This is a genomic window from Paenirhodobacter sp. CAU 1674, assembly GCF_029222945.1.
Lineage (GTDB): Bacteria > Pseudomonadota > Alphaproteobacteria > Rhodobacterales > Rhodobacteraceae > Rhodobacter.
Genome location: NZ_JARHUH010000004.1, coordinates 53,025 through 109,552, shown reverse-complemented (window position 1 = coordinate 109,552; position 56,528 = coordinate 53,025). Strand labels below are relative to the sequence as shown.

Sequence of the window (56,528 nt, the reverse complement as noted above, 5' to 3'; positions counted from 1 at the left end):
GGCCGTCCGCGTCCGGCGACCCGATCCCAGCTGATCTTTGGTGTGGCATAAAACCCGGTCGACGACAGCGAGATCCGTGCCATATAGGCCGCATTCACAACTGCGGCAAAGGGCCATTGCGACCCACCTGCGCGCACCATTCCATCCGAAAAATCAATCTCTTGCGGGGCGTATCCTTCGCGCGTGGCGATGAAATCGGCCAGCCTTGCACGCAGCGTGTCGCAGGCGGCCTTCACCGCCATGCCGTTCAGATCCGCCCCCGACGACGCCGCCGTGGCCGAGGTGTTGGGCACCTTGGCCGTGTCGGTCGCGGTGATCCGCACGGCATCCGGCGCGATGCCAAAGACCCGGGCGGCCACCTGACAGACCTTGCGATGCAGGCCTTGCCCCATCTCGGTGCCGCCGTGGTTCAGCTGCACGGTGCCATCGGGATACAGATGCACCAAGGCGCCCGCCTGGTTCAGATGGGTCAGCGTGAATGAGATGCCAAACTTCACCGGGCTTAGCGCGATGCCCCGCTTCAATGTTCGATTATTGCTGTTCCAAGTGGTAATCTCGGCCTTGCGTACGTCAAAATCGCTGGATTTCTGCAAGGCCGGAACGAGGTCATTGAGGATGCAATCCTCCACGTCCTGGCCGTAATGCGTGGCTTGCACCGGGGCCGCGCCGGGGGGCGCGTAGAAGTTTTTCTGCCGCAAGGCCTCGGGCGCGCAGCCGATCTGGTGCGCCAGATGATCCAGCGCACGTTCGATCCCGAAAACGCCCTGCGGCCCGCCAAAGCCGCGATAGGCCGTGTTGCTTTGCGTGTTGGTGCGCAGACGGTGGCTTTCGACCCGCAGCGCGGGGATGAAATAGGCGTTGTCGGCATGCAGCATCGCGCGGTCGCAGACCGGCAGGCTCAGGTCCATCGACCAGCCGCAGCGCGCAAGCTGCACGAAATCGGCGCCCAGAATACGGCCTTCGGCATCCGCGCCGATCCGGTAATGGATGCGGAAATCGTGGCGCTTGCCGGTGATGACCATGTCGTCGTCGCGGTCGTAGCGCATCTTGCAGGGCCGCCCCGTGGCCATGGCCGCGACGGCGCAGGCGATGGCCAGATGGTTGCCCTGGCTTTCCTTGCCGCCGAACCCGCCGCCCATCCGCCGGATCTCGACGCGCACATCGTGCAGACCCAGATGCAGCGCCTCGGCGACCTTGTGCTGGATCTCGCTGGGGTGTTGGGTCGAGGCGTGAATCACCACGCCCTCGTCGCCGGGCAGGGCCAGCGCCGCCTGACCTTCCAGATAGAAATGTTCCTGCCCGCCCATTTCGAGCGTGCCTTCGACCAGATGCGCAGCACTTTCGAGTGCGCTGGCAACATCGCCGCGCGCCCAGATCACCGGCCCGTCCTCGAACCGGCTGTTGGCGGCAAGGGCCTGATCCAGCGTCAGAATTGCGGGTTTCGGGGCGTAAGAGATGCCCCCCTTGCGCGCGGCGACCCGCGCTGCGCGGTGGCTGGTCGCGACCACCAGAAAGATCGGCTGGCCGATGTAATGCACCGTGCCCTCGGCCAGAACCGGCTCGGGCCAGTTCGGATTGGGCGAGGCGTCGTTATGGCCCGGCAGGTCGGTGGCCGTCAGCACCGCGACCACGCCAGGTGCGGCACGCACGGCGTCCAGATCGCAGGCGGTGATGTCGGCATGCGCCTCGGTCGACAGTCCGAAGGCCAGGTGCAGCGTGCCTGCGGGCGTGGGAATGTCGTCCAGATAGCGCGCGCGGCCAGTCACATGCAGCGCGGCGGAATCGTGGGGCAGCGGCTGGCCGGTGCTCATGGCGCCACCTCCAGCACCGAGATGGCTTCGCCCGACGCCTCGCGCAGGTAGCGCAGCGCCATGTTTTGCGCCGCCTCCAGCCGATAGGCGGCCGAGGCGCGCATGTCGCTGAGCGGGGTGAAATCCTGCGCCAATGCGGGCAGGGCCGCGGTGAATGTGGCTTCGCTGAAGGGGCGGCCGATCAGCGCCGCCTCGAAAGCGGCTGCACGTTTCGGGGTGCCGGCCATGCCACCGAATGCCACACGCGCAGATTCAATTTTCGAACCATTCCGGGTGATGTTGAAGCATCCGCAGACCGCAGAAATATCCTGATCGAACCTTTTCGACAGTTTGTAGCACGCCAGATCCGGGGCGGATTTGGGCAGCCAGACCGCTTCGACGAATTCGCCGGGGGCGCGATCCTGTTTGCCGTAAGTGAGGAAGAAATCCTCGATCTGGATCTCGCGCCGTGCATCCCCCCGGCGCAGGATCAGCCGGGCCCCCATCGCAATCAGCGCGGGCGGGGTGTCGCCGATGGGCGACCCGTTCGCGATGTTCCCCCCGATCGTGGCGGCCTGCCGCACCTGTTCCGAGGCGAAGCGGCGCAGCAGATCGGCGAAGGCGGGATGCGGCTGCGCCATGGCCGCGCGCAGGGCCGCGATGGTGACGCCCGCGCCGATGCGAAACCCGTCTTCCGTTTCGGAAACATAGGACAAGTCCTTGCAATGGCTCAGAAAGGCCACTTGGGTCAGGGTGCGCAGCTGTTTCGTGACCCACAGCCCGACATCGGTGCCGCCCGCAATCAGCGTGGCCTCGGGATGGGCCAGATACCACTGGGCCAGATCGTCGGCGCTACCGGGCAGGTAGGCGGGGGCTGTCTGCCCCCGCACCCCCGAGGATATTTCCGCCAGCGAGAAGGTGCGATCGGTTTGCATCCAGTCGGGCACGGGGGCGGTTTCGGCCGCCTCGGCTGCGCGGATGATCGGGGCATAGCCGGTGCAGCGGCACAGGTTTCCTGCCAGCAGATCGTCATGGTCGCGCCGCCCGTTCAGATGCGCCGTCGCCATCGAGACGACGAAGCCGGGGGTGCAAAATCCGCACTGGCTGCCGTGATGGTCGATCATCGCCTGCTGCACCGGATGCAAGGTGCCGTCGGGGGCGGCGATCCCCTCGACCGTGCGCAGCGCCTTGCCCGCGATTTGCGGCAGCATCAGGATGCAGGCGTTGACCGCACGGCTGCCCTGCGCGTCGCTCAGCATCACGGTGCAGGCACCGCAATCGCCTTCGTTGCACCCTTCCTTTGTGCCGCGCAGGCCTTCGGCGCGCAGCCAGTCCAGCACGCTCTGCGTCGGGTCGGTGACCGACACATTCCGGGTTTCTCCGTTGAGAAGAAACGAGATTTTCATGCGTTTATCCGCCGCGGTACCGATGGCATACCTCGTCGCCCGATGCGGCGTAGAGCGGGAGGCCTTTGGCCCAGCAAAGCCGAAGGACGGCGGCTTGGCAAGGGTTTCGGAACGCGCGCGCGCGCCCGGGTTTTGACCGGATGCTTAAATTTCGGGCGCGGCAGATCGGCGTTTCGACCCTTTCGCGCGCCTGCCCGCGCCCTTATCGTGGCGCCATGACCAGCCCCCGATTCATTCACCTGCGCGTGCACACCGAATATTCGCTTCTGGAAGGCGCCGTGCCGCTGAAGAAGCTGATCAAGATGTGCGACGCGGCCAATATGCCCGCCGTGGCGGTGACCGACACCAACGCGATGTTTTGCGCGCTGGAATTTTCGGTGCTGGCGCAGGGCGCGGGGCTGCAGCCGATCGTGGGGTGTCAGGTCTCGGTCGCCTACGACCCCGCCGCGCCGGGCGAAAAGCCGCGGATGCCTGCGCCCGTCGTGCTGCTGGCGCAGAGCGAGGCGGGTTATGAGAACCTGATGAAGCTCAGCTCGTGCCTTTATGTCGACAAGGGCGGGCAGTTGCCGCAGGTGACGGTCGAGGAGCTGGAGGCGCATTCGGCGGGGCTGATCTGCCTGACCGGCGGGGCGGATGGCCCGGTCGGGCGGCTGGTGCAGGCCGGGCAGGCGGGACGCGCGCGGCTGCTGCTGGAGCGGTTGGCGGCGATCTACCCGGATCGGCTTTATGTGGAACTGCAGCGCCATCCGGGCGAGGGCGGCCAGTTGACCGAGCCGGAGCGGCAGACCGAACGTCCGTTTCTGGAAATGGCCTATGACATGGGCCTGCCGATTGTCGCGACCAATGACGTCTACTTTCCAAAAGCCGACATGTACGAGGCACATGACGCGCTGATCTGCATTGCCGAGGGTGCCTATGTTGACCAGATCGAACCTCGGCGCCGGTTGACGCCGCAGCATTATTTCAAATCCGAAGCCGAGATGGCCGCGTTGTTCGCCGACCTGCCCGAGGCTTTGGAAAATACCGTCGAGATCGCGAAGCGTTGCGCATTTGCCGCCTATAAACGCAAGCCGATCCTGCCGAAATTTGCCGATGACGAGGTCGAGGAACTGCGCCGTCAGGCTTGGGAGGGTCTGGCCGCGCGGTTGGCGGTGATCCCGCATGCCGCCCCGGTCGCGGAATACGAGGAACGGCTGCGCTTCGAGCTGGACATCATCGAGCAGATGGGTTTCCCCGGCTACTTCCTGATCGTGGCCGACTTCATCAAATGGTCCAAGGACAACGACATCCCGGTCGGGCCGGGCCGGGGTTCGGGGGCGGGCAGTCTGGTGGCCTATGCGCTGACCATCACTGACCTTGACCCCCTGCGCTACAGCCTTCTGTTCGAACGGTTCCTGAACCCCGAACGGGTGTCGATGCCGGACTTCGACATCGACTTCTGCATGGACCGGCGCGAGGAAACGATCCGCTACGTTCAGGGCAAATATGGCCGCGACAAGGTGGGGCAGATCATCACCTTCGGCGCGCTGCTGTCGAAGGCCGCCGTGCGCGACGTGGGCCGTGTGCTGCAGATGTCCTATGGGCAGGTCGATCGGCTGTCCAAGATGATCCCGGTCGAAGGGGTCAAGCCGGTCAGCATCGAGAAGGCGCTGGCCGACGAGCCGCGCCTGCGCGAGGCGGCCAAGGCCGAAGAGGTGGTCGAACGGCTGCTGAACTACGCCCAGCAGGTCGAGGGGCTGCTGCGCAACGCCTCGACCCACGCGGCGGGGGTGGTGATCGGCGACCGGCCGCTGGATGCGCTGGTCCCGCTGTATCAGGACCCGCGCTCGGACATGCCCGCGACGCAGTTCAACATGAAATGGGTCGAGCAGGCCGGTCTGGTCAAATTTGACTTTTTGGGACTTAAAACCCTGACCGTCATCCAGAATGCGGTCAATCTGATACAGAAATCGAACCGTCCGCTACATGTCGATGCGCAGGGCAATCAGTTGTATCAGCCCGCCGAAGGGGCGGAAAACCAGATCAACCTGATCCCGATCGACGACGCCAAGACCTATGAGTTGTACGCTGCGGCCAAGACGGTTGCGGTGTTCCAGGTGGAATCCACGGGCATGATGGACGCGCTGCGGCGGATGAAACCGACCTGCATCGAGGATATCGTGGCACTGGTCGCGCTGTATCGTCCGGGTCCGATGGAAAACATCCCGACCTATTGCGAGGTCAAGCACGGGCTGCGGCCGCTGGAAAGCCTGCATCCGACCATCGACCCGATCCTCAAGGAAACCCAGGGTATCATCGTCTATCAGGAACAGGTGATGCAGATCGCCCAGGTGATGGGCGGCTACAGCCTGGGCGGCGCCGACCTGCTGCGCCGCGCGATGGGTAAAAAGATCGCCGAGGAAATGGCCAAGGAGCGGCCGAAATTTCTGGAAGGCGCCAAGGCCACGCATGGCATCGACGCCAAGAAGGCGGGCGAAGTCTTTGACCTGCTTGAGAAATTCGCAAACTACGGTTTCAACAAATCGCACGCCGCCGCCTATGCGATCGTCAGCTATCAGACCGCCTGGCTAAAGGCCAACCACCCCGTCGAATTCATGGCGGGGGTGATGAACTGCGATATTCACCTGACCGACAAGCTCTCGATCTACATGACCGAGGTGCGCCGGGGGCTGGGGATCACGGTTGTGCCGCCCTGCGTGAACCGCTCGCTCGCGACCTTCGATGTGGTCGATCAGCAACTGGTCTATGCCCTGGGCGCGCTGAAAAACGTGGGCGTCGAGGCGATGAAACTGATCGTCGAGGCGCGCAAGACCGACGACGGCAGCGAACGCCCGTTCCGCGATCTGGTCGATTTCGCGCGGCGCTGCGATCTGAAACGGATCGGCAAACGCCCGCTGGAGATGCTGGCCCGCGCCGGGGCGTTCGACCAGTTGGACCCGAACCGCAAGCGGGTGTTCGAAAGCCTCGATCAACTGGCCGCCTGGTCGGCGGCGGTAGCCGAGGCGAAATCGTCGGCGCAGGTGTCGCTCTTTGGCGATGCGGGCGACGATCTGCCGCCGCCGCGGCTGGCCGATACCGACGACTGGCTGCCGGCCGAGCGTCTGGCCGAGGAGCACAAGGCGATCGGCTTCTACCTGTCGGGGCACCCGCTGGACGATTACGTCCCCGCGCTGCGCCGCAAGAACGTGATGACCCTGGCCGAGATCACCGAGAAAGGACAGGGCGGCCCCTTCATCGGCAAGATCGCGGGCACCGTCGCGGCGCGGTCCGAACGCAAATCGGCCAAGGGCAACCGCTTCGCCTTTGTCTCGCTGTCGGATTCGACCGGGCCCTACGAGGTCACGGTGTTTTCCGACACGCTCGAAGCCTGTCGGCAATATCTGGAACCGGGGCAGGCGGTGGTGCTGACCGTCAAGGTCGATGTCGAGGGCGAAACGGTCAAGATGCTGGCCCAGTCTGCGCAACCGATCGACACGGTCACGGCGGATGCGGGCGGCGCGGGGCTGATGATCCATGTCGAGACACCCGATGCCATCGCCTCCATCGCGGGCCTTTTGGAACGCGTCCTGGCCGAGGGCAAGGTGCGTGCGCGGGGGCCTGTTTCCTTTACGGTCTTCGATCCCGATCGCGGCTATCGCTATCAGATCGCGGCAGGGCGCGACTTTCCGGTCAATCCGCAGGTGAAGGGCGCGATCCGGTCCTTGCGTGGTGTGGCGCTGGTCGAAGAGATCTGAGCGATGAGGGGGCTCTAGCCCCCGCTGCGTGCCGCAGCCCCCCGGGATATTTAGACCAGAAAGAACAACATCCCTGTCCTTTCTTTCTGGCTCAAAGATCCCGGGGGTGAATTGGCCGCAGGCCAAGAGGGGGCAGCGCCCCCTCAGCGCGTCATGCGATTGGCAAATCCGCGCGCCACCGCGACCGCCAGAACGATACGCAACGCGTGATGGGCCGTGACGTAGACGATGCTCATCTGCAGCGACAGCGCGATCAGCGCCATTTCCGTCAGGCCGCCCGGGGCGAAGGCCAGAAACACCGCCGCCGGGGGTTCATGCACGAAATCGGCCAAGGCAAAGGCGCAGGCGGCGGCAAAGGTGATGGTCAGGGTGGTCGACAGCGCCGCAAGCCGCAGCGCCAGCCAGAACCGCCCGAGCGCCATGCCCGCGAACCGCACCCCCAGCGAGGTGCCGATCACCAGTTGTGTCATGTCGACCAGAAAGCGCGGCGGGCTGCCCTGGGCCAGCCCCGCCAGATGCACCGCCCCCGATAGCAGGATCGGCCCGGTGACCATCCCCGCAGGCAGCCGCAGCCGCCATCCGATCAGCGCGCCCAGAACGCCCGCGCCGATCAGCCAGGGCCAGTCGGCGGCCTGCATCGCGCTGCGTGTCAGCGTGGCGCCCCCGGCCGAGCCCACGGCATGGCCGGTCATCACCGTGAAGAACACCGGCACCGCGATGATCGTCACGATCAGCCGCAGGAATTGCAGCATGGTCAGCATTGCGACATCGGCGCCCCGCTCCTCGCCCATCTGCACGGTCTCGATCAGCCCGCCCGGCGCCGTGCCGAAGAACGCGGTGACCGGGTCGAGCCGCCCGGTCTTGCGCACGGCGCTGAAGCTCAGCAGATGCGCGGCGGGGATGAACAGCGCCAGCGCCAGAAGCGAGGGCCACCATTGCGCGGCTTCCTCGACGATGGCGGGGGTGAAGGTGGCGCCGATCGACACGCCGATGATCGGGATGAAGGCCATGCGGATCTGCATCGGAAACTGCACCGGGTGGCCCATCGGTCGCCCCCCCGCCAGGGCAACCCCGGCCACCGCCAGCAACGGCCCCAGCAGCATCGGCAGCGGCAGATGCAGGGCACGTCCAAGCAGCCCGCCGCCCAGGCCAAGCGCCAGCGTCAGCCCCAGCGTGGGGAAATGAAGACTGTCAGGAATGAAACGCATGATTTGCTGTTCGGGTTCGGCTGCGACACCCTGTCACCCTTGGCCCGCAGGGGCAAGGGGAGCGGTGCGCAGATACTCGGCCCGCCACGCCAGCCGCAGGATCAGCGCCCCCACCAGGGCCAGGGCAAATTCGGCCAGCCGCAGCAGTGTCAGAAACTGCAGCGCCGGAGGGGCCACGCCGCCTGCCTGCTGGCGCAATGTCGTCACCAGATGAACGTCTATCGCGGTCGTGAACACCAGCGCCGCCAAGAGCGCGAAACTCGATCCGATCAGCAGCCGCACCTGCCAGTTGGGCGCGCCCGACCCCAGCCAAAGCAACAGTGGGGCGCAGAAAAACAACTGGCCCGGGGCGACCTGCAGCCCCTGCCACAGCCGCAGGCGCAAGATTGCGGCAGGCAGATCTCCAGCCCCGGGCCAGAACAGGATTGTCAGAAAGAACCCGGTCTGCAGCGTGACGAACAGCGCAGCCAGAACCCAGAGCGTGCGGCGCATCACCAATGCGGCGGTTTCTGATCGGCCAGCGGGATTTGCCCGCCCGCCTCATATTCGCGCTCGGCCTCGCGTTCGAGCAACAGCCCCAGACGCCGCTCCAGCCGGGTGATTTCGCGCGCTTGCCGCGCCACGATCTCGGACAGGTCCTCGACGGTCTTGGTCAGATAGGCGATCTGTTCTTCGGATTTTTCCAGTCGATCCTGCATTCCGGCCCCCTCAGCCTTGGCTTGCCGTGCGGCACCCCTTCCGCTACACCCTCGCGCGAGACACGTTCAGGTGCAAGCCGGAGTAGACCATGGCCAAGGATAAAGCCCCCCGCCGCCCGCGCGCCGAAGCCCCCAAGGGGTTTCGCGATTACTTCGGCGCCGAGGTGACCGAGCGCAACGCGATGCTGGCGACGATCGCTGATGTCTACCGGGCGCATGGCTTCGATCCGCTGGAAACCAGTGCGGTGGAAACGGTCGAGGCGTTGGGCAAGTTCCTGCCCGACGTGGACCGCCCGAACGAGGGCGTTTTCGCCTGGCAGGACGAGGGCGGCGACTGGCTGGCGCTGCGCTATGACATGACGGCGCCGCTGGCGCGGGTGGCGGCGCAATTCCGCAACGATCTGCCCGCGCCTTACCGGCGCTATACGATGGGGCCCGTGTGGCGCAACGAAAAGCCGGGGCCGGGGCGGTTTCGGCAGTTCTATCAATGCGATGCCGATACCGTGGGCGCGCCTTCGGTGGCGGCGGATGCGGAAATCTGCGGCATGCTGGCCGATACGCTGGAAGCCGTGGGCATTCCGCGCGGCGATTACATCGTGCGGGTCAACAACCGCAAGGTGCTGAACGGCGTGATGGAAGTCGCGGGTGTTCTGGACCCGTCGGACCCCACAAAATTCGAGGCCGAGCGGGGCACCGTGCTGCGCGCCATCGACAAGTTCGACAAGTTCGGCGAGCCGGGCGTGCGTGCGCTGATGGGGGCGGGCCGGATGGACGAGTCGGGCGATTTCACCAAGGGCGCGGGTCTGACCGACGCACAGGCCGATGTGGTGATGGGCTTCATGTTCGCCAAGCGCGACACCGGCGCCGAAACCGTCGCGCGGCTGCGCGAGTTGGTGGCGGGCTCGGCATTGGGGCAGGAAGGCGTCGACGAACTGGAGCTGATCGCGAAACTGCTGGACGGGCAGGGCTATGGCCCGGATCGCATCGTCATCGACCCCTCGGTCGTGCGCGGCCTTGGCTATTACACCGGCCCGGTGTTCGAGGCGGAACTGACCTTCGAAATCCTCGATGAAAAGGGCCGCAAGCGCAGCTTCGGCTCGGTCGCGGGCGGCGGGCGCTATGACGATCTGGTCAAGCGCTTCACTGGCCAGACGGTGCCTGCGACGGGCGTGTCGATCGGGGTTGACCGGCTGCTGGCGGCGCTGCGCGCCAAGGGTCGGATCGGTGGAACCGCGCAGGGCCCGGTGGTGGTGACGGTGATGGACCGCGACCGGATGGGCGATTATCTGGCGATGGCGGCCACGCTGCGCCGGGCAGGGGTGCGCGCCGAGGTCTATCTGGGCAATCCCAAGAACTTCGGCAACCAGCTGAAATATGCCGACAAGCGCGAAAGCCCGGTGGCCGTGATCCAGGGCACCGACGAGGCACAGCGCGGCGTTGTGCAAATCAAGGATCTGGTTCTGGGCGCACAGATCGCAGCCGAGGCAACTGTTGAAGAATGGAAATCCCAACCGGCGCAATTCGAGGTGCGCTTGGATGAAATGGTTGAAAAAGTGAAACAGATCCTTGCACGGAACGAGGCCCGCTGATGGCTGGCAAGGCGCAGGCCCGCGGTGTAGGCGCGCGGATTCTGGCGGCGTTCCAAGCCGCGGGTGCGGTCGAGATCGCGCCCGACATCCTGCAACCGGCCGAGGCGCTGCTGGACCTTTACGGTGAAGATATCCGCGCGCGTGCCTATGTCACCGCCGATCCGATCCGCGGCGAGTTGATGCTGCGCCCCGATTTCACCGTGCCCGTCGTGCAGGAGCATATGGCCAACGGGGCCGAACCCGCGCGCTACTGTTATCTGGGCGAGGTGTTCCGCAAGCAGGATCATCGCGGCGCCGCGCGTGTCGCCGAATATATGCAGGCGGGCTACGAGGTCTTCGACCGGGTCGATCCCGAGGCTGCCGATGCCGAAGTGTTCGCGCTGATCCATGCCGCGCTGCAGGGGCTGGGGCTGACCGCAACGATCGGCGATATCGGTATCCTGCAGGCTGCGGTGGCGGGGCTCGATACGATCCCGGCGCGCAAGGTGGCGCTGATGCGGCACATCTGGCGCCCGCAACGGTTCCACAAGCTGCTGGAACGCTACGCGGGCATGGTGCCGGTGCCCGAAAGCCGCCGCGCGCTGCTGGAGGGCGTGCGCGCCGACGCGCCCTGGATCGGCCTGCGCGACCCGGCCGAGATGGAGGCGCGGATCGCCCGGTTGCGTCTGGATGCGGCGGCAGCGGCGATCCCGGCGGCGGATGTCGCGCGTCTGGACGCGCTGTTCGCCCTGCGTTGCGCCGCGCCCGAGGCCCCGGCGGCCCTGCGCGCGCTGGATCTGCCCGCGCTCGACCCGGCCGTGGCGCGGCTGGAACGGCGGCTGGCCGCACTGGACGCGCGCGGAATCGACCTGACCACCTTGCGCTTTGATGCGAGCCATGGGCGCAGCACGATGGAATATTACGACGGGTTCGTCTTTGCCTTCACCGCCGCAGATCCGGCCCTGCCGCCGGTGGCCTCGGGCGGGCGCTATGATGCGCTGACCCGGGTGCTGGGCGGTGGGCGCGAAATTCCGGCGGTGGGCGGCGTGATCCGGCCCGGGCTGCTGGCCGATCTGGAGGGCGCGCAATGAGCATCAAACTCGGGGTGCCGTCCAAGGGCCGGCTGATGGAACAGACCTTCGAGTGGTTCGCCGCGCGCGGCGTGGGGCTGCGCCGCACCGGATCGGATCGCGAATATGCGGGCGCCGTCGAAGGCGCGGCCGGGGTCGAACTGGTGCTGCTGTCGGCGGGCGAAATCCCGCGCGAACTGGCGGCAGGGCGCATCCATCTGGGGGTCACCGGATCGGATCTGGTGCGCGACAAGCTGGCCGACTGGTCGACCCAGGTGGCCGAACTGGCGCTGATGGGGTTTGGCCACGCCGATCTGATCATCGCGGTGCCCGCTTGCTGGTCCGATGTCGATACGCTGGAAGATCTGGATGCGGCGGCCCATGCCTTCCGCGCGGCGCATGGTCACCGGTTGCGGATCGCCACGAAATATCACCGGCTGGTGCGCGAATTCCTGACCCGCGAAGGTGTGGCCGATTATCAGCTGGTCGACAGCCAGGGCGCGACCGAGGGCACGGTGAAGAACCTGACTGCCGAGGCGATCGCCGACATCACCTCGAGTGGCGAGACGCTGCGCGCCAACCACCTGAAAATCCTGTCGGACGGGCTGATCCATCAGTCGCAGGCGACGCTGTTTGCCGCCCGCCATGCCGACTGGGCCGACGAGCGTGCCACCTTCGAGGCCTTTGCGCGGCAGTTGGGCGTTTCCGCGGATTTCTGAGGCCGGGGGTCAGCCCCCGGACCCCCGAGGTACTTCGGGCAAGATGACAAGGCCATTTCTTCTTGGCGCAAATACTCCGGGGGACGGCGAAGCCGGGGGGCAGCGCCCCCTGCGCGCTCAATATCCGCGGGTGCGGTCTACCAGATGCATCAACGGTTCGCCCGCCTGATCGCGGCGGATGTTTTCCGCGATCACCCGTGCGGCCGATGCGGGCCGGGTTTCGGCGGCGATATGCGGGGTGACGGTAACACGCGGATGGGCCCAATAGGGGTGATCGGCGGGCAGGGGCTCGATCCGGAACACATCGAGCGTGGCCTGCCCGACCTGCCCGCTGTCGAGCGCGGCCAGCAGCGCGTCATCGTCGATCAGCGTGCCGCGCCCGGGGTTCAGGATCGTGGCGCCCCGCGGCAGCAGCGCCAGCGTTTCGGCGTTCAGAAGATTGGTCGTTTCGGGGGTGTTGGGCAGGATCGTGACCAGGATTTCGGCCTGTTTCAGTGCGCGGCGCAGCCCGTCGGGCCCGCTTTCGCAGTGGATGCCGGGCAGGGATTTCGGGGTCCGGCTCCATCCCGTGACCTGAAATCCGAGCCCGGCCAGGGTCGTGGCACAGGCCGCGCCAAGTGCGCCAAGCCCCAGCACCGTCACCCCACGCTCGCGTGCCAGCGGCGGGGCGGTCTGGTCCCAGATCCGGTCGGGGTTCACGATATGGCGGTCCATCGCCAGATGGGCGCGCAGCACATGGCCGGTGACCCATTCGATCATGCCGCGCTCCAGCCCGTCATCGACCATCCGGCACAGCGGCTGGCTCAGCGTCGGGTTGCCGACCACGCGCTCGACCCCGGCCCAGAGGCTGAGCACGGCCCGGGCGTGGGTGAAGGGGGTGAAATCCTGCACCGGGCCGGTGGGGGCGTAGACGATGTAATCGACGGCATTGGGGGCCACTTCGTCGGGCAGCACCAGACGCGCGGGCAACCCGGCCTCGGCCAGGGCGGTGGTCAGGGCGGGCTGATAGGCGGGCCACATCTTGGGCGCGCCGGCATAGAGGATCGTCAGCATCTGTTACCTCGGGCGGTGGATATGAGCGCTTTGCACCAGCCCGAAGGCGGCCAGCAGGATCATCATCGCCGTGCCGCCGTAAGATACAAGCGGCAATGGCACGCCCACCACGGGCATCAGCCCCATCACCATCGCCATGTTGATCGCGAAGAAGAAGAAGAATGTCCCCGCGACCCCCAGTGTCAGCAGGCTCGAGAAACGGTCCTTGTTGCTAAGCGCGCTTTGCACCGAGACAGCGATGATCCCCGCATAGATCATCAGCAGGGAAAACGCGCCGACGAAGCCGAATTCCTCGGCCAGGGTGGTGAAGATGAAGTCGGTGTGCTTTTCGGGCAGGAAGTTCAGCCGGCTTTGCGTGCCCTGCATGAAGCCGCGCCCCGACCAGCCGCCCGACCCCAGTGCGATTTGCGCCTGGGTGATGTTGTAGCCCGCGCCCAGCGGGTCGGCGCCCGGATCGAGGAAGGTGTCGATCCGCGCATATTGGTAGTCATGCAGCAATTGCCAGTCGGTGCCGCGGCTTTCCAGCACGCCGAAGACCAGCGCCACCACCAGCGCGATCACCGTGCCGAAATACCAAAGGCTGACGCCCGCGGCGAACATCACCAGCCCGCCGCCCAGCACCAGCATCACCGCGGTGCCGAGGTCCGGCTGCGTCAGCACCAGAAAGGTCGGCAGCAGGATGATCGCCACCGGGATCAGCACCCAGAGCGGGCGCGAGACCTTGCTGATATCGAGCCAGTCGTAATAGGCGGCCAGAAACATCACCAGCGCGACCTTCATCAGCTCTGACGGCTGCACCCGGATCGGGCCCAGTTCCAGCCAGCGTTGCGCGCCCATGCCGATCGCGCCGAACAGATCCACCGCGACCAGCAGCAAGAGCGCGAAGATATAGGCCAGCGCCGAGACGTTGCGCCAGAACCAGATCGGGGTGAAGCCGACCGCCAGCATGGCGATCATGCCTGCGCCGAAGCGTTTCATCTGCGGCTCGGACCAGGTTTCCAGGTTTCCGCCCGCGACGGAATAGAGCATCAGGAACCCCGCGCAGGCCACTGCCGTCAGCAGCACGATCAGCGGCCAGTTCAGATACAGCACCTTGCGCAGGCCGGTCGGAACGGTCTTGAGGTTGCTTTCCAGATAACTCATGCGTCCCCCTCAGGCCCGGCTTTGGGCGGTGCCGACGGTGGCGGGATCGACCAGATCCATCTCTTCCTGCCGGGTGCGGATCGTGCCGCGCTGGTTTTCGGGATAGGCCGAAAGCGGCGGTAGCCCGTCGGCCAGTGCAAACAGCAGGATGTCGCGTGCGATCGGCGCTGCCGCGGCCGAGCCACCGCCGCCGTGTTCCACGATCAGGCTGATCGCATAGCGCGGGTTGTCATAGGGCGCATAGGCCACGAACAGCGCGTGGTCGCGTTGTTCCCAGGGCACGTCCTTGTTGTTCACCACCGCCGAGCGCACCTGCGAGGTGCCGGTCTTGCCCGCCATCTTCCATTCGCTGGCGGCGATACGCGACCCGCGGGCGGTGCCGTGGCTGCCGTTCATCACCGCATTCATGCCGCGGCGCACCTGATCGAGCATTCCGGGGGAAATATCCAGCGGCGGGGCCTCGGCGATGGGCGTCTCGACCCCGTCGCGTGACCGGATCAGCCGCGGCACCACGGCGCGGCCGCTGGCGATCCGCGCGGCCATCACCGCCAGATGCAGCGGCGAGGCCAGCACATAGCCCTGACCGATCGAGGCGTTGATCGTGTCGCCGATCCGCCAGTCCTTGCCATAGCGTTCCTGCTTCCAGGCCTTGGTCGGGGCCACGCCTTCGGCCACCGCCGACATCGGCAGATCGTGGCGCACGCCGACACCCAGCCGGTGCGCCATTTCGGCGATCTTGTCGATGCCGACCTTCTGCGCCACCTCGTAATAGAACACGTCACAGCTTTGCTCGAGGCTCTGGATCACATTGACCCGACCGTGCCCGGATCGTTTCCAGCAGTGGAATCTGCGCCCGCCCATCTCGATATGGCCCGGGCAATAAACGGTTTCCTCGGGGCCGATCACGCCGGCCTCCAGCGCGGCCAGGGCGGTCACCATCTTGAAGGTCGACCCGGGCGGATACAGGCCCTGCACCGATTTGTCGGCCAGCGGTCGGTGGTCGTCCTCGGTCAGGATCTTGTAATTGGCATTGGAAATCCCGCGCACGAACAGGTTGGGGTCGAACGAGGGCGCCGAGCTGATCGCCATGATGTCGCCGGTCTGAACATCGAGCACCACCGCCGCCGCCGATTCATCGCCCAGCCGTGCCAGTGCGTAATTCTGCAGGCGGTAGTCGATGGTCAGTTGCAGGTTACTGCCCGGCTCGCCTTCCTGACGGCCCAGTTCGCGCATCTCGCGCCCGGCGCTGTTCACCTCGACCCGGCGCTGCCCGGCACGACCGCGCAGATCGTCCTCCATCTTGGCTTCGACGCCAAGCTTGCCCAGCTGGAATTTCGGAATCCGCAACAGCGGGTCGGGATTGGCGATCTGGCTCAGGTCGTAATCCGACACCGGCCCGACATAGCCCAGGATATGCGCGAAATCGGGGCCGCGCGGATAGGCGCGCGACAGGCCGACCTCGGGGGTGACGCCGGGCAGGGCGGGGGCATTGACCGCCACGCGCGAGAATTCTTCCCAGCTCAGCCGGTCGGCCACCGTCACCGGCGCCGAGGGCGGGCGGCGCTTGATGTCGGCCAGCAGGTCTTCGGCATCGGCATCGGTCATCGGAATCAACCGGCGCAGATCGTCCAGAACCTTTTGCACATCGCCCGCATCCTCGCGGGTGATGGTGACGCGGTAATTCTGTTCATTGCCGGCCAGCAACACGCCGTTGCGGTCATGGATCAGCCCGCGCGCCGGCGGGATCAGCCGGATCTTGACCGAGTTGCCGTCAGCCAGCAGCCGGTATTCGTCGGCCTGTTCCAGCTGCATCTTGCGCATCCTGAGGCCCAGCACCGCGATGATGGCCGCCTGCGCCCCGCCCAGCATCAGCCCGCGGCGGGTCAGGGTCGAACGGCTTTCCAGCGCCTGTTTCTGCGAGCGTCTCATCGCCCCCCCCTCACAACCGATGCCCGAAGGCGTCCACTTCGCCGGGCGCGGCACGCCGCAGCCCGAAGGCCAGCTTCGACAGGGCCACCACGAAGGGATAGGCGGCCAGCGTCATCAGCAGGCGCAGCAATTCCAGCCCCAGCGGCGGCTGATCGACCATCACCAGCGCCAGCACCATCCGGTTGGCCAGCACCATCGCCACCATCAACCCGCCCATCAGGGCCAGTTCCAGCACAAAGGGCATGTCGCGCAAAGATACTTCGCGGGCGCGCAGGAATTCGGTGGCCGCCAGCACGATCAGTGTCCACAGCCCCGGTGCGCGCCAGAACATCAGGTCTTCCAGAAAGAACACCGCGACGATCAGCAGGGCAGGCACATAATCGGGGCGCCGCAACACCCAGGCCAACGTCATCGCCAGCGTCAGGTCGGGGCCCGGCACGCCATGCGACATCGGATTTACCGGCAGCAGCCGCAGAAACAGGATCACCGCCGCCAGCGCCACGAACAGCGCGCGATGCGCGATCCGGCGGGTGGTGAGCGGGTCAATCATTGGTGCCCCCTTCGGCGGCGGGCTGCACCGGGGCGGGCGGGATCAGCGGGCCTGCATCATGCAGCTGCTCGGCCGGGTGGCTGCGCAGGACCCGCAGGAAATTCAGCCGCTCGTAATCGGCAGACAGGCGCACCCGCAGCCGCCGGTCCTGCCCTTGCAGGATTTGTCCGACCAGCAGGCCGGCCGGAAACACCCCGCCATCACCCGACGAAATCACCCGGTCGCCCGGGCGCACCTGTTCAGGGCTTTCCAGAAAGTCGACCAGCGGGAAGGGGGCGTTGTCCCCGGTCAGGATCGCACGCTGCCCCGAGGGCTGAATGATGACCGGTATCCGCGAGGAACTGTCGGTCAGCAGCACGACGCGGCTGGTGGATCGGCCCACCCCGGATATCCGCCCGACCAGCCCGAGCCCGTCCATCGTGGCCCAGCCATCGACGATGCCATCGCGCGAGCCCACGTTCAGCAACACCGATTGCCGGAAGGGCGAGCCGCTGTCGGCCAGCACCACGCCCGAAACCGAGGTCAGTTTCGGGTCCAGCCGCACGTTGTTTTGCGACAACAGCTTCGCGTTTTGCTGCTCCAACTGAACGGCGGCTTCCTTCCAGGCCTTCATCTGCTGCAATTCGCGGCGAAGTTCCTGATTTTGTTCGTAGATCCGCGCGTAGGACTGAAAGCCGCCGACCATGTCCAGAACCTTGGTCACGGGCACCATCGCCCAGTCGAAGGTCGGCACGAAGCGGTCGACGAAGCCCGCGCGGAAGCGTTCAACCCGCGGGCTGTCGATGCGCCAGATCAGAAAGGTCAGCGCCAGCACAATCGCCAGCGCCGCAATCGCGATGCGGCGCAGCGGTCCTGCATAATCCTGATCGTCGCGGTCCCGGGCCAACGGCATCTCCCAAGGCGGGCCTCGGCGCCGAAAGGGCGCCTCAGCTGTCGTAGTCGATCACATGACGCAGTTGTTTTTCATATTCCAGCGCCTTGCCGGTGCCCAAAGCCACACAATTGAGTGACTGGTCGGCAATCGAAATCGACAGGCCGGTCTGTTCGCGCAAGGACAGGTCCAGCTCGCCCAGAAGGGCGCCGCCGCCGGTCAGCATCACGCCGCGGTCGACGATATCGGCGGCCAGATCGGGGGGCGTCGCCTCCAGCGCCTGCATCACCGCATCGCAGATCTGCTGCACGGGCTCGGCCAGCGCCTCGGCGACCTGAGCCTGGGTGATTTCGACTTCCTTGGGCACGCCGTTCAGCAGGTCGCGCCCGCGCACCAGCAGGCTTGCGCCGCGGCCATCGTCGGGCATGCGGGCGGTGCCGATGGTCGTCTTGATCCGTTCAGCCGTGCTTTCGCCGATCAGCAGGTTCATGTTGCGGCGAAGATAAGAGATGATCGCCTCGTCCATTCGGTCACCGCCGACGCGGACCGAGCGGGCATAGACAATGTCGCCCAGCGACAGAACGGCCACCTCGGTGGTGCCGCCGCCGATGTCAACGACCATCGACCCCGTGGGATCGGTGATGGGCATGCCCGCGCCGATCGCCGCGGCGATCGGTTCGGCAATCAGGCCTGCGCGACGGGCACCCGCCGACAGCACGGATTGACGGATCGCGCGTTTCTCGACCGGGGTTGCGCCATGGGGGACGCAGACGATGACCTTGGGCTTGGACAGGGTAGAGCGTTTGTGGACCTTGCGGATGAAGTGCTTGATCATTTCTTCCGCGCTGTCGAAATCGGCGATGACACCGTCGCGCATCGGGCGGATCGCCTCGATCGAGCCGGGCGTGCGGCCGAGCATCAGCTTGGCGTCCTCGCCCACGGCCAGAACCTGTTTCTTGCCGTCCTTGACGTGATAGGCGACCACCGACGGCTCGTTCAGCACGATGCCCTTGCCCTTCACATAGACCAGCGTGTTTGCCGTGCCGAGGTCGATCGCCATGTCGGAAGAAAAGATTCCGCCAAAAGTCGCCATCTGATGTCCCATCCCAATAAGCCGCCCCCGCGACTCGGAAACCGAGTCCGGTTTCCGCTCGTATAGGCAATGGGCCCCAAATGCGGAAGCCGATTCCCGAATCCTGGCCGGGCAAGGCGCGGCATTCCGCGCATGCGGCCCACATGACTTGACCTTTGACGATTTTGGGTGGGCGGAACTGGCGGCAGATCGTGGTCTGCCTTTCACTTTTTCAACAATTCACGAATCCGTGCAATTTTTCAGCACGATGCGGGGCAGACGCTGCTTCGTGGCAGGACAGCGCATGAAAAAGGGCCGCCCCGATGCGGGACGGCCCGGATTTCGCACCTGCAGATGCGGTCAGAGCTTGTAGCTGACCGATTTCAGATCGGCGTCGGGGGCGGTTTTCTGGCTGCGCACCCGCAGCCGGTTGAGCGCACCGACATAGGCCTTGACGCTCGCCAGGATCGTATCGGTGTCCGAGGCAGAGCCGGTCACGATGCGGCCGGCTTCTTCCATCCGCACGCTGACGGTCGCCTGCGCATCGGTGCCTTCGGTGACCGCATGCACCTGATACAGCTTCAGCTTGGCCTCGGTCGGGTAGATCTGCTTGACCGCCTTGAAACAGGCGTCAACCGGACCATCGCCGCTGCACTTGGCCGATTTCTCGACCCCGTCCACCACCATCTTCAGCTCGGCTTCCTGCCCGTCGCTGCCGCAGACCACGCGCAGCCATTTCACCTGCAGATAGTCGGTGTCGGTATTGGCGGCGCTGTCGGCCATCAGCGCGATCAGATCCTCGTCATAGATTTCCTTCTTGCGGTCGGCCAGCGCCTTGAAACGCACGAAAACATCGTTCAGCTGGTTGTCGGCCATCTCGAAGCCCAGATCAGCCAGCTTGCTGCGCAGTGCCGCGCGGCCCGAATGCTTGCCCATCGCGATATTGGTTTCGGTGATGCCGATGTCGGCGGGGCGCATGATTTCAAACGTCTCGACGTTTTTCAGCACGCCATCCTGGTGGATGCCGCTTTCGTGCAGGAAGGCGTTCTTGCCGACGATCGCCTTGTTGAACTGCACCGGGAAGCCTGAGACCTGGGCGACGCGGCGGCTCAGGTTCATGATCTTCGTCGTGTCGATGCGGGTTTCAAAGGGCATCAGGTCGCGGCGCACCTTGATGGCCATCACCACCTCTTCCAGGGCGGTGTTGCCCGCGCGTTCGCCCAGCCCGTTGATCGTGCATTCGATCTGGCGCGCACCCGCGCTGACCGCGGCCAGGGCGTTGGCCGTGGCCATGCCCAGGTCGTTGTGGCAATGCGTGGCAAAGATCACCTCGTCCGCGCCCGGCACCTTTTCCAGCAGCATGCGGATGATGTCGGCGCTTTCCTCGGGCAGGGTGTAGCCCACGGTGTCGGGAATGTTGATCGTGGTGGCGCCCGCCTTGATCGCGGTTTCGACCACACGGCACAGATAGTCGCGCTCGGTGCGGATGGCATCCATCGCCGACCACTGCACGTCTTCGCACAGGTTGCGCGCATGGGTCACGGTGTCGGCGATGCGCTCGATCATCTCGTCCTGGCCGAGGTTGGTGATCCCGCGGTGCAGCGGCGAGGTGCCGATGAAGGTGTGAATCCGCGGGCGGGCGGCGAGTTTCACCGCCTCCCAGCAGCGGTCGATGTCCTTGTAATTGGCGCGCGACAGCCCGCAGATCACCGAGTTTTTCGAGCGTTTCGCGATGTCCGACACCGCCTCGAAATCGCCTTCCGAGGCAATCGGGAAGCCTGCCTCGATGATGTCGACGCCCATTTCGTCCAGCAGCTGGGCGATTTCCAGCTTCTCGTCATGGGTCATCGTGGCGCCGGGCGATTGTTCGCCGTCGCGCAGGGTGGTGTCGAAAATCAATACGCGTTGGGGGTCGGTCATGTTCTGTGCCATGGTCTGTCTCTTTGAAATGTGTCTTAGCGTCATCAGCCCCCGAAGGCCAGCATCGCGTGGGTGTCGGGGTTGGGTTGGGCGCTGGTCACCTCCGAGCGGTCGCGCCCGCAGGCACGCTCAGAGGCAGCTAAGAAGCAGCAGACCACGGATGGACAGACCGCGGGCCAAAGCCCCGGTGCGCATGGTCGAAATGTTCATCATCCGTGTCATGGCGCCGATCATATCGGTCACGCGCAAAAAGAAAAGTGCAAATCCGGCGCGCCGTGCGAAAGCCTGCGGGCGGATGCTGCCCCAGCGGCATTCGCGGAAGCCCGCCGTTCGACCTATGTTTCCCTAGGCAGCGCGGGGAGTTTGGGCTAGACTCAGCCTCAGACCCGGAAAACGGGCGTTTCGAGGCAGTAACGGCGGTATAGCCCATGACAGAAATGGTGTTTGGCACCGCACCCGTGCGGGTCGGCGAACCGATTCTTCCGCGCTGGTGGCGGACGATCGACAAATGGGCGCTTTCGTCCATTCTGATGCTTTTCGGCCTGGGCATGTTGCTTGGGCTTGCCGCCTCGGTGCCGCTGGCCGAAAAGAACGGGCTGGAGGCGTTCTATTACGTCAAGCGGCAGGCGTTCTTCGGTGTGCTGGCACTGGGGGTCGCGGGCGTGATCTCGATGATGACGCCGACGCAGGTGCGCCGCCTGGGCGTGATCGGCTTTGCCGGGGCCTTCGTGGCGATCCTGCTGCTGCCGCTGTTTGGCACCGATTTCGGCAAGGGCGCCGTGCGCTGGTTCAGCTTCGGCTTCGCCTCGGTGCAGCCGTCGGAATTCCTGAAGCCCGGGTTCGTCATCATGGCGGCCTGGATGATGGCCGCTGCGCACGAGGTGGCGGGCCCGCCCGGACGGCTTTATTCCTTCATCCTGACTGTCATCATCGTGCTGGCGCTGGCGTTGCAGCCCGACTTCGGTCAGGCCTCGCTGATCCTGTTTTCCTGGATGGTGATGTATTTCATCGCCGGGGCGCCGGTGTTCCTACTGTCGGGCATTGCCGGGCTGACCGCTGCGGGCGGTCTGCTGGCCTATAACACGTCCGAACACTTCGCGCGCCGGATCAACGGCTTCCTGTCGACCGACATCGACCCGCGCACACAGATCGGCTATGCCACCAACGCCATTCAGGAAGGCGGTTTCTTCGGGGTCGGCGTGGGCGAGGGCACGGTGAAATGGTCGCTGCCCGATGCGCATACCGATTTCATCATCGCCGTCGCGGCCGAGGAATACGGTCTGATCCTGGTTCTGGCGATCATCACGCTTTATGCGATCGTGGTCGTGCGGTCGCTGCTGCGGCTGATGCGCGAGCGTGACCCGTTCACCCGTCTGGCAGGCGCCGGGCTGGCCTGTTCGTTCGGCGTGCAGGCGCTGATCAACATGGGCGTCGCGGTGCGGCTGCTGCCCGCCAAGGGCATGACGCTGCCCTTCGTCAGCTATGGCGGCTCGTCGGTGATCGCCTCGGGTATTGCCGTCGGCATGTTGCTGGCGCTGACCCGGAGCCGTCCGCAGGGGCAGATTTCCGACATCCTGTCGCGCCGCTCTCACTAGGGAAACATCGCTATGGCCACTCTGAAATCACCGCTTCTGCTGATCGCCGCAGGCGGCACCGGCGGGCATATGTTCCCCGCACAGGCACTGGCCGAGGCGATGGTGCGTCGGGGCTGGCGGGTCAAGCTCAGCACCGATGCGCGGGGCGCGCGCTACACCGGCGGCTTTCCCCATGTGGTGAAGGTCGAGCAGGTGGCCTCGGCCACTTTTGCACGCGGCGGTGCGCTGGCCCGGCTGGCCGTGCCGTTCCGCATTGCGGGGGGCGTCTTGTCGGCGGTGATGGCGGGAATGAGCGATCGGCCCCGCGTTGTGGTGGGGTTCGGCGGTTACCCGACGATCCCGGCACTGGCCGCGGCGCAGGTGCTGCGCATTCCCTCGGCCATCCACGAACAGAACGGCATCATGGGCAAGGTCAACCGGGTCTTCGCCAAACATGTCAGCGCCTTTGCCTGCGGCACCTGGCCCACCGATCTGCCGCCCGGCGTCGAGGGCATCCATACCGGCAACCCGGTGCGCGGCGCGGTGCTGGAACGGGCGGGCGCGGCCTATATCACCCCGGGTGATTATCCGATGAGCGTGCTGGTGATCGGCGGCAGCCAGGGCGCGCGGATCCTGTCGGATGTCGTGCCTGCCGCGCTGGCGCAATTGCCCGACCATCTGCGCCAGTATCTGCGCGTGGCCCATCAGGCCCGGGAAGAGGATCTGGAGCGTGTGATCGCCGCCTATGCCGCCGCCGGGATCGACGCCGAGGTGCAGCCCTTCTTTGCCGACGTGCCGCGCCGTCTGAGCGAATGCCAGCTGGTGATCTCGCGTGCGGGGGCCAGTTCGGTTGCCGATATTTCGGTGGTCGGGCGCCCGGCAATCCTGATCCCCTATGCGGCCGCGACCGGCGATCACCAGACGGCGAATGCCCGCGGTCTAGTCGATGCGGGCGGGGCGATCATGCTGCCCGAACGCAAATGTGATGCCGCGACGCTGGCCGAACAGGTGGCGCTGGTGCTGGACAATCCGGGCGGTGCGTTGCAAATGGCGCGGGCCGCGTTGAGCTACGGGATGCCCGATGCCACCGCGCGACTGGTCGAAATTGTTGAAAATCTTGCAGGAAATCCGTCATGAGTGCTGCCGCCACGAAACTTCCGGGTGAACTCGGCCCGATCCATTTCGTCGGTATCGGCGGCATCGGCATGTCGGGCATCGCCGAGGTGCTGATGACGCAGGGCTTCCGGGTGCAGGGCTCGGATGCCAAGGCCAGCAAGATCACCGACCGGCTGGTCGAACTGGGCGCGACCGTGTTTGAAGGCCAGCGCGCCGAGAACCTGGGCGACGCGGCGGTGGTCGTGGTCTCGACCGCGATCAAGAAGGGCAACCCCGAACTGGAAGAGGCGCGCAAACGTGGCCTGCCGGTGGTGCGCCGCGCCGAGATGCTGGCCGAGTTGATGCGCCTGCGCAGCAACATCGCGATTGCGGGCACCCATGGCAAGACGACGACCACGACGATGGTCGCGACCCTGCTGGACCGCGGCAATTTCGACCCGACCGTGATCAACGGCGGCATCATCCACGCCTACGGTTCGAATGCGCGGGCCGGGGCCGGCGAATGGATGGTGGTCGAGGCGGATGAAAGCGACGGCTCGTTCAACCGGCTGCCCGCGACGATTGCCATCGTCACCAACATCGACCCCGAGCATATGGAGCACTGGGGCAGCTTCGATGCGCTGCGCAAGGGGTTTTACGATTTCGTCAGCAACATCCCGTTCTACGGTCTTGCGGTGTGCTGCACCGACCACCCCGAGGTGCAGGCGCTGGTCGGCAAGATCACCGACCGCCGTGTGGTGACCTTCGGTTTCAACGCGCAGGCCGATGTGCGCGCGCAGAACCTGACCTACACGGCGGGGGTGGCGCATTTCGACATCGCGCTGCAGGGCGAGGGCCCGGACGAAAGCGGCAAGATCGCGGTGATCGAGGGTTGCACCCTGCCGATGCCGGGCGATCACAACGTCTCGAACGCGCTGGCGGCGGTGGCCGTGGCGCGGCATCTGGGCATGAAGAAAGAAGAAATCCGCGCCGCGCTGGCGGGCTTTGGTGGCGTCAATCGGCGTTTCACCAAGGTTGGCGAGGTGCTGGGCGGGGTCTCCATCATCGACGACTACGGCCACCATCCGGTGGAAATCGCGGCGGTGCTGAAGGCCGCGCGGCAGGCCGTGGCGCCGGGCGCGCGGGTCATCGCGGTGCATCAGCCGCACCGCTATACCCGCCTGCACTCGCTGTTCGATGACTTCTGCACCTGTTTCAACGAGGCCGATGTGGTCGCCATCGCCGAAGTCTATGCCGCAGGCGAGGAGCCGATCCCGGGCGCCTCGCGCGACGATCTGGTGGCCGGGCTGATCGCCCATGGTCACCGCCACGCCCGCGCGATCCTGTGCGAGGATGACCTGTCGCGTCTGGTGCGCGAACAGGCCCGTCCGGGCGACATGGTCGTCTGCCTTGGCGCGGGCACGATTTCCACCTGGGCCAACGGCCTGCCCGCCAAGCTCGGGGGCTGAGATGGCAGAGGGCACCCTGAAGCGCCGCTTGGGGCCCGTTCTGCTGACTGCCTACGGTGTCGGCGTCATGGTGGGCGCAGGGATCTACGTTCTGGTCGGCGCGGTGGCCGCGCAGGCGGGCGTCTGGGCGCCGCTGGCCTTCGTGCTGGCCGGCCTGATCGCCGCGCCCTCGGCGCTGTCCTATGCCGAACTGTCGGTGCGCCTGCCCGAAGCGGCGGGCGAGGTCGCCTATGTCGAGGAAGGCCTGCACCGGCACGGGCTGGCGGTGGCGGTCGGGCTGGCGATCGTGCTGTCGGGGATGATTTCGGCCGCTGCGGTGCTGCGCGGCGGTGTGGGGTATCTGGGCCTGCTGGTGCCGATTGATGCGCAGGTTCTGATCGCCGGGCTGGGGCTGGTGCTGGTCGGCGTGGCGCTGATCGGGGTGCTGGAGTCGCTGGCCTTCGCCGCGGTGCTGACGCTGATCGAGGTCGTGGGTCTGGCTCTGGTGATCTGGGCGGGCTTCAGCGTGCCCCCGGTGGCCGAGTTCCTGACCCCGCCGAGCCTGCCGCTGGCCGGGGTCGCGGCGGCTGCCGCGCTGGCGTTTTTTGCCTTCATCGGGTTCGAGGACATGGTGAATATGGCCGAGGAGGTGCGCGACCCCAACCGCACGCTGCCGCGCTCGATCCTGGCGGCGCTGGCGATCACCACGGCGCTTTATCTGCTAGTGTCGATTGCCGCCGTGCGGGCGGTGCCGGTGGCGGTGCTGGCCAGTTCGGAGCGGCCGCTCGCACTGGTGTGGGAAAGCGCGGGACATGGCGCGCTCCTGCTGGCGGCGATTGCGGGGGCGGCGGCCTTGAACGGGGTTCTGGCGCAGGTCGTGATGGCGGCCCGGGTGCTTTACGGTCTGGGCAAGCGCGCGCCGCTGCTGCGGATATTCGCGCATGCGCACCCGCGCCTCGGCACGCCGGTTCTGGCGACGAGCCTGATCGGCGGGCTGACGATCTGTGCGGCGCTGCTGCTGCCCGTCGCGGCACTGGCGCAGACCACTTCGCTGGTGCTGCTGGGGGTGTTCACGCTGGTGAACCTGTCACTCGTGTTCCTTAAGCGTCGCCAGCCCGCGGCGGCGTTCCGGGTGCCGATGATTGTGCCGGTCTTCGGCACGCTGGCCTCGGCTGCCGCCTTTGGCGCCGCTGTGCTGTCTGCCGGAGGTCTGCTGTGAACGCTTCTCTGCTTGCCGCATGCCTCTGGGCGCTTGGCGCCACGCTGATCGGGATGGGCCCGACGCGCTGGCACTGGCGCGCGGCCTGGGTTCTGATCGGCACGGGGGTGCCGCTCTTGGGCTGGGTGACGCTGCAAAACGGGCCCTGGGTGGGTCTTCTGGTGCTGGCCGGCGGGATGAGTGTGCTGCGTTGGCCCCTTATTTTCTTGCTGCGCCGCCTGCGGGGGCATGGCCGGGACACGCATTAACCATCGTTAATATCTTCTTGCGCTGCGGTGCAGCATTGATAGTCTGGCGCAAAGGAGGACTCGATGCGGTTCTCAGTGCGGCACCTGATGCAATACGACTATTCCGCGCCCGTCGAACTGGGCGCGCATCGCCTGCGGTTGACCCCGCGTGTGGGCGCAGGCGTTCTGCACGGCCATGAGCTGACGGTGACCCCGGCGCCGACAAGCCGTTGCGATCTGACCGACGATTTCGGGAACCAGCTGATCGCGCTGGAGTTCGCGGGCGAAATCACCCGGTTCTGCGTGGAAAGCCGCTTTACCCTCGACACCTGCGCCCCGGTGCCACCGCCTGCCGATCTGCCGCCCTTGCCCTGGGATGCGACATCCGCCGCGCAGGCCGCCTATCTGCGCGATCCCGTCCCCGATCCCACGGTGCAGGCCTTTGCCGCGGCGCTGGCCGACGAGGCGGGGGGCGATGCGCTGGTGTTTCTGGACCTGCTCAACCGGCAGCTTTTCACCCGCACCGATCGGCAGATCCGGCTGGAGGGCGATGCGCAGACCCCGGCCGAGACGCTGGCCTCGGCGCGCGGGGCCTGCCGCGATCTGGCGGTTCTGTTCATCGCGGCGGCGCGGGCGCAGGGTATCCCCGCGCGCTTCGTTTCGGGCTATCAGGCCCATGCCGAAAGCGTCGATGGCCAGCGCCATCTGCATGCCTGGGTCGAGGTCTGGCTGGGGCAGGGGTGGCACGGGTTCGACCCGACCCATGGTCTGGCGGTGGGCGAGGGGCATGTGGCGCTGTGCGCGGCCCCCGATCAGGCCGGGACGATGCCGCTGGAAGGCGGGTTTTGGGGGGCGAATGTCCGCACCCTGTTGCGTTATACCGTCGAGATCGAGACCGACGGCTGAGTCCCGCCGGGCCGCGCCGCCATCCGCGCCCGGGCCTTGCCCGGATTGGCGGCTTTGGCTAAGGACGACCCATGCAGAACCTCGCTTACACCCCCCGTGGCACGCTGACCCCGAACCGCCCGCTGGCCGATCTGACCTGGCTGCGCGTCGGGGGCCCGGCCGACTGGCTGTTTCAGCCCGCCGATGCGGCCGATCTGGCCGCGTTTCTGGCGGCGCTGCCCGCCGATGTGGCGGTGTTTCCGATGGGCGTGGGGTCGAACCTGATCGTGCGCGATGGCGGGTTGCACGCGGTGGTGATCCGGCTTGGTCGCGGCTTCAACGGGATCGAGGTGCAGGGCGACACGGTGGTGGCGGGGGCTGCGGCGCTGGATGCGCATGTCGCCCGCCGCGCGGCCGAGGCCGGGCGCGACCTGACCTTCCTGCGCACCATTCCGGGCAGCATCGGGGGCGCGGTGCGGATGAATGCGGGCTGCTATGGCAGCTATGTCGCCGATCACCTGATCTCGGTCACGGCGATCCTGCGCGATGGCACGCAGGTCGAGCTGGGGCCTGAAGACCTGCAGTTTTCCTATCGCTCCAGCCGCCTGCCCGACGGTGCGGTGCTGATTTTCGCCACTTTCCGGGCTGCCGAGGGAGACCCGGCGACGCTGGCCGCGCGGATGGACGACCAGATCGCCAAACGCGATGCGAGCCAGCCGACGAAGGAGCGTTCGGCAGGGTCTACCTTCCGCAATCCCTCGGGCGCGTCGTCGACCGGGCGGCCGGATGATGTGCATGATCTCAAGGCCTGGAAGGTGATCGACAACGCCGGCATGCGCGGTGCGCGGCTGGGCGGCGCGCAGATGAGCGAGATGCATTCCAACTTCCTGATCAATGCCGGTGGGGCCACGGCACAAGATCTAGAGGATCTGGGGGAGTTGGTGCGCAAAAAGGTTTTGCAGACGCAGGGAATTTCGTTAGAGTGGGAAATCATGCGCATCGGTGAATTTGGCGCCGCGCGCAACCAGGGCGAATAAGCAACATTCCACGGGGCCAACCCCGGGAGAGGCGAAAGTGGCGGGTATGTCGAGCAGGGCAACCCACCGTGTAGCGGTTTTGATGGGTGGCACCTCGGCGGAACGTGAGGTGTCTCTGTCCACTGGGCGCGAATGCGCCGAAGCGCTGCGGGTGGCAGGTTTCGAGGTTATTGAGATCGACGCGGGCAGCGATCTGCCGGCGCGGCTTGCCGAAGCCAAAGCGGATTGTGTTTTCAATGCCTTGCATGGCCGCTGGGGCGAAGATGGCTGCGTGCAGGGCCTGCTGGAATGGCTGCGCATTCCCTATACCCATTCGGGGGTGCTGGCCTCGGCGCTGGCGATGGACAAGAGCCGTTCGAAAGAGGTGTATCGCGCGGCGGGTCTGCCTGTCGTCGAAAGCCGTCTGGCCGGCAAGGCCGAGGTGATGGCGGGTCATGTCCTGCCCGCGCCCTATGTGGTCAAGCCGAACAACGAAGGTTCCTCGGTCGGCGTCTATATCGTGACCGATGGCGCCAATGCGCCGCCGCAGCTGTCCGACCAGATGCCCGATGTGGTGATGGTCGAAACCTACGCCCCGGGGCGCGAACTGACCTGTTCGGTGATGGGCGACCGTGCGCTCTGCGTGACCGAGATCGTGACCTCGGGCTGGTATGACTACGCGGCGAAATACAACGTCGGCGGGTCCAGCCATGTCTGCCCCGCGGAACTGCCGCCGGAAATCACCGCGGCCTGTCTGGACTATGCCCTGCGTGCCCATCGCGCGCTGGGGTGCCGCGGGTTGTCGCGCACCGATTTCCGGTGGGACGACACGCGCGGGCTGGATGGGTTGGTCCTGCTGGAAACCAACACCCAGCCGGGGATGACGCCCACGTCGCTGTCGCCCGAGCAGGCGGGCAAGATGGGCCTGTCCTTCCCCGAGCTGTGCGCCTGGATCGTGGAGGATGCCTCTTGCGACCGCTGAGCGCCGAACCCCGCTATCTGCACCCCGGACAACGCCAGACGCTGGTGCAGCCGCGCGCGGGCGGTTTGCGCCGCGATCCGGCGCCCTCTCGCCTGGCCTTCCGGTTGCAACGTCTGTGGCTGACGCCCTTTGTGCGGGCGTTCACGCGGATCGGCGTGCCGGTCTTCGTGGTGGTGCTGGGCCTGGGGCTGTGGCTGGGCGACGAAGGGCGCCGGGCCGACCTGATCCAGCACTATCAGGATGCAAAGACCGCGGTGCAGAACCGCCCTGAATTCATGGTCAGCCTGCTGAAAATCGAGGGCGCCTCGCCCGAGGTCGATGCGGCAATCCGGGCGATGCTGCCGGTGCGCCTGCCTGCGTCGAGCTTCACGATCGACCTCAAGGACTATCGGACGATGATTTCGCGGCTCGATGCGGTGGCGGATGTCAGCCTGGTGATCCGCCCCGGCGGGATGCTGGAGGCGCAGGTGACCGAACGGGTGCCGGCCGTGCTGTGGCGCACCGGAACCGGGATCGAGATGCTGGATGCCAACGGGCATCGTGTCGCGACCCTGCTGGCGCGCGAGGCGCGGGCCGATCTGCCGCTGATCGCGGGCGAGGGCGCCGAAAAGGCCGTGCCCGAGGCGCTGGAAATTTTGGCCGCCGCCGGGCCGATCCTGCCGCGCGCGCGCGGTCTGGTGCGCGTGGGCGCACGGCGTTGGGATCTGGTGCTGGACCGTAACCAGCGCATCCTGCTGCCCGAGGCAAACCCGGTGCGTGCGGTCGAACGCACGCTTGCGCTTGATGCTGCTGAAGACCTTCTTGACCGCGATTTCACCCATCTCGATCTGCGCAATCAGGACCGCCCGACGATCCGCCTGTCAGAGCACGCGCTTGATGCGTTGCAGGCGGCTGCGGGGCAGACGACCAAAGTAAAGGCTGGCCAATGACCGATCTTTATCAGGCCCAACGGGCGATGCGGAACATGCGCAAGGCTGCGATGCAGCGCGGTGTGATTGCGCTGCTGGACATCGGCACCTCGAAGATCGCCTGCCTTGTGCTGCGCTTCGATGGCGGCGAGGCGCTGGCCGACGAAAACGTGGGTCCGCTGGCCGGGCAATCGGCGTTCCGGGTGATCGGTGCGGCGACCACCCGTTCGCGCGGGGTGCGCTTTGGCGAAATCGACGCCATGGCCGAGACCGAGCGCGCCATTCGCACCGCGGTGCAGGCGGCGCAGAAGATGGCCAACACCCGCGTCGATCACGTCATTGCCTGTTTTGCCGGGGCCGAACCGCGGTCCTATGGGCTGGATGGCGAAGTCGATGTGCAGGGCAACCATGTCGACGAACAGGACGTGGCGCGCGTTCTGGCCAGCTGCGACATGCCCGCCGTGGGGCAGGGGCGCGAGGTGCTGCATGCCCATCCGGTGAACTTTGCGCTTGATCATCGCTCGGGTCTGGGCGATCCGCGCGGCCATGTCGGCAAGCGGCTGGCGGTGGATATGCACCTGCTGACGGTCGAGGCGGCGGCGATCCAGAACCTGGTCTACTGCATCCGGCGCTGCGATCTGGAACTCGCCGGGATCGCGAGTTCGGCCTATGTCTCGGGGATTTCCAGCCTGGTCGAGGACGAGCAGGAGCTGGGCGCGGCCTGTATCGACATGGGCGGCGGCGCGACGGGCGTGTCGGTCTTTATGAAAAAGCATATGATCTTTGCCGATGCGGTGCGGCTGGGCGGCGATCACGTCACCCGCGACATCGCGGCCGGGCTGCAGGTGCCGATGGCCGTGGCCGAGCGGATCAAGACCTTCCACGGCGGCGTGCATGCCACCGGCATGGATGACCGCGAGATGATCGAGCTGTCGGGCAACTCCGGCGACTGGGAGAAAGACCGCCGTCAGGTCAGCCGCGCCGAGCTGATCGGGATCATGCGTCCGCGGGTCGAGGAAATTCTGGAAGATGTGCGCGGGCTGCTGGATGCGGCCGGGTTCGAACATCTGCCCAGCCAGCAGATCGTGCTGACCGGCGGCGCCAGCCAGATCCCGGGGCTGGATGGTCTGGCGGCGCGGATTTTGGGGCAGAACGTGCGCCTTGGGCGACCGCTGCGCGTGCAGGGCCTGCCGCAGGCCGCGACCGGGGCGGGCTTTGCCAGCGTGGTTGGCTTGGCGCTGTTTGCGGCCCATCCGCAGGATGAATGGTGGGATTTCGAGATCCCGGCCGAACGGCTGGGTGGGCGGTCGTTCAAACGGGCGGTCCGCTGGTTCCGCGACAATTGGTGAACGCTAGGGCTGAGCACTGCCCGATTCGTTTCCACCAGATGATGGCGCGTGCGCGAAATACCGCTGACGGCGGTAACCCCATCGCCATATTTTGTGTGAGACCTGTGTTTTTTAGGTGACGTTGCGCCGATTCACGTCTAAAATTGGTCTAATTTCGGGGTATTCGGCCGGGACAGGGCCGTTAAAAAACACAGGCGGAAACCAATGACCTTGAATCTGATGATGTCGGATCACGAAGAGCTCAAGCCGCGGATCACCGTGTTCGGCGTTGGCGGGGCTGGCGGGAACGCGGTCAACAACATGATCGAACAGGCGCTGGAAGGCGTCGAATTCGTCGTGGCGAACACCGATGCGCAGGCGCTGCAGCAGTCGAAATCGCAGGCCCGCATCCAGATGGGCATCAAGGTCACCGAAGGTCTGGGCGCGGGGGCACGCCCTGCGGTTGGCGCCGCCGCCGCCGAGGAAACCATCGAAGAGATCGTCGACCATCTGGCGGGCGCGCATATGTGCTTCATCACCGCCGGCATGGGCGGTGGCACCGGCACCGGCGCCGCCCCGATCATCGCGCAGGCCGCGCGTGAGCTGGGCGTTCTGACCGTCGGCGTCGTGACCAAGCCGTTCCAGTTCGAAGGCTCGAAACGGATGCGTCAGGCCGATGAGGGCATCGAGGCGCTGCAAAAGGTCGTCGACACGCTGATCATCATTCCGAACCAGAATCTGTTCCGCCTGGCGAATGAAAAGACCACCTTCACCGAAGCCTTCGCGATGGCCGATGACGTGCTTTATCAGGGCGTGAAGGGGATTTCGGACCTGATGGTGCGCCCGGGGCTGATCAACCTCGACTTCGCGGATGTCCGCTCGGTAATGGACGAGATGGGCAAGGCGATGATGGGCACGGGCGACGCCACCGGCGAAGACCGCGCCGTGCAGGCCGCCGAGAAAGCCATCGCCAACCCGCTGCTGGACGAAATCAGCCTGCGGGGCGCCAAGGGCGTGCTGATCAACATCACCGGCGGCTACGATCTGACCCTGTTCGAGTTGGACGAGGCCGCGAACCGGATCCGCGAAGAGGTCGACCCGGACGCCAATATTATCGTCGGCTCGACGCTGGACCCGAACATGGAGGGCATGATGCGCGTGTCGGTCGTGGCGACCGGGATTGATGCCGCCCCCGCCGTGGCCGAAGTGCCGGTGCCGCGCCGCTCGCTGGCCGAGCCGCTGAAACCCGCGGCCGAGGCCCCCAAACCCGCGCTGAACGTGACCTCGGCGCAGCCGGTGATGGCGCAGCCGCAGCCCGCTGCTCCGCAACCGTCGGTGCAGCCGCAGGCCGCCGCGCAACCGGCCCCGGCCGAGCGCAGCCTGTTCGACGCGCCCGCGCCGCAGCCTGCCTATCAGGCGCCGGTGCAGCAGGCCGCCGATGACCTTCCGCCGCCGGCCTATCAGCCGCGCCCCGCGGCGCGCGATGTGCATGTCGATGAAGAGGCCGGGGCCTTCGTGGCGCCGCGTCCGCGCGCGCCCGGCACCCCCTCGCCCGAGGCTCTGGCCCGGTTGCAGGCGGCGGTGAACAAGGCGCCTGCCGCTGCGCAACAGCCGCGCCCGGCGATGGCCGCACAGCGCCCGGCCGCACCGCAGCCGCAGCCCGAAAAGCCGCGCTTCGGCATCAACTCGCTGATCAACCGGATGACCGGCCATGCCGAATCCGCGGGCCACGCCCCTGCGGCCGCACAATCGCGCGCTGCCGCGCCGCAGCATCAGGTCTATGAAGACGAGGCGGATGCCGATCAGGATCGGATCGAGATTCCTGCTTTCCTGCGTCGTCAGGCGAACTGAGCGGTTCACAAAAGCACTTCGAAGGGCTGGGGAAACCCGGCCCTTTTTTATTTGTTTTCAATACTTTCGGCGCGGTTCGGCGGGGATTTGCCGCGGCGCGGGGCTTTTGTTTCAGTCCGTTACAAAGAGTGAGTTGTGATGCGCGCAGCGCTTGCCTAACTGATGCTGCGGACCCACCATGATCCCGAAATGGTTAACAACGCGTTACCAAAACCGGGATCGGGCAGGGGCCGTGCAAAGAAAGGGTATGGGCGTGCAAACGACTCTTGGATCTTCGGTAACCTTCGACGGCGTGGGCCTGCATTCCGGCGCCCCGGTGCGCATGACCGTTCATCCCGCCCCGACCGACCACGGCATTGTCTTCCGTCGCACTGACGTGAAGGGCATGAACCCGCGTATCCCGGCGCTGTGGGACCATGTGACCCCGTCCAAGCTGTGCACCCTGATCGAGAATGCCGATGGTGTCTCGGTCTCGACCATCGAACATATCATGGCCGCGCTGACCGGCGTTGGCATTCACAATGCGCTGATCGAAATCGACGGTCCCGAAGTGCCGATCCTCGATGGTTCGTCGGCGCCTTTCGTGCGCGGCATGCGTGCGGCGGGCCTGCGCACCCTGGGGGGGGCGCTGCGCGCGATCCGCGTGCTCAAGCCCGTCGAGGTGCGCGAGGGCGAGGCGGTGGCGCGTCTGGAACCGGCCTCCGCGCTGGAAATCGACTTCGCCATCGACTTCACCGACGCCGCCATCGGCAAGCAGGAAAAACGCCTGAACATGGCCAACGGCGCCTTCGTGCGCGAGTTGATGGACAGCCGCACCTTCTGCCGCCAGGCGGATGTGGATTACATGCGCGCCAATGGCTTGGCCTTGGGGGGCACCTATGAGAATGCCGTCGTAGTCGATGGTGACAAGGTGCTGTCGCCCGGTGGCCTGCGCCACGCCGACGAGGCGGTGCGCCACAAGATGCTGGACGCGCTGGGGGATCTGGCCCTGGCTGGCGCGCCGATTCTGGGCCGTTACACCGGCAACCGCGCGGGGCACGCGATGACCAACCGTCTGTTGCGCGCGCTTTTCGCCGATGGCAGCGCCTGGGAATGGGAAGCCTGCACCCCGGCGCAGGCCTATCGCCTGCCGGGCGCGGGCGTGTGCCGCCCAGCGGTGGCGGCCCGCTGAGGCCAGCGGCAGATATTAACCCGGTTCAAAGCAGCGAAAGGCGTTTTGCGCCCCGGATTTTTCTGTGCTAGGACGGGCGAAGCAGCCGCCCGTGGGGCGGAACGGACCTTGCACCGGGCACGGAAGCTTGGGCAGAATTTGGATAGGGCAGGGCATGGCGCGCGGCAGATCAGCGGCTTTAGGGCTCGGAAGTCTTTTGCTGGTGGCGACTCTCGCAGCCTGCAGTGGTGGCGGCAAGAAAGAGCCGCCGCTGGAGAATTTCACCGCCGAAGAGATTTACAAGCGCGGCGAATACGAGCTTGAAGTGGGTAATCCCCGCAGGCCCGATCAGGCGCTGTATTACTTCTCGGAAGTCGAGCGGCTGTATCCCTATTCGGAATGGGCCAAGCGCGCGCTGATCATGGAAGCCTTCGCCCAGCACAAGGCCAAGGATTACGAATCCGCCCGCGCCTCGGCGCAACGCTTCATCGACACCTACCCGGGCGACGAAGATGCGGCCTACGCGAAATACCTGCTGGCGCTCAGCTATTACGACCAGATCGACGAAGTCGGTCGCGATCAGGGCCTGACCTTCCAGGCGCTGCAGGCGCTGCGCGACGTGATCGAACAATATCCCGACAGCGACTATGCGCGCTCGGCCATGTTGAAATTCGATCTGGCCTTCGACCACTTGGCGGCGAAGGAAATGGAAATCGGGCGGTATTACCTGAAACAGGGTCACTACAGCGCCGCGATCAACCGCTTCCGGGTGGTGGTGGAGCAGTTCCAGACCACGGCGCACACGCCCGAGGCGCTGATGCGGCTGACCGAGGCTTATCTGGCGCTTGGCATCACCGACGAGGCGCAGACGGCCGCGGCGATTCTGGGGCACAACTTCCAGTCCTCGCCCTTCTATGACGATGCCTATCAGCTGCTGAAAAAGCAGGGGCTGAAGCCGGAATCGAAGGGTGACAGCTGGTTGTCGAAAATCTACCGTCAGGTGATCAAGGGCGAGTGGCTCTAAGCGGGGCCATCGCCCACGGGATCGGACGCCATGCTGCGCACGCTTGAAATCCGCGATATGCTGATCATCGAGCGGCTGGACCTGGAGTTCCAGCCGGGTCTGAACGTGCTGACCGGCGAAACCGGGGCGGGCAAGTCGATCCTGCTGGATTGTCTGGGCTTCGTTCTGGGCTGGCGTGGGCGGGCCGAACTGGTCCGGCGCGGCGCCGATCAGGGCGAGGTCACCGCGGTCTTCGATCTGCCCGCCGGTCACCCCGCGCATGCGCTGCTGGCCGAGGCCGGGCTGCCCGGCGGGGCCGAGCTGATCCTGCGGCGCACCAATGCCGCGGACGGGCGCAAGACCGCCTGGATCAACGACCGCCGCGCCTCGGGCGAGGTGCTGCGCGCGCTTTCGGCCACGCTGGTTGAATTGCATGGCCAGCAGGACGACGGCGGGCTGCTGAATGCACGCGGTCACCGGGCGCTGCTGGATGCCTTCGCCGATCATCCCGCGCTGCTGGAGGCCACGCGCAGCGCCTGGACGGCGCGGGCGGTCGCGCTGAAGGAACTGGCGACGGCGCGCGCGGCGCTGGATGCGGTGAAAAGCGAAGAAGAATTTCTGCGTCATGCGGTGGGCGAACTGGACGCCCTCGATCCCAAGCCCGGCGAGGAGGCCTCGCTTGATGCCGAGCGCCGCCTGATGCAGGGGGCCGAACGCATTCGCAGCGATGTGGCGCGGGCGTTGCAGGCACTTGGCCCCGAAGGCGCCGAAGGCGCGATGCGCGATGCCGACCGCTGGCTGCAGGGCGCGGCCGACCGGGCCGAGGGCCGTCTGGACGCGCCCCTGACCGCGCTGGAGCGGGCCCTCATCGAACTGGGCGAGGCGGCGCAAGGGGTCGAGACGGCGCTTGAGGCCCTCAGTTTCGATCCGCGCGCGCTGGAGGCCTGCGAAGAGCGGTTGTTCGCAATTCGCGCGCTAGCGCGCAAACATGGCGTGCTGCCCGATGATCTGGGCGCCTTTGCCGAAGGGCTGCGGACGCGGCTGGCCGCGCTGGATGCGGGCGAGGGGAATATCGCGGCGCTGCGCACAGAGCTTGCGCACGCCGAGGCCGCCTTTGCCGCGGCTGCGGGCGCGCTCAGCGCGGCGCGGCAGGCGGCGGCGGGGCGGCTCGATATTGCGATGGCGGCGGAACTGGCGCCGCTGAAAATGGAACGTGCGGTCTTCGCCACCCAGATCACGGCCGGGGAGGCGGGGCCCGAAGGCGTCGATGCCGTGGCCTTCACCGTCGCCACCAACCCCGGCGCACCGGCCGGGCCGCTGAACAAGATCGCCTCGGGCGGGGAGCTGTCGCGCTTCTTGCTGGCGCTGAAGGTGGTGCTGGCACGCGGCGCCGATGCACTGGTGCTGATCTTCGACGAAATCGACCGCGGCGTGGGCGGGGCCACCGCAGATGCCGTCGGTCGCCGTCTGGCACGCTTGGCCACTGGCGCGCAGGTGCTGGTCGTGACCCACAGCCCGCAGGTAGCGGCCCGGGGCGGGCATCATTTCCGTGTGCAGAAATCGGTGAGCGAGGGCATGACCACCTCTGAAGTCGTGGCCCTGGGCGCGACCGAACGGCGCGATGAAATCGCCCGGATGATTTCGGGCGCCGAGGTCACCGCCGCCGCCCGCGCCGCCGCTGACGAATTGCTGGCGGGCTGAGGCGGCAACGGTCCTGCGGTCAGGATCAGATCGCCGAGGCCAGACACATTGTCTGCGTGCGCATCAAAACCCGGTTGGCCAGAACGTTCACCGCAACGATCTTGCCGCCGATGTCGTTGTTCAGCGCCTGCTTGGCAAAGATCATCTCGATGGCCTCTTCGGGCTTGTCGAAGCGGATATCAAAGCCGCCAGCCTCGGTGTCAATGATCGCCCCGGTGATCTTGGGCGGCACATCCAGCATCAGCTCACCGACCAGCGGGGCCTTGTAGCTCAGATAGCAATGGGTGCTGTCGATCGAAAGGTTGGTGAACACCCCGTCCTGCCCCAGCAGAACCTCTCCCCGGCGGCAGGGGTCGTCGGGGCTGTCGAACAGGGCCAGCACTTCGGCATGCGGGATGCTGGCGTCCTGCGCGTGAGCGTTGAACAGGGCCCGGAAGGCGGCGATCCGGGTCTTGTAATCGGGGCGCGACACGCTGGCGTTCAGATACAGGCAGTTCTCGGTTTCCGCGCCGATCTTGCATTCTGTCCGGCAATCCAGCTCGGTCGTGACCGGCGGTGGCGTCACGTTCAGGCGGGTCGTGCGGACCTCGCCGAAAATCATATCGGACAGGTCCGAGCAGCCGACCAGCGCCAGGGCCATCACCCCGACCGTTCCCGCAAATCCCTTGTTCATGCGCATTCCTTCAATGATGCCGATACCAATCGCCGCTTTTCCAGATCTCCTCGCCGATACCTTCCTTGATCAGGCAGGCGATGCTTTTCTTCAGGGGGCGCAGGCTGATCGCCGCTTCGAGTTGCAGCGTCTTGCCCCCCAATGTCTTGAGCACCATCTCCGAACCGGTGATATTCGCCGCAATCGGCGCGGGCAGCGCATCATAGGTTTCGTCGATGTTGAACAGATCCTTTTCCAGAGTGACGTTCAGGAACAACGGCAGCCGGTAGCCGGCCACCAGCCGCATCGTCATCACCGGCTTGCCCGCGACCTCGCGCAGGGCGAAATCGGGCACGATGTCGATATGCAACGGCTGGGTCCGGGTCGCGATGGTGGCCGATCCGACCCCGGTGCAGACCCGTTCCTCATAGGTGAAATGACTGGTGATGACCCATTTGTCGTCATAGGTCGTGATCGCGGCATCGTTGTTGTAATGCAGCCGGTCGCAGCCCGAGCTTTCCATGAGCTTCAGCAGCTGATTGACCGAGGACACGATGTCCACCACGCTGGCGCGCATCTCGATCCGGGTCTCCGCCGTGCCTTCTGCGGTCAGCGGGTTATAGATCTCTACCTTCAGCCGGGGTCTGAACTGGGCGCTGCCGGCGCTGTTGGACATGGTGATATCCGAACGCCGCCCATAAAAGGAAAATCCGCCGCAGGTGCCGTAACCGGGGTCCTCCCAAGGTTCGACGCGCGAGGATGCCCCGGCCAGCCCGGGCAAACAGGCGGCAAGCAACAGTGCAATGAAGCGGCGAGTTGGAATTTTCATGGCCAGCACGCAACCTGAAATCATCGACGGGCCTGATCGAGCCTAGCGGCAAATGGCCGTTGAAGCGACGAAAAATCGGCCCGACCGCGTCTTTGACCTGACCGCGTGCGGGTTTTGGACGAAATTCAATCGGTTGCAGGGCATGCGGGCACCCCGGAAAGGGGGACGCCTTTTCACTTTGGCCAAAATATCCCGGGGGAGGGCGCAGCCCGGGGGCAGAGCCCCTAGGCCTCGACCACGAATTGCGCCGCGACGATCTGCCAGCCCGTCGGGCTCAGCGCCAGCGTAGCGCAGAACACCGCGCCGATCCGCCCCGCGTCCGAGCCGTCGGCATGCACGATCCCCGTCAGCACGAAGCGTTGCAGCAGCACGCAGGCCTCGGCCCCGATCGGGCGGATCCGGGTTTTCCCGGTGACCAGCCGGGCACGCGCGAAGGCGCCGGCCAATTCTCCCGCCAGCACTTCGGCGATTTCGGTGCGGCCCTCGGCCACGCCGCCGGTGAGGCTCAGGAAATCGGCATCCTCCGCGAAAAAGGCGGCCAGCGCGCGGGCGTCATGCGCGCCCCAGGCGACGGCAAAGGCACGGGGCAGATCGGCGGGGGTGGCCAGGCTCATGCGTCGTCTCCGGGTTGCGGCACCAGTTTGCCGGGATTGAGGATGCCCTGCGGATCGAGCGCGGCCTTGATCGCGCCCATCACCTGCCAGCCTTGCCCGTGTTCCGCGGCCATCAGCCCGCGCTTGCCCAGCCCGATCCCGTGTTCGCCGGTAATCGTGCCGCCCATCGCCAGCGCGCGTTCGGCCATCTTGCCCGCCACCCGCTTGGCGCGTTTGAATTCGTCGGGGTCATTGCGATCCAGCAGCAGGATCGCGTGGAAATTGCCGTCGCCGACATGGCCCAGGATCGGCCCGGTCAGCCCCTCGGCGGCGATGTCGGCGCGGGTCTGCGCCACCGCCTCGGCCAGGCGCGAGATCGGCACGCAGATGTCGGTCACCAGACCCATGCAGCCCGGGCGCGCAGCCAGACACGAGGTATAGGCGGCATGGCGCATCTTCCACAGCCGGTTTCGGTCCTCGGTGCTGGTGGCCCACTGGAAATCGGCGCCGCCCATTTCGGCCACCACCTCTCCGAACCGGCGGCTGTCTTCGGCCACGCCCGCCTCCGATCCGTGAAACTCGATCAGCAGATGCGGTTTTTCGGGCATATGGGCGTCATTTGCAGCGTTGAAGACGCGCGCGACCGCCTCGTCGACGAATTCGATCCGGGCCATCGGAATGCCCATCTGGATCGTCAGCTGAACGGTCTCGACCGCGGCTTCCAACGTGTCGAAGGCGCAGACGGCGGAACTCACCGCTTCGGGCTGGCCATGCAGGCGCAGCGTCAGTTCGGTGATGATGCCCAGCGTCCCTTCCGAGCCGATCATCAGCGCGGTCAGGTCATAGCCACTGGCCGATTTCGCCGCGCGCGATCCGGTGCGGATGATCCGGCCATCGGCCAGCACCACCTCCAGCGCTGCGACATTATCACGCATCGAGCCATAGCGCACCGTTGTGGTGCCCGAGGCGCGGGTCGCGGCCATGCCGCCCAGGCTTGCATTCGCGCCCGGATCTACCGGAAAGAACAGCCCCGTGGCGCGCAGATCGTGGTTCAGCGCCTCGCGCGTGACGCCGGGCTGCACCACCGCCAGACGGTCCTCGGCCAGCACGTCAAGCACCGCATTCATCCGGCTGGTGTTCAGGCACAGCCCGCCCTGCGCGGCCAGCGCGTGCCCTTCCAGCGACGTGCCCGTGCCCCAGGCCACCAAGGGCATTTGATGCGCCGCACAAATCCTGACGATTGCGCTGACCTCGGCCGTCGTCTCGGGCCAGGCCACCGCATCGGGGGGCGTCGGCGCGAACCAGGTTTCGGACTGGCCGTGCAGGTCGCGTTCAGCCTGGGTGCGGCTCAGCCGCGGGCCGAGCAGGGTGGCAAGTTCGGCAAGCGCCTGTTCGTGGGCCATCGTCGTCTCCATCGCTTTGCCCAAGTCTTAGGCGCTTGTCGCGGCAGGGAAAAGAGGCTGGCCAAATTCAGGCAACTTGTTGCTAATCAAGGTTGCATAGGGCCATGTGGTTTATGGAGCCTTCACGGAACGGTGCCATAGAGGGGCGCTGAACCGTGCAACCTAAGGAGTATACAGATGATTTTCGAAAACCGGATGTGGGAGGAGCTGCAACCGGGAATGAGTGCAGAGCTGAAAAGACTGTGCACCGCCGACGATTTCTATGTTTTCGCCGCCGCTTCGGGCAACCATAACCCGGTTCACCTGGAAGCAGAGGATGGCGACGGTGATGGCGTGCGGGAGGCCGTCGCCCCGGGGATGTTCGTGGCCTCGCTGATCACTGCCGTTCTGGGCAATGTCTTGCCGGGTCCGGGCACGCTCTATCGTGCGCAAAGCCTGAAGTTCCACGCCCGTGCCAAAGCGGGCGAAGAGATTTGCGCCCGTGTCACGGTGACCGAAAAACTGCCCGACAACGTGGTGCGGCTGTCGGCCGAGGTGCGGCGCGTGGGGGATGATGCGCTGATCGTCGAGGGCAGCGCCGAGGTCGAGGCGCCCAAGCGCCACATGCGCTTTGACGCGCTGGAGGTGCCCGGGCTGATCTCGCAGCGGCACCGCCATTTCGAAATGCTGCTGGAACAGGCCGAGAAACTGCCCGCGCTGAGCACTGCGGTGGTCTGCCCCGAGGCCGATCACGCGCTGGACGGGGCGCTGGTCGCCGCCGAACACGGGATCATCACGCCGATCCTGATCGGCGATCCCGGCAAGATTGCGCAGGCGGCCAAGGATGTCGGCAAATCGCTGGAAGGCTACGAACTGCTGCCCGCGATGAGCGGCCGCGAGGCCGCGCGTCTTGCCGTGGATCTGGTCAATCAGGGCCGGGCGCAGGCGATCATGAAGGGCCATCTGCACACCGACGATCTGCTCAAGCCGATGCTCGACAAGCAAACCGGGCTGCGGATCGGACGCCGTTTCACCCATATCTTCGTGATGGACGTGCCCGGTGTCAGCCATCCGCTGCTGGTGACCGATGCCGCGATCAACATCGCGCCCGATCTGGAAACCAAGATGGACATCGTGCAAAACGCGATCGACCTTGCGATCTCGATCGGCATCGCGGTGCCCAAGGTCGGCGTGCTGTCGGCGGTGGAAACCGTGAACCCGGCGATCCCCTCGTCGATCGATGCGGCGCTGCTGTCGAAAATGGCCGAGCGCGGCCAGATCAAGGGCGGTGTCGTCGACGGCCCGCTGGCGATGGATAACGCGGTCGATATTGGCGCCGCGCGCACCAAGGGCCTGCGCGGTGAGGTTGCGGGCCATGCCGAGGTTCTGGTGGTGCCCGGGATCGACGCGGGCAACATGCTGGCCAAGCAGCTGGCCTATATCAGCCACGCCGAAGGCGCGGGTCTGGTGCTGGGCGCCAAGGTGCCGGTGATCCTGAACTCGCGCTCCGACAGTTCGATGGCGCGTCTTGCCTCGGCGGCGGTGGCGGCGATCCACCATAACCGGGTGAACGGGGGCAAGGCATGACCCGCGCGATTCTGACGCTGAATTCGGGCAGCTCCTCGCTCAAGCTGGGGCTGTTCGGGGAAGACCTGGAAACCCTGGCCATGGGGCACGTCGACCGGATCGGCCGGCGCGAAGCGGCGATGAAGATTCGCGATGCCGCCGGGCGCGACCTGCCGATGCCGGAAACCGCGCCGGCGGCCTTCGCCACCAATGGTGCGGCGCTGAAAACCGCGCTCGAGGTGTTCGAGGCCGATTTCCCGGGCCTCGAGGTGGTGGCGGTCGGGCACCGGGTGGTGCATGGGGGCGTCAAGCACGCGGCCCCCGTGCGGCTGACCGAGGCGCTGATGAAGGAACTCGCACAGCTGGCCCCCTTCGCCCCGCTGCACCAGCCGCACAACCTGGCGGGCGTGCGCGCCGCGGTCGATGCCTTCCCGGGCGTGCCGAACATCGCCTGTTTCGACACGGCGTTTCACCGCAACCACCCGTTCGTGAACGACACCTTCGCCCTGCCGCGCAGCTATTACGAGAAAGGCGTGCGGCGCTATGGTTTCCACGGGCTGAGCTATGACTACATCGCGGGCGAGCTGGCCGCCAGCGATCCGGCGCTGCACGCAGGCCGGGTGGTGGTGGCGCATCTGGGGTCGGGCGCGTCGATGTGCGGGCTGCGTGGCGGGCAGTCGATTGCCTCTTCGATGGGGTTCTCGGCGCTCGACGGCTTGCCGATGGGCACCCGCACCGGGCAACTCGATCCCGGTGTCCTGCTCTATCTAATGGATCAGGAAGGCATGTCGAGCCATGACATCACCGAACTTCTGTACAAGAAGTCCGGACTTTTGGGGATGTCGGGCGTGTCCAACGACATGCGCACGCTGGAGCAATCCGACAATCCGCATGCGGCCGAGGCGATTGATTACTTCACCTTTCGTATCCGGCGGGAACTCGGCGCGCTGGCGGCGGCATTGGGGGGGCTGGATGCGCTGGTCTTCTGCGGTGGCATCGGGGAAAACTCGGCGACGATCCGCGCCCGCGTCTGCGAGGGCATGGAGTGGATCGGCATCGCCGTGGATGATGCGAAGAACGCCGCCCATGCCCGCCACATCGGTGCAGGCAAGGTCGAGGTGATGGTGATTCCGACCAATGAGGAAATCGTCATCGCGCGCGCGGCCAAGGCGTTTCTGGACGCCTGAGGGCGCGCGACTGACCTGTGCGGGTGTCTCCGGCGGGGATATTTGAGCCAGCGAGAAATCACAGTCTCTCTGGCCAAATATCCCCCGCGGAGCGTCCGTCCTCTCCGCGGGCGCTGGCCGGATTACAGGGGGGCGCAGGCGGCGTGCAGCCAGTCGCGTGCGGGCGCGCTCAGATGCGGGGCGAGGCGGGCCGCGACCTCGGCGTGATAGGCGTTCAGCCAGTCGCGTTCGCCCGGCCCAAGAAGGGCCGTGTCGATCAGGCGTCGGTCAATGGGCACCCAAGTCAGGGTGCGGAAGGCCAGTTGATCGCGCCCGTCGCCCATCGCAGGCGCGGGGATCACCAGCACCAGATTTTCGATGCGGATGCCAAAGGCGCCTTCGCGGTAATAGCCGGGCTCGTTCGACAGGATCATCCCGGGCTGCAAGGGCACATCAGAGACGCGCGAAATCCGCGCAGGGCCTTCGTGCACGCAGAGCGCCGCGCCCACGCCATGCCCGGTGCCGTGGTCGTAATCTTGGCCCGCCATCCACAGCGGCGCGCGCGCGAGCGCATCCAGATCGCGCCCGGCCAGTCCACGCGGCCAGCGGGCGCGCGACACCGCGATCATGCCTTGCAGCACCCGGGTGAAGGGCGCGCGGGCGTCCTCGGGCACCGGGCCCACGGCGACGGTGCGGGTGATATCGGTGGTGCCATCGACATATTGCCCGCCGGAATCGACCAGCAAAACCTCGCCCGGCGTGACGGGGCGGTTGCTGGCCTCGGTCACGCGGTAATGCACGATGGCGCCGTTGGGCCCCGCGCCGCAGATCGTGTCGAAGCTGATTTCGGTCAGCGCATTGGTGGCGCGCCGGAACCCTTCCAGCGCGGTGACCACGGCGATTTCGGTCAGCTGGCCCTTCGGCGCCTCGGCGTCGAGCCAGGCCAGAAATTCCACCATCGCCACCGCGTCGCGGTGATGCGCGGCCTCCATCCCGGCCACTTCGGCGGGGTTTTTGTAGGCTTTGGGCAGGATGCAGGGATCTTCGGCCCAGAGGATCTGGGTCCCTTCCTCGGTCAGTTCACGCGCGACCTGCACGGGGGCCGAGGCGGGATCGACCTGCACCGGTCCGCTAATGCTGCGCAGGCCGGGCGCGAAGGCGGCGGGCGGGCGCAGGGTAATCTCGGGGCCCAGACAGGCGCGCAGTTCAGGGCTGAACTTTCCGGGCTCGGCATAAAGCGTCAGATGGCCGGTGTCGTGCAGCACGGCAAAGCCCTGCACCAGCGGATTGCGCGGAATGTCGGCGCCGCGGATGTTCAGCAGCCAGCAGATCGAGTCGGGCAGGGTCAGCACGGCGGCGGCGGCCCCGCGATCGCGCAGACCGGCAGCCAGGCGGGCGCGTTTGGCGGCGCTGTCCTCGCCCGCAAATTCCGGCGGGTGGATGCGGGCCGGGGCCATCGGCGGGGCCGGGCGGTCGGGCCAGATCGCATCGACCAGATTGGCCGAAGGGATCAACTCGATCCCCGAACCATCCAGCGCTGCCTCGATCTCGGTGATTTCCTTGCGGGTGTGCAGCCAGGGATCGAAGCCCACGCGGCCGCCAGCGGGCAGGGCCGCACGCAGCCAGGGGCCGGGTTTGACCTCGGGCCAGTTCACGGGGGTGAACGCGGCCGGGTCGACCTGCACGCGCACCTGCACGCGGTAGCGGCCATCGACAAAGACCCCCGTGCGATCCATCAGCGCGATGCAGAACCCCGCCGATCCGGTGAACCCGGTCAGCCATTCCAGACGCGCATCGCATTCGGCGACATATTCGCCCTGATGCGCATCGGCGCGCGGCACGATGAAACCCGCAAGCCCCGCCTGCGCCATCGCGCCCCGCAGCGCGGCCAGCCGCGGCGGGCCGTTTTGCGGTTCGGTGCGCGCGGTGAAATCCTGAAACATCACATCGCCTTGCGGATGCCCAGCACGCGGGCGCGGGCGCGCGGGTCGCTGTCGAACAGGCCCGCCAGTTGTTCGGTCATCGCACCGGCCAGCTGTTCGACATCGGTGATCGTCACGGCGTGCTGGTAATAGCGCGTCACGTCATGGCCGATGCCGATCGCGATCAGTTCGACCGCGCGGCGTTTTTCCACCATGGCGATCACGTCGCGCAGGTGTTTTTCCAGATAGATCGCGGGGTTGACCGACAGCGTGCTGTCATCCACCGGCGCGCCATCGGAAATCACCATCAGGATCTTGCGCGCCTCGGGGCGGGCCATCATCCGCTTGTGCGCCCATTCCAGCGCCTCGCCGTCGATGTTTTCCTTCAGCAGGCCTTCCTTCATCATCAGGCCAAGGTTCGCCCGCACCCGCCGCCAGGGCGAATCCGCGCGTTTATAGATGATGTGGCGCAGGTCGTTCAGGCGACCGGGTTGCTGCGGGCGGCCATCGGCCAGCCATTTCTCGCGCGATTGCCCGCCTTTCCAAGCACGGGTGGTGAAGCCCAGGATCTCGACCTTGACCGAGCAGCGTTCGAGCGTGCGGGCCAGAACATCGGCACAGATCGCGGCAATCGAAATCGGGCGGCCCCGCATCGACCCGGAATTGTCGATCAGCAGCGTCACCACGGTGTCGCGGAATTCGGTGTCCTTCTCGACCTTGAAGCTGAGCGGCGTGGTCGGGTTGGCGACCACGCGGGCCAGCCGCCCGGCATCGAGCATGCCTTCCTCGCGGTCGAATTCCCAGCTGCGGTTCTGTTGCGCCTGAAGGCGGCGCTGCAGCTTGTTGGCCAGACGACTGACGGCGCCTTTCAGCGGTTCCAGCTGCTGGTCCAGATAGGCGCGCAGCCGTTCCAGTTCGGCCGGTTCGGCCAGATCCTCGGCGGCGATTTCCTCGTCGAACTCGGTGGTGAAGACCGCGTAGTTCGGATCGGCCAGCGAATGCGGTGGCGGGGCGGGCGGTTCGTCCGGGGCATCGGCCTGCGGCATGTCGACCTCTTCGCCCATCTCCTGATCGGCAAGGTCATCCATGCTGACCGAGGTCTGCGACTGATCCTGCTGTTCTTCCTGGCTGCGTTCGGGGCTGGCCTCGGACTCGTCGCTTTCGCTTTCGTCGCGGCTTTGTTCGTCGCCCGCCTCGGGATCGTTCTCGGCGTCTTCGGCGTCGCTTTCGTCGTTCAGCTCTTCATCCGGGTCGTCGCCCAGCTGATCGGCATAACCCAGATCGGCGATCACCTTGCGGGCCATGCGCGCGAAAGCGGCCTGATCGGCCAGAATATCGCCCAGGTTTTCCAGATCGTCGCCAGCGGTCTGTTCCATGAACGGGCGCCACAGTTCCAGCACATTGGCGGCCGCAGGCGGCAGTTTGCGCCCCGTCGCCAGTTCGCGCACCAGATAGCCCGCAGCCACCGCCAGCGGCGCATCCTGCTGGCTGCGGATCTGGGCATAGCCGCGGCGCATCGCCTCGTGCTCGATCTTGGCGTCGATATTACTGAGCGTGCCGGGCATGTGCCGCGCGCCCAGGGCCTCGCAACGCGCGGTTTCCATCGCCTCGTACAGATTGCGCGCCATCTCGCCCGAGGGGGCGTAGCGCGCGGCCATCGCCTCGTCATGGTGGCGTTTGCGCAGCGCCAGCGCATCGCCCGTGCCGCGGGCCAGCAGTACTTCGTCGCGGGTCATCCGGCGGCTGACCTGCGGCAGGCGCATGGTGCCGCCCGCCATGCCGGAGGGGTCCACGGAATAGGTGACCGTCAGGTCCGGCGCGTCGGCCATCGTCTTGGTGGCTTCGGCAAGGGCCTTCTTGAAGGGATCGGCGGGGTTGTCGCTGGGTTTGGTCATGGTTCTTTATGCGAGGTTTGCCGGGAACGCGAAAGGGGACAAAACGCCATGGCGGCGCGCTGGCGCGCGGATCGCAGGGCGTTGGGCGGCGCTATGGTGTCAATTGCGGCCACGGAGCCTCCGTTTGGTGTCGGCGAGCCATCGGGACAGACGGCCTTTGGGGCGGGTGGACAGGACATGCCGCGCAAGGTGGAAAGCTGATTCCTGTTGCGCATTGGCATGTGCGGCGATGCGTGCGGGCAGGGCGTCGATCGACAGGAGCCGATAGCCGCCTTCGGGGCCCGCGGGGGCAGCCTGCGCCAGTTCGAGGCGCGCGAAGGCGCGCTCCTGAAATTCGGGCGTGCAGAAGGTGCCGCTGGCGCCGGCATGGGTGCAGCGCGCCGCGACCGGCTGGATCACGCGCAGATCCGGGTCTTGCATCACCATTCCGAAAATCGCCCAGTCCCAGCCCCAATCGCTCAGCAGATCGCGGATGCCATTGCCACCCGGGCCGGGCGGCTGGCTCCAGACCGGGGCGATGCGGTCCCAGTCGGCGCGGGTCAGACCGACGCCGATTGAATTGAAGCAGCGCGACTCGAACAAAGGGGCCGGTTCTTCCGGCCAGGACAGGAAGCCCGCGCTGCCGCAGGCCCCGGCCAACAGGTTCAGCGCGGCCCAGTGCGGCCGGTGATTGGCCCGATACCAGCGCGCCAGTTCCAATGCATCGGGCGCCAGTTCCAGATCCTCTTCCAGGGCCAGCACGAAATCGGCACCCTCGCGGAAGCGCTTGGAAATCAGCTGATAGGGATTGCCGTTCACGCCGAGACGTTGCCGGTTTTCGTGGACGTGAAAGCTGCCCTCGGGCAGGACCGCCGCGCAGATCGCACGAAAGGCCGGTTGCTCGGGCCCGGGTTCGACGCCGACATGCAGCTGCCACCCCTGCGGACCACAGGCCAGCAGAGTTTCAAGCATTCGCCTGAAAAGCTCTGGCCGGTTCATGGCCGTGCAGGTGAGGTGCAGCGTCTCCATTGCGCGATGCGAGCATTCAGCCGGACCCGGGCCGGGGCCCAGATCAGCGCAGCGCGATGGTGGCGGCGCTTTCCGGCAGTTCCTCGTCGAACAGGCGCTGGTAGAATTCGGCCACGGTCTGCCGCTCCAGCTCGTCGCATTTGTTCAGGAAGGTCAGGCGGAACGCATAGCCGACATTGTTGAAGATCCGCGCGTTCTGCGCCCAGGCGATGACCGTGCGCGGCGACATCACCGTCGACAGATCCCCGTTCATGAAAGCGGTCCGGGTCAGATCGGCCACGGTCACCATCTGGCCGATCGTCTTGCGCCCGGCTTCGGTGTTGTATTGCGGGTTCTTCGACAGCACGATCGCGGTTTCGGCGTCATGGCTGAGGTAGTTCAGCGTGGCGACCAGCGACCAGCGGTCCATCTGGCCCTGGTTGATCTGCTGGGTGCCGTGATAAAGCCCGGTGGTGTCGCCCAGACCCACGGTGTTGGCGGTCGCGAACAGGCGGAAATAGGGGTTCGGGGTGATGACTTCGTTCTGGTCCAGCAGCGTCAGCTTGCCGTCGGCTTCCAGCACGCGCTGAATCACGAACATCACGTCGGCGCGGCCCGCATCGTATTCGTCGAACACGATCGCGGTCGGGTTGCGCAGCGCCCAGGGCAGGATGCCTTCGTGGAACACGGTGACCTGCTTGCCATCCACGAGCTTGATCGCATCCTTGCCGATCAGGTCGATCCGGCTGACGTGGCTGTCCAGGTTGACGCGCACGCAGGGCCAGTTCAGCCGCGCGGCAATCTGTTCGATATGCGTCGATTTGCCGGTGCCGTGATAGCCCTGGATCATCACCCGGCGGTTATAGGCAAAGCCTGCCAGGATCGCCAAAGTCGTGTCGCGGTCGAATTTATAGGTCGGGTCAAGGTCCGGCACGCGGTCGCTGCGCTCGGCAAAGCCCTTGATCTTCATGTCACTGTCGATGCCGAACACGTCACGGACATCAATATCTTCGGTGGGCTTGGCGTTCATATCGAGCATGGCTTGCGTCCTTGTCCTTCGTCGTCTGGATTTGTGGACCATCGCCGGGGGTCGTGCAAGGGGCGGATTGTCCCGGTTACAGGCTGCGGCGGGCTACACGGTTGCGTGATGCGACGTGATCGTTCTGTGTGCAACTTCGCCGGCGGGGCACCCGTCTCTCACATGACCCGCCAATCGGGGCGGGCAGGCTGATTTGGGAGAAAAAGCCATGACCATGAACATGACCATGAAATCGACTCTGACCGGCGCCTTTGTTCTGACCGCGTTCCTGGGCTCTGCCGCGTTGGCGGGCGAAAACCCGATGGTGGGCGGTGCTGCAATGTATGACACCAAGACCATCGTCGAAAATGCGGTGAATTCGGCCGATCACACCACGCTGGTTGCGGCGGTGCAGGCCGCCGGTCTGGTCGAGACCCTGTCGGGCCCTGGCCCCTTCACCGTCTTCGCGCCGACCAACGCGGCCTTCGCGGCGCTGCCCGAGGGCACGGTCGAAACCCTGCTGCAGCCGGAAAACAAAGAGATGCTGACCAAGGTTCTGACCTGCCATGTGGTCGGCGCGGATGTGATGTCGGACGCGCTGGTCAAGATGATCGCCGATGACGGCGGCGCGCATCCGATCCCGACGCTGGGCGGCTGCACGCTGACCGGCAAGATGCAGGACGGCAAGGTCGTGATCGAGGATGAAAACGGCACGATGGCCACGGTGACCATCGCCGATGTCAAGCAGTCGAACGGTGTGATCCATGTGATCGACGCGGTTCTGACGCCCAAGATGTAAGCGGTGCATCGGTAACGAGTGGGGCCTGGTCCCGAAACGTGTGACCGAGTAACGAATGCCTCACCCCCGGGTCTTCGTGATCCGGGGGTGTTTTTGCGGCGCATCGGCACGTTCGGCACGCGTCGTCTTGCCCCGGGGCCGCGCGCCCCTTACCTTGGCGCCAACGGTAAAAGGGTGTGACGATGAGCGGCTTACTTGCACTTCTGGACGACGTGGCGGGGATCGCCAAGATCGCGGCGGCCAGCGTGGACGATGTGGCGGGGCAGGCGGCCAAGGCGGGTGCCAAGGCCGCGGGGGCCGTGATCGACGATGCCGCCGTCACGCCGAAATATGTGCATGGCTTCGCTGCCGCGCGCGAGCTGCCGATCGTGGGCAAGATCGCGCTGGGCTCGATCCGCAACAAGCTGGTGTTCCTGCTGCCTGCGGCATTGCTGCTGTCGGCCTTCGCCCCCTGGGCGGTCACACCTTTGTTGATGCTGGGCGGCGCCTATCTGTGCTTCGAGGGGGCCGAGAAGGTCTGGCATCTGTTTCACCCCGCGGCCCCCTATGCCGACGGGCATGTCGAAAGCGCGGGCGACCCCGGCCATCTGGAGGCCGAGAAGGTCTCGGGTGCGGTGAAGACCGATTTCATCCTCTCGGCCGAGATTATGACGATTGCGCTGGCCGCACTGCCTGCGGGCCAGCCGGTGTGGATGCAGGCGATGGCGCTGGCAATCGTGGCGGTGGGGATCACGGTGGTGGTCTATGGCGGGGTGGCGCTGATCGTGAAGGCCGATGATGTCGGGCTTTGGCTGGCGCGCGTCGGCCGGCTGTCAGCCACGCGGGCGCTGGGGCGCGGCATTGTCGCGATCATGCCGGGGTTCCTGAGCGCGCTGATGGCTGTCGGCACGGCGGCGATGATCTGGGTCGGCGGCTCGATCCTGCTGCATGGCACTGCCGAACTTGGCTGGCATGCGCCCTATGACTGGATACACCATCAGGCCGAAGCCGCGGCACAGGCCCTGCCGCAGGCCGAAGGGCTGGTGGCCTGGGGGGTCACGGCATTCTTCGACGGGGCGTTCGGGCTGGCTTTCGGGTTGGCGCTGATTCCGGTGGTCGCGCGGGTGATCGACCCGCTGATCGGTGCCCTGCGGGGCAAGCCCGGGGGGCACTGAGCCGCACATTCTGCGGACCGATCGCATTATCGCATGACATAGCCCCCCTGTTTGCGCGGTATTTGCGGCGCTTGCGGGCGGGGGCTGTGCGTTCCGCGCCACGGTGCGCAAAAAGATAACAGGAACGTGATCCGCCGGATGGTTCGGGGCGCATCGGCGCCTATGATGCCTGCAATTGGAACGATGAGTGAGCGGAGGCGGATATGTTATATTCCGAGACGCGCCTGAGCCGGTTGTGGGGTCGGGCGTTTTATGTGTTCCGTGCGAGTTTGACTGTTTTGGTCCTGTCCTTGCTGGGTGCCGTTTCGGCCTCGGCGCAAGTCTCGGTTCCTGCCGTCGGCACGGGCGGAACGGATGGCGTCTTGTCGGGTGATCCCTGGACGGTCTGCCGCGCCGATACCGACACGGCCTGGGTCGCAGCCAACGTCAGCGGCCAGTATAATGCGATCGTGGCCTGTCAGGCGCTCGGCTATACTTCGGTCGATGCCTGGGGCGGGACCTGCGGCACTGTCTGCGGGTATTGCGACGTCGCGGGCAATGAATATTACGATGGCGGTGGCGGCTCCCCGACCAGTCTGGCGTATACTGTTCATTGGCGCTGCACCGGCTATGTCGGGCAGGTCGATACCACCGATGCGACCCAGACCATGCGTGCGGATTTCGCACTGCGCCGGGCCGCGAGCTTGATCCGCAACCAGCCGGATCTGGCGGGCATGCTGCGCAACCAGGGTGGCAGTGTCACGGCCGATACCTCGCGCGGGAAGGGCCAGTTCGCGCTGACGACCCCCGGCGAGCAGCCGGTCTGGGCGCATCTGACGGGCAACTGGACCGATGCAGGTTCTGTCGAGGATGAGTATTTCCTGGCGCGGTAGGCGCGCACGTCAATCTGACGCAGGATATGATCGTCGGTGGCATGGTGCAGTTCGACCACGCCCGTTCGACCGATGGGGCGGCGATGATCGAGGGCGACGGCTGGCTGATCGGTCCCTACATGGCCGCGCGTCTGGCCGGGCAGCCGCTCTATTTCGAGGCCAGCCTGCTTTATGGCGACTCGAACAACCGGATCTCGCCCGATGGCAGCTATACCGACCGTTTCGACGCGGAACGGATGCTGGCGCAGGTCAAGTTGAGCGGCGAAGTGGTGCGCGGGGCGGTCACGCTGATGCCGCATCTGGGGCTGAGCCATGCGGTCGAGCGGCAGGATGGCTATACCGACGGGCTGGGGCAGACGATCCCGAAGCAGACGATCCGTCTGACCGAACTGCGCTATGGTCTGAACTTCAGCCTGCCTCTGACGGTGAGCAGTGGCACGATGGATCTGACCGGCGGGCTGAGCGGCATCTATGCCGATGTCAGCGGCGATGCAGCGGACAGCGCCTTTGCCGACTCCTATGACGGCAACCGCGCGATGCTCGAGCTGGGTCTGGCACGGCATTTCGTCAATGGCTCCGATCTGAGTTTCGGCAGCTACTATGACGGGATCGGTGTGAATGGCTATGAAAGCTGGGGTCTGAAGCTGAGCTACAGCACCGAGTTCTGATCTGGCATGACAGAAGAAACGGGGCGGAGGGGAAACCCTTCGCCCCGTTTTTTTCGGGCCCCGTTGCGGGCGGCGGTGTCGTGTGCCCGGCCCGGGCTTATTTGAAGTTGCGGCTGTCTTTCAGCTGATCCCAGGCCCAGACCACCTCTTGCAGCATTTCTTCCTGACTGCGGTCACCGCCGTTCATGTCGGGGTGCAGCACCTTGATCAGCGCCTTGTAGCTTTTGCGGATCTCGGCCTTGGTCATGTGGTCGCGCGCGTCCAGAATCTCCAGCGCCTTGCGTTCGGTCGGCGGCAGCTTGCGGCCGACCACGGTGCGGCCGGGGTTCTGCGTCGCGTTCTGCCCCAGCAATTCCATCGGGTCGGAAATCCCGTGCCGCGCCCAGCCCAGCTTTTCGTCATTGGCGCGGTTGAAGGGCTTGGTCGGGCGTTCCCACACCGTCGCATTGTCCAGGAAGGCCTGGAATTCCTCTTCCGACTGGCCCTGGAAATAGTTCCAGTTCAGGTTGTATTCGCGCACATGTTCCTTGCAGAACCAGAAATAGTCATCCAGCACCTTGGGGCTTTTGGGCGCACGATACTGGCCGGGCTCGCAGCAGCCCTGCTTGTCGCAGATCCGCGTCGAGGTCTCGAACGCGCCCGACATGCCGCGCTTGCCCTTCTGTCGGCGCTTCTTGTCAGCGGCGGCCGAGATGTTGAAACCGAAGGGATCGCTCTTGCTCATGCGGGTCTCTCATTATCTTCGTTCGCGATCGCTCGCGTGGGGGAACAGCGGGGCACTTGACGCCCCCCGCCGACTCGGGTCACGCAGTTTAGGCTATTTCGCGTGACAAGAAAGGGGGCCGGGGCAATGAGCGGCGCAAAAATACCGATGGCCGGGCGGATCCGCGCGCAGCTGGCGGTGCTGGAACCGACCGATCTGCAGGTGATCGACGAGAGCGCGCAACATGCCGGGCATTCGGCGCAGGCCCGCGCGGGCGAGAGCCATTTTCGCATCCGTCTGCGCAGCCGGGCTTTCGAAGGGCAAAGCCGCCTTGCGCGCCATCGCATGGTGCATCAGGCGCTGGGGGCCGAGCTTCTGGCGCAGATCCACGCGCTGGCACTGGAACTGGAGGTTTAGGCCTCGTCGTCCTCGGCCGGGCCCAGACGCGGGGCATTGCCTTCGGGCGCGTGGGTCGACAGCTGCCGCGCCCGCTTTTCCGCGGCGCTGGGGGCCGCGGCAAGGGCCCCGGTTTCGGGCGCCGATTGCGTGGCTGCTGCGTCGCGCGGGCGGCGGAACACCAGAAGATTGTGGAACACCGTCGTTTTCGAGGTCAGGCCGCTGCGTTCCTCGGCGGGCAGGGTTTCGGCGCGCCAGTATTCCCAGCCATCCCGTGCCAGCGCGTTCATCGCCAGTTCCAGCGCATGGGCGAACCGGTCTGCACCGGTTTTCAGGCCGCGATCCTTTTCGCCTTTCGACGGCGCAGGGACCACCTTGTAATCGTATTGATGCATCGCTTCACCTCGCTTTGAGGGGTTCTTACCCGATGCGCCCATCGGGTCAAGCAACGAAGGGGTGAACGGCGTTGCGGCGCTGGCCTCGCAAAACTTGACATTCCGCTTGAAATTTGCCGCATCCGGGCGCATGTATCGCGCGCCCGCAGAATTCAGCGGGCGGCATATATCGGAGTGACCATGGCCAAGGAAGAAATGCTCGAATTCCCCGGCGTCGTGAAGGAACTCCTGCCGAATGCGACGTTCAGGGTCGAGCTGGAAAACGGCCATGAGATCATCGCGCATATGGCAGGCAAGATGCGGAAAAACCGCATCCGGGTTCTGGCTGGCGACAAGGTGCAGGTGGAAATGAATACCTACGACCTTTCGAAGGGCCGTATCAACTACCGCTTCAAGTGAAGCTGAGCGCGTGCGACTGATCCTGGGATCGGCCAGCCCCCGGCGCCGCGAACTGCTGGCGCAACTCGGGCTGGAGCCTGCGGCAGTGCGGGCCCCCGACATCGACGAAGACCCCCGCAAGGGCGAGGCCGCGCGCGACTATGTTGCGCGCATGGCCCGGGAAAAGGCCGCGGCGCTGTCCTGCGCCGGGGACGAGGTGGTGCTGTGCGCCGATACCACGGTGACCTGCGGGCGCCGGATTCTGGGCAAACCTGCCGATGAAAAGGAAGCGGCCGAATTCCTGTGGCTGCTGTCGGGGCGGCGCCATCATGTGCTGACCGCCGTCGCGGTGCGCACCACGGGCGGCATCCGCGAACGGCTGGTCGATACGGTGGTGAAATTCCGCCCGCTGTCGAATGCAGAGGTGAACGGCTATCTCGCCTCGGGGGAGTGGCACGGCAAGGCGGGCGGCTATGCGATTCAAGGCCGCGCAGGGGCGTTCATCCCCTGGATTCAAGGCAGTTTCACCGGCGTCGTCGGCCTGCCGCTGGCGGAAACCGCGCTGCTTTTGCGCGCGGCGGCAATAGAGGCGGGGGCCGAATGAAGGGGCGCGTTGTCATTCTGGGCGATCTGCACGGGCTGGAAGCCGCGGCGCTGATGGTCGACGGCCAGCTGGAGGATCTGCTGGTCGATGCCTCGGAAGCCGTGGCGCTGGCGCCCGGTGCGATCTGCCGGGGCCGGGTCGAACGGCAGATGAAGGGGCAGGGCGGCGTCTTCGTGCGGCTGCCCGGCGGCGAAAAGGGATTTCTGCGCGAGGTCAAGGGCCTGGCGCCGGGGCAGAACGTGATCTGCCAGGTCACCGGCGGGACCGAGCCGGGCAAGGCCCTGCCGGTCAGCCTGCGCCTGCTGTTCAAGTCGCGCTATGCGATCGTGACGCCGGGTGCGCCGGGGCTGAACGTCTCGCGCCGCATCCGCGACGAAGAGGTGCGTGCGGGTCTGCAGGCGCTGGCCGGCGTGGTGATGGAAGGATCGGATTTCGGGCTGATCCTGCGCTCGGCCGCCGAGGGCGCCGAAGAGGGCGAGATCGTCGAAGACATCGCCGCGATGCGCGAGATGGCCGAGGCGGTGATTGCCGATCTGTCGGGCGAGCCGGAATTGCTGGTCGATGCCCCCGGCCCGCATGAAGAGGCCTGGCGCGACTGGGCCGACCCGCTGCCCGACGAGGTGGTCGAGGGTGACTTTGGCGATCATGGCGTGCTGGAGGCGGTCGATGCGCTGCTGGACCCGCGCGTGGCGCTGGCGGGCGGCGGTCACATGATGATCGAACCGACCCGCGCGCTGATCGCGGTCGATGTGAACACCGGCGCCGATACCTCGCCTGCGGCCAGCCTGAAGGCCAATATCGCCGCCGCGCGCGATCTGCCGCGTCAGCTGCGGCTGCGGGGCCTGGGCGGGCAGGTGGTGATCGACTTCGCGCCGATGCCGAAGAAGGACCGCGCCGTGCTGGAGCAGCAGATTCGCGTCGCCTTCAAGGGCGAGGCCGCGGAAACCAGCCTGGCCGGCTGGACGCCGCTGGGAAATTTCGAACTGGCCCGCAAGCGCGATCGCGTCACACTGGCCTCCTTGCTGGAGGGTCGGGAATGAGTTGTCCGATCTGCGGCAAGGAGATCGACCCGAAATATCGCCCGTTCTGTTCGAAACGCTGCGCCGATGTCGATCTGGCGCGCTGGCTGAACGGTTCTTACGTTATCCCGGGCGATATTGCCGAGGAAGAAGAGCGCGCCCCCAACGACGAACCGGCCGATCCTCGGCCGCATTGAGCGTGCGAGGCAGTCGGGCGGGGCGGATGAAAATTTTTCCGCAAAACCCTCTGGACAGCCCCCGCGCCCTCGTCTAGTAACCCCCCACCAACGCCACCACGGCAACGCCGCGGCCCGGTGCCCAGATAGCTCAGTTGGTAGAGCAGCGGATTGAAAATCCGCGTGTCGCTGGTTCGATTCCGGCTCTGGGCACCACTTAAATCCTTAAAATGGCT

The 56,528-nt window shown here is 66.1% G+C and carries 51 protein-coding genes and 1 tRNA gene (1 of these 52 only partly in view); 30 read left to right on the top strand and 22 right to left on the bottom strand.

Features of this window, described 5'->3' with window-relative positions:
- Together xdhB and xdhA are read right to left on the bottom strand one after the other, a co-directional pair.
- Positions 1-1,811: the 5' portion of a xanthine dehydrogenase molybdopterin binding subunit gene (gene xdhB, locus P2G62_RS07220; protein WP_275734206.1), read on the bottom strand. It extends 481 nt beyond the left edge of the window; only the first 1,811 of its 2,292 coding nucleotides appear in the window; it begins with the start codon at positions 1,809-1,811; its stop codon lies off the left edge, out of view.
- Positions 1,808-3,196, bottom strand: coding sequence for a xanthine dehydrogenase small subunit (gene xdhA, locus P2G62_RS07215; RefSeq protein ID WP_275734205.1), 1,389 nt, complete (start codon positions 3,194-3,196; stop codon positions 1,808-1,810). The genes xdhB and xdhA overlap by 4 nt, the downstream gene beginning before the upstream one ends.
- A 215-nt stretch (positions 3,197-3,411) precedes the next feature.
- Between xdhA and dnaE the strand changes: the two genes are divergently transcribed.
- A complete protein-coding gene (dnaE, locus tag P2G62_RS07210) occupies positions 3,412-6,930 on the top strand; it encodes a DNA polymerase III subunit alpha (protein ID WP_275734204.1) in 3,519 nt (1,172 codons plus the stop codon).
- A gap of 143 nt (positions 6,931-7,073) precedes the next feature.
- Here dnaE and P2G62_RS07205 read toward each other — a convergent pair whose 3' ends face one another.
- From P2G62_RS07205 to P2G62_RS07195, 3 genes are read right to left on the bottom strand one after another with little or no spacing between them, the layout of a single operon-like run.
- On the bottom strand, positions 7,074-8,138 hold the full coding sequence (locus P2G62_RS07205; protein WP_275734203.1) for an AbrB family transcriptional regulator: 1,065 nt from the start codon (positions 8,136-8,138) through the stop codon (positions 7,074-7,076).
- Between the two features lie 33 nt (positions 8,139-8,171).
- Entirely contained in the window at positions 8,172-8,630 is a 459-nt protein-coding gene (locus P2G62_RS07200; RefSeq protein ID WP_275734202.1) for a hypothetical protein, read from the bottom strand.
- Positions 8,630-8,836, bottom strand: coding sequence for a SlyX family protein (locus tag P2G62_RS07195; RefSeq protein WP_275734201.1), 207 nt, complete (start codon positions 8,834-8,836; stop codon positions 8,630-8,632). Before P2G62_RS07195 ends, P2G62_RS07200 begins: the two co-directional genes overlap by 1 nt.
- An 89-nt stretch (positions 8,837-8,925) precedes the next feature.
- Here P2G62_RS07195 and hisS point away from each other — a divergent pair, with 89 nt between their 5' ends.
- From hisS to hisG, 3 genes are read left to right on the top strand one after another with little or no spacing between them, the layout of a single operon-like run.
- Complete coding sequence (gene hisS, locus P2G62_RS07190; RefSeq protein ID WP_275734200.1) at positions 8,926-10,425, top strand: histidine--tRNA ligase; 1,500 nt, start codon at positions 8,926-8,928, stop codon at positions 10,423-10,425.
- The gene (locus P2G62_RS07185; RefSeq protein WP_275734199.1) at positions 10,425-11,495 is read left to right on the top strand and encodes an ATP phosphoribosyltransferase regulatory subunit; all 1,071 of its coding nucleotides are present in this window, start codon (positions 10,425-10,427) and stop codon (positions 11,493-11,495) included. The genes hisS and P2G62_RS07185 overlap by 1 nt, the downstream gene beginning before the upstream one ends.
- Positions 11,492-12,193: an ATP phosphoribosyltransferase gene (gene hisG / locus P2G62_RS07180; RefSeq protein WP_275734198.1), complete on the top strand. Its 702-nt coding sequence runs from the start codon at positions 11,492-11,494 to the stop codon at positions 12,191-12,193. The genes P2G62_RS07185 and hisG overlap by 4 nt, the downstream gene beginning before the upstream one ends.
- Before the next feature lie 117 nt (positions 12,194-12,310).
- Here the strand turns inward: hisG and P2G62_RS07175 are convergent, their stop codons facing one another.
- The 7 genes from P2G62_RS07175 to P2G62_RS07145 form a co-directional block, all read right to left on the bottom strand.
- Positions 12,311-13,246, bottom strand: a complete 936-nt coding sequence (locus P2G62_RS07175; RefSeq protein WP_275734197.1) for a glyoxylate/hydroxypyruvate reductase A — start codon at positions 13,244-13,246, stop codon at positions 12,311-12,313.
- Between the two features lie 3 nt (positions 13,247-13,249).
- The gene (gene rodA / locus P2G62_RS07170; RefSeq protein ID WP_275734196.1) at positions 13,250-14,389 is read right to left on the bottom strand and encodes a rod shape-determining protein RodA; all 1,140 of its coding nucleotides are present in this window, start codon (positions 14,387-14,389) and stop codon (positions 13,250-13,252) included.
- Between the two features lie 9 nt (positions 14,390-14,398).
- Positions 14,399-16,318: a penicillin-binding protein 2 gene (gene mrdA / locus P2G62_RS07165; RefSeq protein WP_275734195.1), complete on the bottom strand. Its 1,920-nt coding sequence runs from the start codon at positions 16,316-16,318 to the stop codon at positions 14,399-14,401.
- A 10-nt stretch (positions 16,319-16,328) separates the two neighbouring features.
- Positions 16,329-16,868, bottom strand: a complete 540-nt coding sequence (locus tag P2G62_RS07160; RefSeq protein ID WP_275734194.1) for a rod shape-determining protein MreD — start codon at positions 16,866-16,868, stop codon at positions 16,329-16,331.
- Positions 16,861-17,754 carry a rod shape-determining protein MreC gene (mreC, locus tag P2G62_RS07155; RefSeq protein ID WP_275734193.1) on the bottom strand — a complete coding sequence of 298 codons (894 nt, stop codon included), beginning with the start codon at positions 17,752-17,754 and terminating at the stop codon, positions 16,861-16,863. Before mreC ends, P2G62_RS07160 begins: the two co-directional genes overlap by 8 nt.
- 40 nt (positions 17,755-17,794) lie before the next feature.
- Complete coding sequence (locus P2G62_RS07150) at positions 17,795-18,832, bottom strand: rod shape-determining protein (RefSeq protein WP_275734192.1); 1,038 nt, start codon at positions 18,830-18,832, stop codon at positions 17,795-17,797.
- A gap of 339 nt (positions 18,833-19,171) precedes the next feature.
- A complete protein-coding gene (locus tag P2G62_RS07145) occupies positions 19,172-20,731 on the bottom strand; it encodes a 2-isopropylmalate synthase (RefSeq protein ID WP_275734387.1) in 1,560 nt (519 codons plus the stop codon).
- A gap of 428 nt (positions 20,732-21,159) precedes the next feature.
- Here P2G62_RS07145 and P2G62_RS07140 point away from each other — a divergent pair, with 428 nt between their 5' ends.
- From P2G62_RS07140 to recN, 14 genes are all read left to right on the top strand, one after another.
- A complete protein-coding gene (locus P2G62_RS07140) occupies positions 21,160-22,326 on the top strand; it encodes a putative peptidoglycan glycosyltransferase FtsW (protein WP_275734191.1) in 1,167 nt (388 codons plus the stop codon).
- A gap of 21 nt (positions 22,327-22,347) precedes the next feature.
- The gene (locus P2G62_RS07135; protein ID WP_275734386.1) at positions 22,348-23,442 is read left to right on the top strand and encodes a UDP-N-acetylglucosamine--N-acetylmuramyl-(pentapeptide) pyrophosphoryl-undecaprenol N-acetylglucosamine transferase; all 1,095 of its coding nucleotides are present in this window, start codon (positions 22,348-22,350) and stop codon (positions 23,440-23,442) included.
- Positions 23,439-24,869, top strand: a complete 1,431-nt coding sequence (gene murC, locus P2G62_RS07130) for a UDP-N-acetylmuramate--L-alanine ligase (RefSeq protein WP_275734190.1) — start codon at positions 23,439-23,441, stop codon at positions 24,867-24,869. The genes P2G62_RS07135 and murC overlap by 4 nt, the downstream gene beginning before the upstream one ends.
- Before the next feature lies 1 nt (position 24,870).
- On the top strand, positions 24,871-26,067 hold the full coding sequence (locus P2G62_RS07125; protein WP_275734189.1) for an APC family permease: 1,197 nt from the start codon (positions 24,871-24,873) through the stop codon (positions 26,065-26,067).
- Complete coding sequence (locus P2G62_RS07120; protein WP_275734188.1) at positions 26,064-26,315, top strand: DUF2484 family protein; 252 nt, start codon at positions 26,064-26,066, stop codon at positions 26,313-26,315. The genes P2G62_RS07125 and P2G62_RS07120 overlap by 4 nt, the downstream gene beginning before the upstream one ends.
- 63 nt (positions 26,316-26,378) lie before the next feature.
- Positions 26,379-27,200, top strand: a complete 822-nt coding sequence (locus tag P2G62_RS07115) for a transglutaminase family protein (protein WP_275734187.1) — start codon at positions 26,379-26,381, stop codon at positions 27,198-27,200.
- 71 nt (positions 27,201-27,271) lie between these two features.
- Positions 27,272-28,216 carry a UDP-N-acetylmuramate dehydrogenase gene (murB, locus tag P2G62_RS07110; RefSeq protein WP_275734186.1) on the top strand — a complete coding sequence of 315 codons (945 nt, stop codon included), beginning with the start codon at positions 27,272-27,274 and terminating at the stop codon, positions 28,214-28,216.
- Positions 28,217-28,262: 46 nt separating this feature from the next.
- Entirely contained in the window at positions 28,263-29,177 is a 915-nt protein-coding gene (locus P2G62_RS07105) for a D-alanine--D-alanine ligase (RefSeq protein ID WP_275734185.1), read from the top strand.
- A complete protein-coding gene (locus P2G62_RS07100) occupies positions 29,165-30,106 on the top strand; it encodes a cell division protein FtsQ/DivIB (protein ID WP_275734184.1) in 942 nt (313 codons plus the stop codon). The genes P2G62_RS07105 and P2G62_RS07100 overlap by 13 nt, the downstream gene beginning before the upstream one ends.
- Entirely contained in the window at positions 30,103-31,434 is a 1,332-nt protein-coding gene (gene ftsA / locus P2G62_RS07095; RefSeq protein ID WP_275734183.1) for a cell division protein FtsA, read from the top strand. Before P2G62_RS07100 ends, ftsA begins: the two co-directional genes overlap by 4 nt.
- Positions 31,435-31,638: 204 nt before the next feature.
- Complete coding sequence (gene ftsZ / locus P2G62_RS07090) at positions 31,639-33,264, top strand: cell division protein FtsZ (protein WP_275734182.1); 1,626 nt, start codon at positions 31,639-31,641, stop codon at positions 33,262-33,264.
- Between the two features lie 253 nt (positions 33,265-33,517).
- Positions 33,518-34,435: a UDP-3-O-acyl-N-acetylglucosamine deacetylase gene (gene lpxC, locus P2G62_RS07085; RefSeq protein ID WP_275734181.1), complete on the top strand. Its 918-nt coding sequence runs from the start codon at positions 33,518-33,520 to the stop codon at positions 34,433-34,435.
- Positions 34,436-34,589: 154 nt separating this feature from the next.
- Positions 34,590-35,438: an outer membrane protein assembly factor BamD gene (locus tag P2G62_RS07080; protein WP_275734180.1), complete on the top strand. Its 849-nt coding sequence runs from the start codon at positions 34,590-34,592 to the stop codon at positions 35,436-35,438.
- Positions 35,439-35,468: 30 nt separating this feature from the next.
- On the top strand, positions 35,469-37,118 hold the full coding sequence (recN, locus tag P2G62_RS07075; protein ID WP_275734179.1) for a DNA repair protein RecN: 1,650 nt from the start codon (positions 35,469-35,471) through the stop codon (positions 37,116-37,118).
- Positions 37,119-37,143: 25 nt separating this feature from the next.
- Here the strand turns inward: recN and P2G62_RS07070 are convergent, their stop codons facing one another.
- The 4 genes from P2G62_RS07070 to P2G62_RS07055 form a co-directional block, all read right to left on the bottom strand.
- Entirely contained in the window at positions 37,144-37,791 is a 648-nt protein-coding gene (locus P2G62_RS07070) for a hypothetical protein (RefSeq protein ID WP_275734178.1), read from the bottom strand.
- Between the two features lie 10 nt (positions 37,792-37,801).
- Positions 37,802-38,446 (bottom strand): hypothetical protein, encoded by a 645-nt coding sequence (locus P2G62_RS07065; protein ID WP_275734177.1) that lies wholly within the window; start codon positions 38,444-38,446, stop codon positions 37,802-37,804.
- A 377-nt stretch (positions 38,447-38,823) separates the two neighbouring features.
- Positions 38,824-39,213, bottom strand: coding sequence for an SgcJ/EcaC family oxidoreductase (locus P2G62_RS07060; protein WP_275734176.1), 390 nt, complete (start codon positions 39,211-39,213; stop codon positions 38,824-38,826).
- Entirely contained in the window at positions 39,210-40,595 is a 1,386-nt protein-coding gene (locus P2G62_RS07055; protein WP_275734175.1) for an FAD-linked oxidase C-terminal domain-containing protein, read from the bottom strand. Before P2G62_RS07055 ends, P2G62_RS07060 begins: the two co-directional genes overlap by 4 nt.
- A gap of 177 nt (positions 40,596-40,772) precedes the next feature.
- Between P2G62_RS07055 and P2G62_RS07050 the strand changes: the two genes are divergently transcribed.
- On the top strand, positions 40,773-42,161 hold the full coding sequence (locus P2G62_RS07050) for a bifunctional enoyl-CoA hydratase/phosphate acetyltransferase (RefSeq protein ID WP_275734174.1): 1,389 nt from the start codon (positions 40,773-40,775) through the stop codon (positions 42,159-42,161).
- A complete protein-coding gene (locus P2G62_RS07045) occupies positions 42,158-43,327 on the top strand; it encodes an acetate/propionate family kinase (RefSeq protein ID WP_275734173.1) in 1,170 nt (389 codons plus the stop codon). The genes P2G62_RS07050 and P2G62_RS07045 overlap by 4 nt, the downstream gene beginning before the upstream one ends.
- Before the next feature lie 122 nt (positions 43,328-43,449).
- On the opposite strand, the gene P2G62_RS07040 is transcribed toward P2G62_RS07045, so the two are convergent.
- The 4 genes from P2G62_RS07040 to cobS all read right to left on the bottom strand — a co-directional run bounded on the left by P2G62_RS07040 (position 43,450) and on the right by cobS (position 49,149).
- Positions 43,450-45,249, bottom strand: a complete 1,800-nt coding sequence (locus P2G62_RS07040; RefSeq protein WP_275734172.1) for an aminopeptidase P family protein — start codon at positions 45,247-45,249, stop codon at positions 43,450-43,452.
- Complete coding sequence (gene cobT / locus P2G62_RS07035) at positions 45,249-47,123, bottom strand: cobaltochelatase subunit CobT (RefSeq protein WP_275734171.1); 1,875 nt, start codon at positions 47,121-47,123, stop codon at positions 45,249-45,251. Before cobT ends, P2G62_RS07040 begins: the two co-directional genes overlap by 1 nt.
- A gap of 99 nt (positions 47,124-47,222) precedes the next feature.
- Positions 47,223-48,074 (bottom strand): hypothetical protein, encoded by an 852-nt coding sequence (locus P2G62_RS07030; protein WP_275734170.1) that lies wholly within the window; start codon positions 48,072-48,074, stop codon positions 47,223-47,225.
- A gap of 100 nt (positions 48,075-48,174) precedes the next feature.
- Positions 48,175-49,149: a cobaltochelatase subunit CobS gene (cobS, locus tag P2G62_RS07025; RefSeq protein ID WP_275734169.1), complete on the bottom strand. Its 975-nt coding sequence runs from the start codon at positions 49,147-49,149 to the stop codon at positions 48,175-48,177.
- Positions 49,150-49,375: 226 nt separating this feature from the next.
- Between cobS and P2G62_RS07020 the strand changes: the two genes are divergently transcribed.
- The 4 genes from P2G62_RS07020 to P2G62_RS07005 all read left to right on the top strand — a co-directional run bounded on the left by P2G62_RS07020 (position 49,376) and on the right by P2G62_RS07005 (position 52,621).
- Positions 49,376-49,927 (top strand): fasciclin domain-containing protein, encoded by a 552-nt coding sequence (locus tag P2G62_RS07020; protein WP_275734384.1) that lies wholly within the window; start codon positions 49,376-49,378, stop codon positions 49,925-49,927.
- A gap of 182 nt (positions 49,928-50,109) precedes the next feature.
- Positions 50,110-51,081 (top strand): DUF808 domain-containing protein, encoded by a 972-nt coding sequence (locus P2G62_RS07015; protein ID WP_275734168.1) that lies wholly within the window; start codon positions 50,110-50,112, stop codon positions 51,079-51,081.
- A 203-nt stretch (positions 51,082-51,284) separates the two neighbouring features.
- Entirely contained in the window at positions 51,285-51,953 is a 669-nt protein-coding gene (locus P2G62_RS07010) for a hypothetical protein (protein ID WP_275734167.1), read from the top strand.
- Positions 51,954-51,979: 26 nt separating this feature from the next.
- Positions 51,980-52,621: an autotransporter outer membrane beta-barrel domain-containing protein gene (locus P2G62_RS07005; RefSeq protein WP_275734166.1), complete on the top strand. Its 642-nt coding sequence runs from the start codon at positions 51,980-51,982 to the stop codon at positions 52,619-52,621.
- Between the two features lie 97 nt (positions 52,622-52,718).
- Here P2G62_RS07005 and P2G62_RS07000 read toward each other — a convergent pair whose 3' ends face one another.
- Positions 52,719-53,345 (bottom strand): J domain-containing protein, encoded by a 627-nt coding sequence (locus tag P2G62_RS07000; protein ID WP_275734165.1) that lies wholly within the window; start codon positions 53,343-53,345, stop codon positions 52,719-52,721.
- A gap of 126 nt (positions 53,346-53,471) precedes the next feature.
- Here P2G62_RS07000 and P2G62_RS06995 point away from each other — a divergent pair, with 126 nt between their 5' ends.
- On the top strand, positions 53,472-53,741 hold the full coding sequence (locus P2G62_RS06995; protein ID WP_275734164.1) for a BolA family protein: 270 nt from the start codon (positions 53,472-53,474) through the stop codon (positions 53,739-53,741).
- On the opposite strand, the gene P2G62_RS06990 is transcribed toward P2G62_RS06995, so the two are convergent.
- Positions 53,738-54,115 carry a DUF4177 domain-containing protein gene (locus P2G62_RS06990; RefSeq protein ID WP_275734163.1) on the bottom strand — a complete coding sequence of 126 codons (378 nt, stop codon included), beginning with the start codon at positions 54,113-54,115 and terminating at the stop codon, positions 53,738-53,740. The two genes, P2G62_RS06995 and P2G62_RS06990, sit on opposite strands and share 4 nt — an antisense overlap.
- Before the next feature lie 180 nt (positions 54,116-54,295).
- Here P2G62_RS06990 and infA point away from each other — a divergent pair, with 180 nt between their 5' ends.
- From infA to P2G62_RS06965, 5 genes are all read left to right on the top strand, one after another.
- The gene (gene infA, locus P2G62_RS06985; RefSeq protein WP_036636451.1) at positions 54,296-54,514 is read left to right on the top strand and encodes a translation initiation factor IF-1; all 219 of its coding nucleotides are present in this window, start codon (positions 54,296-54,298) and stop codon (positions 54,512-54,514) included.
- Between the two features lie 10 nt (positions 54,515-54,524).
- Complete coding sequence (locus P2G62_RS06980) at positions 54,525-55,097, top strand: Maf family protein (protein WP_275734162.1); 573 nt, start codon at positions 54,525-54,527, stop codon at positions 55,095-55,097.
- Complete coding sequence (locus P2G62_RS06975) at positions 55,094-56,137, top strand: ribonuclease E/G (RefSeq protein WP_275734161.1); 1,044 nt, start codon at positions 55,094-55,096, stop codon at positions 56,135-56,137. The genes P2G62_RS06980 and P2G62_RS06975 overlap by 4 nt, the downstream gene beginning before the upstream one ends.
- A complete protein-coding gene (gene yacG / locus P2G62_RS06970) occupies positions 56,134-56,313 on the top strand; it encodes a DNA gyrase inhibitor YacG (RefSeq protein ID WP_275734160.1) in 180 nt (59 codons plus the stop codon). Before P2G62_RS06975 ends, yacG begins: the two co-directional genes overlap by 4 nt.
- 119 nt (positions 56,314-56,432) lie before the next feature.
- A tRNA-Phe gene (locus P2G62_RS06965) sits at positions 56,433-56,508 on the top strand.
- The last annotated feature ends 20 nt before the right edge of the window (positions 56,509-56,528 follow it).

What these genes read in the sequence shown, in the direction of transcription:
- P2G62_RS07185 (WP_275734199.1), top strand. Translation starts at nt 10,425, where the DNA reads ATGGCTGGCAAGGCGCAGGCCCGCGGTGTAGGCGCGCGGATTCTGGCG.
- P2G62_RS07070 (WP_275734178.1), bottom strand. Translation starts at nt 37,791, where the DNA reads ATGAACAAGGGATTTGCGGGAACGGTCGGGGTGATGGCCCTGGCGCTG.
- murB (WP_275734186.1), top strand. Translation starts at nt 27,272, where the DNA reads ATGCAGAACCTCGCTTACACCCCCCGTGGCACGCTGACCCCGAACCGC.
- murC (WP_275734190.1), top strand. Translation starts at nt 23,439, where the DNA reads ATGAGTGCTGCCGCCACGAAACTTCCGGGTGAACTCGGCCCGATCCAT.
- P2G62_RS07150 (WP_275734192.1), bottom strand. Translation starts at nt 18,832, where the DNA reads ATGGCGACTTTTGGCGGAATCTTTTCTTCCGACATGGCGATCGACCTC.
- hisS (WP_275734200.1), top strand. Translation starts at nt 8,926, where the DNA reads ATGGCCAAGGATAAAGCCCCCCGCCGCCCGCGCGCCGAAGCCCCCAAG.
- P2G62_RS07115 (WP_275734187.1), top strand. Translation starts at nt 26,379, where the DNA reads ATGCGGTTCTCAGTGCGGCACCTGATGCAATACGACTATTCCGCGCCC.
- P2G62_RS07125 (WP_275734189.1), top strand. Translation starts at nt 24,871, where the DNA reads ATGGCAGAGGGCACCCTGAAGCGCCGCTTGGGGCCCGTTCTGCTGACT.
- P2G62_RS07060 (WP_275734176.1), bottom strand. Translation starts at nt 39,213, where the DNA reads ATGAGCCTGGCCACCCCCGCCGATCTGCCCCGTGCCTTTGCCGTCGCC.
- P2G62_RS07055 (WP_275734175.1), bottom strand. Translation starts at nt 40,595, where the DNA reads ATGGCCCACGAACAGGCGCTTGCCGAACTTGCCACCCTGCTCGGCCCG.
- P2G62_RS07050 (WP_275734174.1), top strand. Translation starts at nt 40,773, where the DNA reads ATGATTTTCGAAAACCGGATGTGGGAGGAGCTGCAACCGGGAATGAGT.
- P2G62_RS06995 (WP_275734164.1), top strand. Translation starts at nt 53,472, where the DNA reads ATGAGCGGCGCAAAAATACCGATGGCCGGGCGGATCCGCGCGCAGCTG.
- dnaE (WP_275734204.1), top strand. Translation starts at nt 3,412, where the DNA reads ATGACCAGCCCCCGATTCATTCACCTGCGCGTGCACACCGAATATTCG.
- P2G62_RS07045 (WP_275734173.1), top strand. Translation starts at nt 42,158, where the DNA reads ATGACCCGCGCGATTCTGACGCTGAATTCGGGCAGCTCCTCGCTCAAG.
- P2G62_RS07015 (WP_275734168.1), top strand. Translation starts at nt 50,110, where the DNA reads ATGAGCGGCTTACTTGCACTTCTGGACGACGTGGCGGGGATCGCCAAG.
- P2G62_RS07000 (WP_275734165.1), bottom strand. Translation starts at nt 53,345, where the DNA reads ATGAGCAAGAGCGATCCCTTCGGTTTCAACATCTCGGCCGCCGCTGAC.
- P2G62_RS07105 (WP_275734185.1), top strand. Translation starts at nt 28,263, where the DNA reads ATGTCGAGCAGGGCAACCCACCGTGTAGCGGTTTTGATGGGTGGCACC.
- P2G62_RS07005 (WP_275734166.1), top strand. Translation starts at nt 51,980, where the DNA reads ATGATCGTCGGTGGCATGGTGCAGTTCGACCACGCCCGTTCGACCGAT.
- P2G62_RS07080 (WP_275734180.1), top strand. Translation starts at nt 34,590, where the DNA reads ATGGCGCGCGGCAGATCAGCGGCTTTAGGGCTCGGAAGTCTTTTGCTG.
- P2G62_RS06990 (WP_275734163.1), bottom strand. Translation starts at nt 54,115, where the DNA reads ATGCATCAATACGATTACAAGGTGGTCCCTGCGCCGTCGAAAGGCGAA.
- yacG (WP_275734160.1), top strand. Translation starts at nt 56,134, where the DNA reads ATGAGTTGTCCGATCTGCGGCAAGGAGATCGACCCGAAATATCGCCCG.
- cobT (WP_275734171.1), bottom strand. Translation starts at nt 47,123, where the DNA reads ATGACCAAACCCAGCGACAACCCCGCCGATCCCTTCAAGAAGGCCCTT.
- P2G62_RS06975 (WP_275734161.1), top strand. Translation starts at nt 55,094, where the DNA reads ATGAAGGGGCGCGTTGTCATTCTGGGCGATCTGCACGGGCTGGAAGCC.
- recN (WP_275734179.1), top strand. Translation starts at nt 35,469, where the DNA reads ATGCTGCGCACGCTTGAAATCCGCGATATGCTGATCATCGAGCGGCTG.
- ftsA (WP_275734183.1), top strand. Translation starts at nt 30,103, where the DNA reads ATGACCGATCTTTATCAGGCCCAACGGGCGATGCGGAACATGCGCAAG.
- P2G62_RS07175 (WP_275734197.1), bottom strand. Translation starts at nt 13,246, where the DNA reads ATGCTGACGATCCTCTATGCCGGCGCGCCCAAGATGTGGCCCGCCTAT.
- P2G62_RS07145 (WP_275734387.1), bottom strand. Translation starts at nt 20,731, where the DNA reads ATGACCGACCCCCAACGCGTATTGATTTTCGACACCACCCTGCGCGAC.
- P2G62_RS07140 (WP_275734191.1), top strand. Translation starts at nt 21,160, where the DNA reads ATGACAGAAATGGTGTTTGGCACCGCACCCGTGCGGGTCGGCGAACCG.
- ftsZ (WP_275734182.1), top strand. Translation starts at nt 31,639, where the DNA reads ATGACCTTGAATCTGATGATGTCGGATCACGAAGAGCTCAAGCCGCGG.
- P2G62_RS07010 (WP_275734167.1), top strand. Translation starts at nt 51,285, where the DNA reads ATGTTATATTCCGAGACGCGCCTGAGCCGGTTGTGGGGTCGGGCGTTT.
- cobS (WP_275734169.1), bottom strand. Translation starts at nt 49,149, where the DNA reads ATGCTCGATATGAACGCCAAGCCCACCGAAGATATTGATGTCCGTGAC.
- P2G62_RS07205 (WP_275734203.1), bottom strand. Translation starts at nt 8,138, where the DNA reads ATGCGTTTCATTCCTGACAGTCTTCATTTCCCCACGCTGGGGCTGACG.
- mrdA (WP_275734195.1), bottom strand. Translation starts at nt 16,318, where the DNA reads ATGAGACGCTCGCAGAAACAGGCGCTGGAAAGCCGTTCGACCCTGACC.
- P2G62_RS07040 (WP_275734172.1), bottom strand. Translation starts at nt 45,249, where the DNA reads ATGTTTCAGGATTTCACCGCGCGCACCGAACCGCAAAACGGCCCGCCG.
- P2G62_RS07020 (WP_275734384.1), top strand. Translation starts at nt 49,376, where the DNA reads ATGAAATCGACTCTGACCGGCGCCTTTGTTCTGACCGCGTTCCTGGGC.
- P2G62_RS07195 (WP_275734201.1), bottom strand. Translation starts at nt 8,836, where the DNA reads ATGCAGGATCGACTGGAAAAATCCGAAGAACAGATCGCCTATCTGACC.
- P2G62_RS07200 (WP_275734202.1), bottom strand. Translation starts at nt 8,630, where the DNA reads ATGCGCCGCACGCTCTGGGTTCTGGCTGCGCTGTTCGTCACGCTGCAG.
- hisG (WP_275734198.1), top strand. Translation starts at nt 11,492, where the DNA reads ATGAGCATCAAACTCGGGGTGCCGTCCAAGGGCCGGCTGATGGAACAG.
- xdhA (WP_275734205.1), bottom strand. Translation starts at nt 3,196, where the DNA reads ATGAAAATCTCGTTTCTTCTCAACGGAGAAACCCGGAATGTGTCGGTC.
- P2G62_RS07160 (WP_275734194.1), bottom strand. Translation starts at nt 16,868, where the DNA reads ATGATTGACCCGCTCACCACCCGCCGGATCGCGCATCGCGCGCTGTTC.
- rodA (WP_275734196.1), bottom strand. Translation starts at nt 14,389, where the DNA reads ATGAGTTATCTGGAAAGCAACCTCAAGACCGTTCCGACCGGCCTGCGC.
- P2G62_RS07030 (WP_275734170.1), bottom strand. Translation starts at nt 48,074, where the DNA reads ATGCTTGAAACTCTGCTGGCCTGTGGTCCGCAGGGGTGGCAGCTGCAT.
- P2G62_RS07065 (WP_275734177.1), bottom strand. Translation starts at nt 38,446, where the DNA reads ATGTCCAACAGCGCCGGCAGCGCCCAGTTCAGACCCCGGCTGAAGGTA.
- infA (WP_036636451.1), top strand. Translation starts at nt 54,296, where the DNA reads ATGGCCAAGGAAGAAATGCTCGAATTCCCCGGCGTCGTGAAGGAACTC.